Source organism: Streptococcus sp. 9903 (assembly GCF_013276625.1).
GTDB lineage: Bacteria > Bacillota > Bacilli > Lactobacillales > Streptococcaceae > Streptococcus.
The window spans coordinates 1-45,615 of the sequence record NZ_VMLI01000027.1 but is presented as its reverse complement, the minus strand read 5'-3'; the positions used below and the strand labels follow the sequence as shown (position 1 = coordinate 45,615).

40 protein-coding genes, 2 pseudogenes and 1 riboswitch are annotated in these 45,615 nt (G+C 39.7%); of the genes and pseudogenes, 30 read left to right on the top strand and 12 right to left on the bottom strand.

All coding sequences use genetic code 11. The annotated features are described in order from the left end of the window. Positions 1-97: 97 nt before the first annotated feature. From gatB to gatC, 3 genes are read right to left on the bottom strand one after another with little or no spacing between them, the layout of a single operon-like run. Positions 98-1,540 carry an Asp-tRNA(Asn)/Glu-tRNA(Gln) amidotransferase subunit GatB gene (gene gatB, locus HT696_RS09275; RefSeq protein ID WP_173282758.1) on the bottom strand — a complete coding sequence of 481 codons (1,443 nt, stop codon included), beginning with the start codon at positions 1,538-1,540 and terminating at the stop codon, positions 98-100. Further along, positions 1,540-3,006 (bottom strand): Asp-tRNA(Asn)/Glu-tRNA(Gln) amidotransferase subunit GatA, encoded by a 1,467-nt coding sequence (gene gatA, locus HT696_RS09270; RefSeq protein WP_054393237.1) that lies wholly within the window; start codon positions 3,004-3,006, stop codon positions 1,540-1,542. The genes gatB and gatA overlap by 1 nt, the downstream gene beginning before the upstream one ends. Next, on the bottom strand, positions 3,006-3,308 hold the full coding sequence (gene gatC, locus HT696_RS09265; RefSeq protein WP_000705419.1) for an Asp-tRNA(Asn)/Glu-tRNA(Gln) amidotransferase subunit GatC: 303 nt from the start codon (positions 3,306-3,308) through the stop codon (positions 3,006-3,008). The genes gatA and gatC overlap by 1 nt, the downstream gene beginning before the upstream one ends. A gap of 213 nt (positions 3,309-3,521) precedes the next feature. Here gatC and HT696_RS09260 point away from each other — a divergent pair, with 213 nt between their 5' ends. Continuing rightward, complete coding sequence (locus HT696_RS09260; RefSeq protein ID WP_173218060.1) at positions 3,522-5,066, top strand: peptide chain release factor 3; 1,545 nt, start codon at positions 3,522-3,524, stop codon at positions 5,064-5,066. A gap of 493 nt (positions 5,067-5,559) precedes the next feature. Next, on the top strand, positions 5,560-5,835 hold the full coding sequence (locus tag HT696_RS09255; RefSeq protein WP_345789497.1) for a glycosyltransferase: 276 nt from the start codon (positions 5,560-5,562) through the stop codon (positions 5,833-5,835). 130 nt (positions 5,836-5,965) lie between these two features. Here HT696_RS09255 and HT696_RS09250 read toward each other — a convergent pair. Beyond that, positions 5,966-6,127 (bottom strand): annotated as a pseudogene (locus HT696_RS09250) (helix-turn-helix domain-containing protein); the annotation flags it as partial. Positions 6,128-6,330: 203 nt separating this feature from the next. On the opposite strand from HT696_RS09250, the gene rpmB reads away from it, so the two are divergent. The 10 genes and pseudogenes from rpmB (at position 6,331) to HT696_RS09205 (ending at position 14,882) form a co-directional block, all read left to right on the top strand. Continuing rightward, entirely contained in the window at positions 6,331-6,519 is a 189-nt protein-coding gene (gene rpmB, locus HT696_RS09245) for a 50S ribosomal protein L28 (protein ID WP_001140948.1), read from the top strand. Between the two features lie 154 nt (positions 6,520-6,673). Further along, positions 6,674-7,039, top strand: a complete 366-nt coding sequence (locus HT696_RS09240; protein WP_050089938.1) for an Asp23/Gls24 family envelope stress response protein — start codon at positions 6,674-6,676, stop codon at positions 7,037-7,039. A gap of 2 nt (positions 7,040-7,041) precedes the next feature. Continuing rightward, positions 7,042-8,709, top strand: coding sequence for a DAK2 domain-containing protein (locus tag HT696_RS09235; RefSeq protein ID WP_173217927.1), 1,668 nt, complete (start codon positions 7,042-7,044; stop codon positions 8,707-8,709). 200 nt (positions 8,710-8,909) lie between these two features. Next, positions 8,910-10,610 (top strand): acetolactate synthase large subunit, encoded by a 1,701-nt coding sequence (locus tag HT696_RS09230; RefSeq protein WP_173283586.1) that lies wholly within the window; start codon positions 8,910-8,912, stop codon positions 10,608-10,610. After that, on the top strand, positions 10,603-11,079 hold the full coding sequence (gene ilvN / locus HT696_RS09225; protein ID WP_001253803.1) for an acetolactate synthase small subunit: 477 nt from the start codon (positions 10,603-10,605) through the stop codon (positions 11,077-11,079). Before HT696_RS09230 ends, ilvN begins: the two co-directional genes overlap by 8 nt. Positions 11,080-11,144: 65 nt before the next feature. Continuing rightward, a complete protein-coding gene (gene ilvC, locus HT696_RS09220; RefSeq protein ID WP_000290683.1) occupies positions 11,145-12,167 on the top strand; it encodes a ketol-acid reductoisomerase in 1,023 nt (340 codons plus the stop codon). A gap of 83 nt (positions 12,168-12,250) precedes the next feature. Beyond that, a complete protein-coding gene (locus tag HT696_RS09215) occupies positions 12,251-12,607 on the top strand; it encodes a ketol-acid reductoisomerase (protein WP_173217925.1) in 357 nt (118 codons plus the stop codon). Positions 12,608-12,657: 50 nt separating this feature from the next. Further along, positions 12,658-13,908, top strand: coding sequence for a threonine ammonia-lyase IlvA (gene ilvA, locus HT696_RS09210; RefSeq protein WP_000952975.1), 1,251 nt, complete (start codon positions 12,658-12,660; stop codon positions 13,906-13,908). A 538-nt stretch (positions 13,909-14,446) separates the two neighbouring features. Further along, a pseudogene (locus tag HT696_RS10800) lies at positions 14,447-14,560 on the top strand (SPFH domain-containing protein); the annotation flags it as partial. A 106-nt stretch (positions 14,561-14,666) separates the two neighbouring features. Next, positions 14,667-14,882 (top strand): hypothetical protein, encoded by a 216-nt coding sequence (locus HT696_RS09205; RefSeq protein ID WP_001130036.1) that lies wholly within the window; start codon positions 14,667-14,669, stop codon positions 14,880-14,882. A gap of 188 nt (positions 14,883-15,070) precedes the next feature. Here HT696_RS09205 and HT696_RS09200 read toward each other — a convergent pair whose 3' ends face one another. Both HT696_RS09200 and HT696_RS09195 read right to left on the bottom strand, forming a co-directional pair. Continuing rightward, positions 15,071-15,835 carry an amino acid ABC transporter ATP-binding protein gene (locus tag HT696_RS09200; protein WP_000189476.1) on the bottom strand — a complete coding sequence of 255 codons (765 nt, stop codon included), beginning with the start codon at positions 15,833-15,835 and terminating at the stop codon, positions 15,071-15,073. Continuing rightward, complete coding sequence (locus HT696_RS09195; protein WP_173282760.1) at positions 15,835-17,400, bottom strand: ABC transporter substrate-binding protein/permease; 1,566 nt, start codon at positions 17,398-17,400, stop codon at positions 15,835-15,837. The genes HT696_RS09200 and HT696_RS09195 overlap by 1 nt, the downstream gene beginning before the upstream one ends. 138 nt (positions 17,401-17,538) lie before the next feature. Here HT696_RS09195 and HT696_RS09190 point away from each other — a divergent pair, with 138 nt between their 5' ends. Both HT696_RS09190 and HT696_RS09185 read left to right on the top strand, forming a co-directional pair. Then, positions 17,539-19,428: a DUF2207 domain-containing protein gene (locus tag HT696_RS09190; RefSeq protein WP_173283585.1), complete on the top strand. Its 1,890-nt coding sequence runs from the start codon at positions 17,539-17,541 to the stop codon at positions 19,426-19,428. Positions 19,429-19,488: 60 nt separating this feature from the next. After that, positions 19,489-20,334 (top strand): undecaprenyl-diphosphate phosphatase, encoded by an 846-nt coding sequence (locus HT696_RS09185; RefSeq protein ID WP_173217919.1) that lies wholly within the window; start codon positions 19,489-19,491, stop codon positions 20,332-20,334. Positions 20,335-20,366: 32 nt separating this feature from the next. Here the strand turns inward: HT696_RS09185 and dinB are convergent, their stop codons facing one another. Beyond that, complete coding sequence (gene dinB, locus HT696_RS09180; protein WP_173253081.1) at positions 20,367-21,428, bottom strand: DNA polymerase IV; 1,062 nt, start codon at positions 21,426-21,428, stop codon at positions 20,367-20,369. 237 nt (positions 21,429-21,665) lie between these two features. Between dinB and pflB the strand changes: the two genes are divergently transcribed. Next, entirely contained in the window at positions 21,666-23,990 is a 2,325-nt protein-coding gene (gene pflB, locus HT696_RS09175) for a formate C-acetyltransferase (RefSeq protein ID WP_000260631.1), read from the top strand. A 368-nt stretch (positions 23,991-24,358) separates the two neighbouring features. On the opposite strand, the gene HT696_RS09170 is transcribed toward pflB, so the two are convergent. From HT696_RS09170 to HT696_RS09155, 3 genes are all read right to left on the bottom strand, one after another. Next, the gene (locus HT696_RS09170; protein ID WP_000359824.1) at positions 24,359-24,916 is read right to left on the bottom strand and encodes a DUF6036 family nucleotidyltransferase; all 558 of its coding nucleotides are present in this window, start codon (positions 24,914-24,916) and stop codon (positions 24,359-24,361) included. After that, positions 24,909-25,193: a hypothetical protein gene (locus HT696_RS09165; RefSeq protein ID WP_000384128.1), complete on the bottom strand. Its 285-nt coding sequence runs from the start codon at positions 25,191-25,193 to the stop codon at positions 24,909-24,911. Before HT696_RS09165 ends, HT696_RS09170 begins: the two co-directional genes overlap by 8 nt. Positions 25,194-26,205: 1,012 nt before the next feature. Next, the gene (locus HT696_RS09155) at positions 26,206-27,429 is read right to left on the bottom strand and encodes an ROK family transcriptional regulator (protein ID WP_173283584.1); all 1,224 of its coding nucleotides are present in this window, start codon (positions 27,427-27,429) and stop codon (positions 26,206-26,208) included. A gap of 167 nt (positions 27,430-27,596) precedes the next feature. On the opposite strand from HT696_RS09155, the gene HT696_RS09150 reads away from it, so the two are divergent. The 5 genes from HT696_RS09150 to HT696_RS09130 all read left to right on the top strand — a co-directional run bounded on the left by HT696_RS09150 (position 27,597) and on the right by HT696_RS09130 (position 34,489). After that, positions 27,597-28,919, top strand: coding sequence for a PTS sugar transporter subunit IIC (locus HT696_RS09150; RefSeq protein ID WP_173283583.1), 1,323 nt, complete (start codon positions 27,597-27,599; stop codon positions 28,917-28,919). A gap of 1 nt (position 28,920) precedes the next feature. Next, on the top strand, positions 28,921-30,807 hold the full coding sequence (locus HT696_RS09145; RefSeq protein ID WP_173283582.1) for a DUF4838 domain-containing protein: 1,887 nt from the start codon (positions 28,921-28,923) through the stop codon (positions 30,805-30,807). Positions 30,808-30,974: 167 nt separating this feature from the next. After that, positions 30,975-31,319: a PTS lactose/cellobiose transporter subunit IIA gene (locus HT696_RS09140; RefSeq protein ID WP_000836780.1), complete on the top strand. Its 345-nt coding sequence runs from the start codon at positions 30,975-30,977 to the stop codon at positions 31,317-31,319. A 9-nt stretch (positions 31,320-31,328) separates the two neighbouring features. Then, a complete protein-coding gene (gene lacG / locus HT696_RS09135; RefSeq protein WP_173282765.1) occupies positions 31,329-32,741 on the top strand; it encodes a 6-phospho-beta-galactosidase in 1,413 nt (470 codons plus the stop codon). A gap of 68 nt (positions 32,742-32,809) precedes the next feature. Next, the gene (locus tag HT696_RS09130) at positions 32,810-34,489 is read left to right on the top strand and encodes a PTS transporter subunit EIIC (RefSeq protein WP_173282766.1); all 1,680 of its coding nucleotides are present in this window, start codon (positions 32,810-32,812) and stop codon (positions 34,487-34,489) included. Positions 34,490-34,614: 125 nt separating this feature from the next. Here HT696_RS09130 and HT696_RS09125 read toward each other — a convergent pair whose 3' ends face one another. Then, complete coding sequence (locus HT696_RS09125) at positions 34,615-36,054, bottom strand: TrkH family potassium uptake protein (protein ID WP_173282767.1); 1,440 nt, start codon at positions 36,052-36,054, stop codon at positions 34,615-34,617. 3 nt (positions 36,055-36,057) lie between these two features. Further along, the gene (gene trkA / locus HT696_RS09120; RefSeq protein WP_173282768.1) at positions 36,058-37,407 is read right to left on the bottom strand and encodes a Trk system potassium transporter TrkA; all 1,350 of its coding nucleotides are present in this window, start codon (positions 37,405-37,407) and stop codon (positions 36,058-36,060) included. Positions 37,408-37,595: 188 nt separating this feature from the next. Here trkA and HT696_RS09115 point away from each other — a divergent pair, with 188 nt between their 5' ends. The 10 genes from HT696_RS09115 to rpoE form a co-directional block, all read left to right on the top strand. Beyond that, positions 37,596-38,444: an S-adenosyl-l-methionine hydroxide adenosyltransferase family protein gene (locus HT696_RS09115; protein WP_173282769.1), complete on the top strand. Its 849-nt coding sequence runs from the start codon at positions 37,596-37,598 to the stop codon at positions 38,442-38,444. 15 nt (positions 38,445-38,459) lie between these two features. Then, on the top strand, positions 38,460-39,005 hold the full coding sequence (locus tag HT696_RS09110; protein WP_050242217.1) for an ECF-type riboflavin transporter substrate-binding protein: 546 nt from the start codon (positions 38,460-38,462) through the stop codon (positions 39,003-39,005). Positions 39,006-39,172: 167 nt separating this feature from the next. Then, entirely contained in the window at positions 39,173-40,855 is a 1,683-nt protein-coding gene (locus HT696_RS09105; protein ID WP_173282770.1) for an ABC transporter ATP-binding protein, read from the top strand. Continuing rightward, on the top strand, positions 40,840-41,670 hold the full coding sequence (locus HT696_RS09100) for an energy-coupling factor transporter transmembrane component T (RefSeq protein WP_173282771.1): 831 nt from the start codon (positions 40,840-40,842) through the stop codon (positions 41,668-41,670). Before HT696_RS09105 ends, HT696_RS09100 begins: the two co-directional genes overlap by 16 nt. A 192-nt stretch (positions 41,671-41,862) precedes the next feature. Continuing rightward, positions 41,863-42,366: a tRNA (cytidine(34)-2'-O)-methyltransferase gene (locus HT696_RS09095; RefSeq protein ID WP_061464835.1), complete on the top strand. Its 504-nt coding sequence runs from the start codon at positions 41,863-41,865 to the stop codon at positions 42,364-42,366. A 53-nt stretch (positions 42,367-42,419) separates the two neighbouring features. Continuing rightward, positions 42,420-42,638, top strand: a riboswitch (FMN riboswitch). Between the two features lie 164 nt (positions 42,639-42,802). Continuing rightward, positions 42,803-43,366, top strand: coding sequence for an ECF transporter S component (locus tag HT696_RS09090; RefSeq protein WP_000185823.1), 564 nt, complete (start codon positions 42,803-42,805; stop codon positions 43,364-43,366). After that, positions 43,356-44,006, top strand: a complete 651-nt coding sequence (locus HT696_RS09085; protein WP_240150258.1) for a phosphatase PAP2 family protein — start codon at positions 43,356-43,358, stop codon at positions 44,004-44,006. The genes HT696_RS09090 and HT696_RS09085 overlap by 11 nt, the downstream gene beginning before the upstream one ends. A 27-nt stretch (positions 44,007-44,033) precedes the next feature. Next, the gene (locus HT696_RS09080) at positions 44,034-44,453 is read left to right on the top strand and encodes a chromosome partitioning protein ParB (RefSeq protein ID WP_138704045.1); all 420 of its coding nucleotides are present in this window, start codon (positions 44,034-44,036) and stop codon (positions 44,451-44,453) included. Between the two features lie 4 nt (positions 44,454-44,457). After that, the gene (locus HT696_RS09075; protein WP_173282775.1) at positions 44,458-44,907 is read left to right on the top strand and encodes a GNAT family N-acetyltransferase; all 450 of its coding nucleotides are present in this window, start codon (positions 44,458-44,460) and stop codon (positions 44,905-44,907) included. A 127-nt stretch (positions 44,908-45,034) separates the two neighbouring features. After that, positions 45,035-45,615 (top strand): DNA-directed RNA polymerase subunit delta (gene rpoE, locus HT696_RS09070; protein ID WP_173283581.1); only part of this gene is annotated, 581 nt, incomplete at its 3' end.

Here is a 45,615-nt window from a genome sequence, read left to right as displayed (position 1 = left end):
ATCAGACTAACTTCCACTTGGATTAGCGGTGGAAGTTAGTTTGGGAATTTACCGTAGGAGCGAAAAAACCAACCTCAGGGCTGGTTTCTTTTACATATTACCCTTCTTTCAACTTCGCCAATTCTTGTGCAAGAAGTTTAAGGGCGTCTTGTGGGTTGGCTTGGCCTTTGGTTGCTTTCATAAGGAAGCCTGTGAAGGCCTTGTCTGCGTTACGTTTACCTGACTTGAAGTCGGCAACCGCGGCTTCGTTATCCGCAAAGACTTGGTGGATGATTGGAATCAAGATTTCTGGATCTGAGATTTGAACCATACCTGCTTTTTCCACGTATTCACGCGCGCCACCGCCATTTTTAGCAAGGTGGACAAAGACTTTCTTAGCAATCTTAGAAGAGATAGTGCCGTCTTCGATGATGGCAATCATTTCAACCAAGTTTTCTGGTGTCAATTCGATTTGTTCCAGTGTCTTGCCTTCAGCGTTCAAGAACTGAGCGACTTCGCCTTGGAGCCAGTTAGAGACTTGTTTGGCATCTCCTCCGAGAGCCACAGCTTTCTCAAAGAAGTCAGAAGTGACTTTGTTTGCAGTCAACTGGCTAGCATCGTAGTCTGACAAACCAAGGTCAGCCACGTAGCGAGCACGGCGTTCTTTTGGAAACTCTGGCAATTCAGTGCGCATTTCCTCGATCCACTCGTCTGAGATTTCAAAGAGAGGTAGGTCTGGTTCTGGGAAGTAGCGGTAGTCTGCAGCTCCTTCTTTGACACGCATGAGGATGGTTGCCTTGTTAGCTTCATCGTAACGGCGTGTTTCTTGGCGGATTTGACCACCTGAGCGTAGGATTTCGGCTTGACGTTGGACTTCGTATTCAAGCCCCTTGCGGACGTTTGAGAAGGAATTGAGGTTCTTCAACTCTGTCTTGGTACCGAATTTTTCTTGACCATACGGACGAAGAGAGATATTGGCATCCACACGCATAGAACCTTCTTCCATCTTAACGTCAGAAATGCCAGCGTACTGGATGACTTCCTTGAGGGCAGTTAGGTAAGCGTAGGCTTCTTCTGGCGAGCGCATGTCGGCTTCAGATACAATCTCAATCAATGGTACCCCTTGACGGTTGAGGTCAACATAAGAGTAGCCATCTGTACCGTGGGTGTTCTTACCAGCATCTTCCTCTAGGTGGGCGCGTTCGATACCGATTTTCTTAGTTGTACCGTCTTCTAGCTCCACTTCAATCCAGCCGTTGTAACCGATTGGCTCATCAAACTGAGAAATTTGGTAGGCTTTGGGATTATCAGGGTAGAAGTAGTTCTTGCGGTCAAAGTGCATTTTTTTGTGGATGTCCATGTTGAGGGCAAGAGCCGCCTTGATACCAGCATCGACTACACCCTTATTGAGAACTGGCAGAACTCCTGGGAAAGACCAGTCAATCACGTTGGTGTTGGCATTTTGGTCATTTCCGAAGTGGGCAGAAGTAGGTGAGAAGATTTTTGAATTGGTGTTGAGCTCTACGTGGACTTCAAGTCCAATGACTGTTTCAAAGTTCATTAGTTGTCACCTCCAAAAATCACGGGTTGTTGTTTATGGTAGTCTGTTGTTGCTTCAAAGGCAGCAGCAACTTGGTAAATGGTTTCTTCAGAGTACTTAGGACCAATCAATTGCAGACCGACTGGTAGACCTTGAGAGAATCCAGCTGGAATCGAAATTCCAGGCAGTCCTGCCAAGTTTACAGGTATAGTCAAAAGGTCAGCCAAGTACATGGCAACTGGGTCATGGTTGAGTGAGTCCAAGTCATAAGCAACACTTGGAGCAGTTGGACCCAAAATCAAGTCATAATCCGCGAAGACGTTTTCGAAATCTTGAATGATGAGGGTACGGACTTGACCAGCTTTCTTGTAGTAAGCATCGTAGTAACCTGATGAAAGGCTGAAAGTACCTAGCATGATACGGCGTTTCACTTCTTCACCGAAACCTTGGCTACGGCTGTTTACATAGATTTCATTAAGGTTGCTTGCATCTTCTGCGCGGTAGCCGTAACGGATACCGTCAAAACGTTGCAAGTTTGATGAAGCTTCTGATGAAGCGATGATGTAGTAAACGGCAACACCGTATTTAGAGTGAGGAAGGCTGACTTCTTCGACGATAGCGCCCAATTTTTCAAAGTGCTTAGCAGCATTCAGAATGGTTTCCTTAACCTCTGGGTCAATTCCTTCGCCTAGGTATTCCTTAGGTAAAGCAATTTTCATGCCCTTGATGTCTTGACCGATTTTTGAAGTAAAGTCGGCGATGCGGACAGGAGCAGAAGTAGAGTCTTTGGCATCTTCGCTGGCAATAGCGTTGAGCAAGAGGGCGTTTTCCTTAACAGTTGGTGCGAAAGGTCCAATCTGGTCTAATGAGCTACCAAAGGCAATGAGACCGAAACGAGAAACCGTTCCGTAGGTTGGTTTGAGACCAACAATCCCGTTGAAGGCAGCAGGTTGGCGGATAGAACCACCGGTATCAGAACCAAGTGACAAGCGGACTTGTCCTGAGGCTACAGCTGCGGCTGAACCACTTGAAGAACCACCAGGAACCTTGGTCCGATCCCAAGCATTTTTAGTGGCACCGTAGTGAGAAGTTTCACCTGAACCACCCATGGCAAACTCGTCCATGTTAGTCTTTCCAACAACAATCATACCTTTAGCTTTGGCATTAGCAACGGCTGTCGCATCAAAGATAGGCTCGTAGTTGTAGAGCATTTTTGAGGCGGCAGTTGTGAGAATACCGTCTGTAGAGATGTTATCCTTTACTGCAAGCGGAATTCCTGAAAGGACATTATCAGCATCGATTCCAGCTTGGTCAATAGCCTTGGCTTGAGCAAGGGCTTGCTCCTCAGCGATGGTAACAAAAGCGTTGATAGCTGTCTCGCGAGACTTGATATCTTCAAGCGTAGCTTGGGTCAATTCCGTTGCTGAAATTTCCTTAGAAACAAGGAGATTGTGCAAGTCTTCAATGGTTTTATTGTTAAAAGTCATTAGGCATCTCCTCCATCGTCTAGGATAGCTGGTACCTTGATATAGTAGTTGTCTTTTTCAGGTACGTTTTTAAACAAGCGATCACGGTCTGTTCCTTCTTCGGCCACATCAGGGCGGAGTACAGTCTTGCGGTCAGCCATAGTCGTAGTAGGTGCGACACCAGTTGTGTCAACTTCGCCCAGCAATTCAACCATGTCAACAATCTTAGACAAGGTAGTCGCAAAGGCAGCAGTTTCTTCTTCAGAGAATCTTAATTTTGAAAGATTGGCAACGTGTGTTACCTCTTCTTGCGTAATTTTCATCTTGCATCCTTTCGTGAAATGATGATTTTTAGTCTGTTCTATTTTACCATATTTTCCTATAAATAAGGGAGGGATAAGTGAAAAGAAATAGAAATTGAAAAAAATGCTAAAATCCGATATAATGGAGTGTTGAAAGGAATGGTAAAATCCAATGTAAAAATCATTCTTAGCTATCGAAACAAGGAAAATAGAGAATCTAAAGAAAGAGAACTTATGAATATTCAAGAAGAAATTAAGAAACGTCGTACCTTTGCCATCATCTCCCACCCGGACGCGGGGAAAACAACCATAACGGAGCAGTTGCTCTACTTTGGGGGTGAGATTCGTGAGGCTGGTACCGTAAAAGGAAAGAAAACAGGGACTTTTGCCAAGTCTGACTGGATGGATATCGAGAAGCAACGTGGGATTTCGGTGACTTCATCTGTTATGCAGTTTGATTACGATGGCAAGCGCGTCAACATCCTAGACACCCCAGGGCACGAGGACTTTTCAGAAGATACCTATCGTACCTTGATGGCGGTGGATGCTGCGGTCATGGTTGTGGACTCTGCCAAGGGTATCGAGGCGCAAACCAAGAAATTGTTTGAGGTTGTGAAACACCGTGGCATTCCAGTCTTTACCTTTATGAACAAGCTGGACCGTGACGGTCGTGAGCCACTGGACCTCTTGCAAGAATTGGAAGAAGTATTGGGCATTGCGAGCTATCCGATGAACTGGCCAATCGGGATGGGGAAAGCTTTTGAAGGCTTGTATGACCTCTATAATCAACGCTTGGAGCTCTACAAGGGGGATGAGCGTTTTGCTAGTTTAGAAGATGGGGATAAGCTTTTTGGTAGCAATCCTTTCTACGAGCAAGTCAAAGATGATATTGAACTTTTAAATGAAGCTGGAAATGAGTTTTCAGAGGAAGCTATCCTTGCTGGAGAATTGACACCTGTCTTCTTTGGTTCAGCTTTGACAAACTTTGGTGTGCAGACCTTCCTTGAGACCTTCCTCAAGTTTGCTCCAGAACCACATGGACACAAGAAAACAGACGGTGAAGTTGTGGATCCGTACGACAAGGATTTCTCAGGATTTGTCTTTAAAATCCAAGCCAACATGGACCCTCGTCACCGTGACCGTATTGCCTTTGTCCGTATCGTATCAGGCGAATTTGAGCGTGGTATGAGTGTCAACCTGCCTCGTACTGGTAAGGGAGCTAAGCTGTCAAATGTTACTCAGTTTATGGCGGAAAGTCGTGAGAATGTAACCAATGCCGTGGCGGGTGATATTATCGGTGTATACGATACAGGTACTTATCAAGTTGGGGATACCTTGACAGTTGGGAAAAACAAATTTGAATTTGAACCACTGCCAACCTTTACACCTGAGATTTTCATGAAAGTTTCTGCCAAGAATGTCATGAAGCAAAAATCCTTCCACAAGGGGATTGAGCAACTGGTGCAAGAGGGGGCTATTCAGCTTTATAAGAATTACCAAACAGGCGAGTATATGCTGGGAGCTGTAGGTCAACTCCAGTTTGAAGTCTTTAAGCACCGTATGGAGGGCGAGTACAATGCGGAAGTCGTCATGAGCCCAATGGGGAAAAAGACCGTTCGTTGGATCAAGCCTGAGGACTTGGATGAACGCATGTCGTCAAGTCGCAATATCTTGGCTAAAGACCGCTTTGACCAACCAGTCTTCCTCTTTGAAAATGACTTTGCCCTCCGTTGGTTTGCGGACAAGTATCCAGATGTAGAGTTGGAAGAAAAAATGTAGATCGCCAAAGTTACTTGATTGTGTAACAATCTAAGTAACTAACGCCAAGTTTCTATGGAACTTGGCTAGGCGCTCCACTAGTAAAGTTTTACGAATAATATCGATTCGTAAAACTTTACGTCGTAACAGTTAGCAAGCGGTAACTGCCTCACTAACTACGTTTGGCAAATAGGATCGATTTGTAAAACTCCGTGTCGTAATGTAAAAAATAGCCTTACCTAAACGCTTCACTAGGCAAAGTCCACGAATGGTATAGATTCGTAAAACTTTCCGTCGTAACTGGTAGTGAGTGGTCTAGCTAACTGCTTTACTAACTACGTTTGGCAAATGGAATCGATTTGCCAAGCCCCGTGTCGTGGTGTAAAAAATAGCCTTATCTAAACGCTTTGCCGTCATAATGGAAAGTAAGCTCCCCAAACATATGATGGGAATAAAAAAGAAATGAGATAGAGAATGAGAGACGAGAAAAAAGCGATTGTCTTAGGCGCAGGTAATGCTCAGTATGAATAAAGTTGAAACAACAATAAAGTCCCTGTGTATTCGTTATGATAATCGGAAGTTTTATATTTTTAATGATGATTTTCCGATTGACAGTAGTATTCTGAAAGATTATCGTTTACCCTTTGAGGGACTTTCTTACGCTACCTTATTTAGGTATTTTATCCCTAAGTATGTAAGTGAGGTTCGTGTATTGTATTTAGACTTGGATATTATAGTGAGAAAACCGATAGATGAGCTGTGGTACTTAGACTTAACAGGCATCTCCTGAGTAGTAGTTAGAGATGATTTTTATACACCTATTTTCAATGTTGTTTTTTGTTAATCAACAATGACATGTGAAGAGCAGAAAATGTCACGTAAAATCTGATTTAAGACACAAATAAAAAATCTTCCAATTCTCTGTTTCCGTGTCTGAAGGCTTCTTTTCCTTTCTGTTGATAGACTAGTAGCAGACGATTGATTTGTCTTTCAGAAAGATTGAGTTCGACACAGGCTCGATTCTTTGTTTTCTTTCCTTGGTCTATAGCTTTTATCACAAGATATTTTTTCGTTTCATTCATATTCAGTTGGATCCTTTTCATATGACTATTCTACCAAATGGGACATTTTCACGTTCGATTTACTAAAGACATTATCGCATTCGAATCACAATAAATAAAAAAATCTTCCAATTCCCTTGCAAAAATGAAGAAAGTGTGATAACATAGTACGGTATGTGGTGCTAGCACATCCGCTATATTAGATCTAATAGGAGGAAAACACAATGGCTAAAGTATGTTACTTTACAGGTCGTAAGACTGTATCAGGAAACAACCGTTCACACGCGATGAACCAAACAAAACGTGCCGTAAAACCAAACCTTCAAAAAGTTACTGTTCTTATCGATGGTAAACCTAAAAAAGTTTGGGCTTCAGCTCGTGCTTTGAAATCAGGTAAAGTTGAACGCGTTTAATAATAAAAGCAAGGAGACCTCAGGGTCTTTTTCTTTTGTCATAGCGAAAAAATCATTTTAAAAGCAGAGTAAATATCCGCTGATACAGTATTCTGCTTTTACACTTGGGCTGAAATATGATAAAATAGAGTATCAACTAGTTGAGGTAAAAAGGATGACTGTAAAAATTAATACAAAAGATGGTCAAATCGAACTAACAGATGAAGTGATTGCAACTGTCGTAGGCGGTGCAACAACTGAGATTTTTGGTGTGGTCGGTATGGCTAGTAAAAATGCCCTCAAAGATAATTTCCAAGCCCTTCTAGGTAAGGAAAATTATTCCAAAGGTGTCGTCGTAAAGGCAGCCGAAGATGGAAGCATTGCAGTTGATGTGTATACCGTGTTGAGCTACGGAACAAAGATTAGTGAAGTGTCAAAAAACATTCAAGAGCGTGTTGCCTTTAGCTTGGAAAACCAGCTTGGAATTACTGCTCAGACTGTAAATGTCTACATTCAAAATATCAAAGTTGTAGGAGAATAACCGTGTCAAAAATTACTACTAGCTTATTTCAAGAAATGGTGCAGGCTGCATCAACTCGCTTGAATAAGCAAGCTGAATATGTCAATTCATTAAACGTCTTCCCTGTTCCAGATGGAGATACTGGGACAAATATGGGAATGACCATTGAAAATGGTGCTAAAGAAGTTGCAGACAAGCCAGCTTCTACAGTTGGCGAGGTAGCGAGCATTCTTGCCAAAGGTCTTTTGATGGGTGCGCGGGGGAACTCAGGAGTTATTACGTCTCAGCTTTTCCGTGGATTTTCACAAGCGATCAAGGATAAAGACGAGTTAACAGGTCAAGACTTGGCCCTTGCCTTCCAATCAGGTGTGGAAGTTGCCTATAAGGCAGTGATGAAGCCAGTTGAAGGAACGATTTTGACAGTTTCTCGTGGTGCTGCTATCGGTGCTAAGAAAAAAGCTGAGCAAACAGATGACGCTGTTGAAGTCATGCGCGCAGCTTTAGAAGGTGCTAAAACAGCTCTAGCTAAAACACCAGACATGCTTCCAGTCTTGAAGGAAGTTGGCGTTGTGGACTCGGGTGGTCAAGGATTGGTTTTCATCTACGAAGGTTTCCTTTCAGCCCTTACTGGCGAATATATTGCATCTGAGGACTTTGTAGCCACTCCTGCCAACATGAGTGAAATGATCAATGCAGAGCACCACAAGTCTGTGGCTGGTCATGTGGCGACTGAGGACATCAACTTTGGTTACTGTACTGAAATCATGGTAGCTCTTAAGCAAGGTCCAACCTATGCCAAAGATTTTGACTACGATGAATTCCGTAACTACTTGAATGAACTTGGAGATTCTCTCCTCGTTGTCAATGATGATGAAATCGTCAAAGTCCATGTCCATACAGAAGATCCAGGACTTGTCATGCAAGAAGGTCTCAAATATGGTAGCTTGGTCAAGGTAAAAGTTGACAATATGCGTAACCAACACGAAGCACAGGTTGAGAAAGAAGCTGCTCAAGTTAGCAAGCCAGCTGAAGAAAAAGAGTATGCTTTGATTGCCGTGGTGGCTGGTAAAGGTCTAGCAGATATCTTCCGTTCTCAAGGTGTGGATTATGTTATCGAAGGCGGTCAAACCATGAACCCTTCAACAGAAGACTTTATCAAGGCTGTTGAACAGGTCAACGCTCGTAACATTATCTTCCTGCCAAACAACAAAAACATCTTCATGGCAGCTCAATCTGCAGCAGAAGTTTTGGAGCAACCAGCAGTAGTGGTGGAAGCTCGCACTCTTCCTCAAGGTTTGACAAGTCTTCTTGCTTTTGATCCAAGTAAGTCCATCGAAGAAAACCAAGAGCGTATGACAGCTGCTCTTAGCGATGTCGTTAGCGGAAGCGTCACAACAGCTGTGCGTGATACAACCATTGATGGCTTAGAAATCCATGAAAATGATAATCTAGGTATGGTGGATGGGAAAATTCTCGTGTCAAACCCTGACATGCACCAAACCTTGACAGAAACTTTGAAACATATGTTGGATGAAGATAGTGAAATCGTAACCTTCTATGTCGGTGAAGACGGAAGCGAAGAACTTGCCAATGAAATTGCTCAAGAAATCGCAGAAGAATTCGAAGACGTTGAAGTCGAGATTCACCAAGGTCAACAACCTGTTTACCCATACCTATTTAGTGTAGAATAAGATTAATGAAGGACTGAGAAATCAGTTCTTTTTTTCTTTTTAAATAATGAAATCGGTATCTTTTAAATAAAAACCAAAATAACATTCATAAATAAACGTTAAAATAGAAAATTCAGAAAATTTCTTCTTTTGTCTTGAAAAATTTTGAAAAAGTGGTATGATAGTAACAAGTTATTTTTAAGAGGAAAGAAAGGGGAACAATGGAGAAAATCAGTTTAGAATCTCCTAAGACGGGGTCTGACCTAGTTTTGGAAACACTTCGTGATTTAGGAATTGATACCATCTTTGGCTATCCTGGTGGTGCAGTCTTGCCTTTTTATGATGCGATATATAATTTTAAAGGCATTCGCCACATTCTAGGACGCCATGAGCAAGGCTGTCTGCATGAAGCTGAAGGTTATGCTAAATCAACTGGAAAGTTGGGTGTTGCCGTCGTTACTAGCGGACCGGGAGCAACAAATGCCATTACAGGGATTGCGGATGCCATGAGCGATAGTGTTCCCCTTTTGGTCTTTACAGGTCAGGTGGCGCGAGCAGGGATTGGGAAGGATGCCTTTCAGGAGGCAGACATCGTGGGAATTACCATGCCAATCACTAAGTACAATTACCAAGTTCGTGAGACAGCTGATATTCCTCGTATCATTACGGAAGCTGTCCATATCGCAACTACAGGCCGTCCAGGGCCAGTTGTAATTGACCTACCTAAAGACGTATCTGCTTTAGAAACAGACTTCATCTATTCATCAGAAGTGAACCTACCAAGCTATCAGCCGACTCTTGAGCCAAATGATATGCAAATCAAGAAAATCTTGAAGCAATTATCCAAGGCTAAAAAGCCAGTCTTGCTAGCTGGTGGTGGAATTAGTTATGCTGAAGCTGCTGCAGAATTAAATGAATTTGCAGAACGCTATCAAATTCCGGTGGTAACCAGTCTTTTGGGACAAGGAACGATTGCAACGAGTCATCCACTCTTCCTTGGAATGGGAGGCATGCACGGGTCATTCGCAGCTAATATTGCCATGACGGAAGCGGACTTTATGATTAGTATTGGTTGCCGTTTCGATGACCGTTTGACGGGGAATCCAAAGACTTTTGCTAAGAATGCTAAGGTTGCTCACATTGATATTGACCCAGCTGAGATTGGTAAGATTATCAGTGCAGATATTCTTGTAGTTGGAGATGCTAAGAAAGCCTTGCAAATGTTGCTAGCAGAACCAACAGTTCATAACAATACTGAGAAATGGATTGAAAAAGTTACCAAAGACAAGAACCGCGTTCGTTCTTATGATAAGAAAGAGCGTGTAGTTCAACCGCAAGCTGTTATTGAACGAATTGGTGAATTAACTAACGGAGATGCCATTGTGGTCACAGACGTAGGTCAACACCAAATGTGGACAGCCCAGTATTATCCCTACCAAAATGAACGTCAGTTAGTGACTTCAGGTGGTTTAGGAACCATGGGATTTGGAATTCCAGCAGCAATCGGGGCTAAAATTGCTAACCCAGATAAGGAAGTAGTCTTGTTTGTTGGGGATGGCGGTTTCCAAATGACTAATCAGGAATTGGCGATTTTGAACATTTACAAGGTGCCAATCAAGGTGGTTATGCTGAACAACCACTCACTTGGAATGGTTCGTCAGTGGCAGGAATCCTTCTATGAAGGTAGAACATCTGAGTCAGTCTTTGATACCCTTCCTGATTTCCAATTGATGGCACAAGCTTACGGTATTAAAAACTATAAATTTGACAATCCTGAGACCTTGGCTCAAGACCTTGAAGTCATCACTGAGGATGTTCCTATGCTAATCGAGGTAGATATTTCTCGTAAGGAGCAGGTGTTACCAATGGTGCCAGCTGGTAAGAGCAATCATGAGATGTTGGGGGTGAAGTTCCATGCGTAGAATGTTAACAGCAAAACTACAAAATCGTTCGGGAGTCCTCAATCGCTTTACCGGTGTCCTGTCTCGCCGTCAGGTTAATATCGAAAGCATCTCTGTTGGAGCAACAGAAGATCCGAATGTATCGCGTATCACCATTATTATTGATGTAGCTTCACATGATGAAGTGGAGCAAATCATCAAGCAGCTCAATCGTCAGATTGATGTGATTCGCATTCGAGATATTACGGATAAACCACACTTGGAACGCGAGGTGATTTTGGTTAAGATGTCAGCGCCAGCTGAGAAGCGAGCTGAGATTCTAGCGATTATTCAACCTTTCCGTGCAACAGTGGTAGACGTAGCGCCAAGCTCGATTACCATTCAAATGACAGGAAATGCCGAAAAGAGTGAAGCTCTATTGCGAGTCATTCGACCATACGGTATTCGCAATATCGCTCGTACGGGTGCAACAGGATTTACCCGTGATTAAAAATCCAACTTAAATTTGTTAAACCAGCCTAAAAGGCAATAAATAATAGAAAAGAGAGAAAAACTATGGCAGTTCAAATGGAATACGAAAAAGATGTTAAAGTAGCAGCACTTGACGGTAAAAAAATTGCCGTTATCGGTTATGGTTCACAAGGACATGCGCATGCGCAAAATTTGCGTGATTCAGGTCGCGATGTCATCATCGGTGTACGTCCAGGTAAATCTTTTGACAAAGCAAAAGAAGACGGATTTGACACTTATACAGTAGCAGAAGCAACTAAATTGGCTGATGTTATCATGATTTTGGCACCAGACGAAATCCAACAAGAATTGTACGAAGCAGAAATCGCTCCAAACTTGGAAGCTGGAAATGCAGTTGGATTTGCCCATGGTTTCAACATTCACTTTGAGTTTATCAAAGTTCCTGCAGATGTAGATGTCTTCATGTGTGCTCCTAAAGGACCAGGACACTTGGTACGCCGTACTTATGAAGAAGGATTTGGTGTTCCAGCTCTTTACGCCGTATACCAAGATGCAACAGGAAATGCGAAAAACATTGCTATGGACTGGTGTAAAGGTGTTGGAGCAGCTCGTGTAGGTCTTCTTGAAACAACATACAAAGAAGAAACTGAAGAAGATTTGTTTGGTGAACAAGCTGTACTTTGTGGTGGTTTGACTGCCCTTATCGAAGCAGGTTTCGAAGTCTTGACAGAAGCAGGTTACGCTCCAGAATTGGCTTACTTTGAAGTTCTTCACGAAATGAAATTGATCGTTGATTTGATCTATGAAGGTGGATTCAAGAAAATGCGTCAATCAATTTCAAACACTGCTGAGTACGGTGACTATGTATCAGGTCCACGTGTAATCACTGAACAAGTTAAAGAAAACATGAAAGCTGTCTTGGCAGACATCCAAAATGGTAAATTTGCAAATGACTTTGTCAATGACTATAAAGCTGGACGTCCAAAATTGACTGCTTACCGTGAACAAGCAGCTAACCTTGAAATTGAAAAAGTTGGTGCAGAATTGCGTAAAGCAATGCCTTTCGTTGGTAAAAACGACGATGATGCATTCAAAATCTATAACTAATTAGAAAGCAAAGAATTTTGCTAAAATAGTAGCTTCAGCTATTCGTGGGATATTAGATGTACTTATTTAGGAGTTGAAATCATATGAACATTACCAATTTGTTTTCTATCAAGACAGGATGTGATGAGAATGATAGGCAACTGCAAAAATTATTTTTTCAGTTGGATTTACAATTGGGAGAATTGACAGATCAACTAAGAAAATTAGATTCTAATTTTGTTCCTCGTAGTCAATTTGTAGACACGCTGGATTTGAATGATGTAGAATATAAAGAAATTTTAAACTATTTTATCTTCCATCGTAATGATAGTGAAGAAAGTTTGGCAGAATGGTTATATGATTGGATTTCTACAAATCGTTATGAACTTCCTAAAGAGTTTTCAATTCGTATGGCTCATAAATATCATGAAAGTGTTGCTGAAGTTTTTGGAGATGAATAACTAAAAAAACAGTCATTAGTGACTGTTTTTTATAGAAAAAGAGGTTTTATATGTTAAGTTCAAAAGATATAATCAAGGCTCATAAAGTCTTGAACGGTGTGGTTGTGAATACACCGCTTGATTATGACCATTATTTATCGGAGAAGTATGGTGCTAAGATTTATTTGAAAAAGGAAAATGCCCAACGTGTTCGTTCCTTTAAAATTCGTGGTGCCTATTATGCTATTTCTCAGCTCAGCAAGGAAGAGCGTGAGCGTGGAGTAGTCTGCGCTTCTGCGGGAAATCATGCGCAGGGAGTTGCCTATACTTGTAATGAGATGAAAATTCCTGCTACTATTTTTATGCCCATTACTACTCCGCAACAAAAAATTGGGCAGGTTCGCTTTTTTGGTGGGGATTTCGTGACCATTAAACTAGTTGGAGATACCTTTGATGCCTCAGCTAAAGCAGCTCAAGAATTTACAGTCTCTGAAAATCGTACCTTTATTGATCCCTTTGATGATGCTCATGTCCAAGCAGGTCAAGGGACTGTTGCTTATGAGATTTTAGAAGAAGCTCGAAAAGAATCGATTGATTTTGATGCTGTCTTAGTTCCTGTTGGAGGTGGTGGTCTCATTGCTGGGGTTTCTACTTATATTAAGGAAACAAGTCCAGAGATTGAGGTTATCGGAGTAGAGGCGAATGGAGCGCGTTCTATGAAGGCTGCCTTTGAAGCTGGTGGACCTGTTAAGCTCAAGGAAATTGACAAATTTGCGGATGGGATTGCTGTGCAAAAGGTAGGACAGTTGACCTATGAAGCAACCCGTCAACATGTTCAAACCTTAGTAGGTGTTGATGAGGGATTGATTTCTGAAACCTTGATTGACCTCTACTCCAAGCAAGGGATTGTTGCAGAACCTGCTGGAGCGGCTAGTATCGCTTCTTTAGAAGTTTTAGCTGAATATATCAAGGGGAAAACCATTTGTTGTATCATTTCTGGAGGAAATAATGATATCAACCGTATGCCAGAAATGGAAGAACGTGCCTTGATTTATGATGGTATCAAGCATTACTTTGTGGTCAATTTTCCACAGCGTCCAGGTGCTCTGCGTGAGTTTGTAAATGATATCCTGGGACCAAATGATGATATCACACGTTTTGAGTATATCAAACGAGCTAGCAAGGGAACAGGGCCTGTATTGATTGGGATCGCTTTGGCAGATAAGCATGATTATGCAGGATTGATTCGTCGAATGGAAGGTTTTGATCCGGCTTATATTAACTTAAATGGGAATGAAACGCTTTATAATATGCTTGTCTGAGGGCTAATAAAAAAATATCATATTATTTGCACAACTGATGTATAGGTGCTATAATGAAGATGAAGAAAGGGGGCGATTCCTATGGTTTTAGGAAACTTATCGTGCAATTCTTACTTCTGTTCATTATAGCACTTATGATGTTTGGCTCAGATTTCCATCCTTCATTTTGATTTCCCGTCTATTTTGAAAAGTAAACTCACACGGTCTTTAAGATGTGATTTGCTTTCTTTTTGCTGACAAATATATCATATTAAAAGGATATATGAGCAACTGACTGAGCTTATCTGTCTTGTCATCTTTATTAAGGATGGTTTAGAGAATCGGGTGTTTGGTTTTAGGCTAGCACCTCAATATCCAAATGAGTGATGAATTTGAAGGATATAAGGAATAGCTATCTATCAGATGATTTTTTGAGGAAGAAAGATAGGAGTTTTTGAGCTAGTGAAGGCTTGGATTTCTAAAGGTTAGAACTGTCATCTTCAGTTCTTAAATCGAAGAAATAAGCTATCTTACGGAAATAGAGAAGCATTTTTTTAAAAGCTTGAATAATTTTGCACCTCAAGAGGGTAATAATACAATATTTTTATTAGCAAATATTTATGGTGTAGAGGCTAGCAAAACCTATATATTATCGGCTTTAAAAAGGAAGTAAGAAAATTATGAACTAATTATTTTCGTTGAATATATGTTTTTTTATTGACAAAAGTAGTAAAAACGTATACAATTAAATATTGTAAAGAAGAAAATAGGAGAAAAACATGGCTAAGTCAAACTTTGAAAAAGTAGAATCAGTTGTTGGCTGGGTTCGTGATAAGAAAATCACAGGCTACCGTATCTCTAAAGAAACGAATGCGCGTGAAATGTCTATCATTGCTCTGGCGCAGGGTCGTGCAAAAGTAAAAAATATTTCATTTGAAACAGCCCTAGGCCTAATTGATTTCTATGAAAAAAATCATGAAAAATTTGAAGATTAATCTTTGGATAACGGCGGATTCCTGACCCTCAAGTAGTAGAGATAGAGAATCTGCCTTTTCATTTTGGACAGCAAAAAGACTGCACGGTTGATGCAGCCTTTTCTTTTTATTTGATACTCTTCGAAAATCAAATTCAAACCACGTCAGCTTAACCTTGCCGTACTCAAGTACAGCCTGCGGCTAGCTTCCTAGTTTGCTCTTTGATTTTCATTGAGTATGAGATAGCGTTGAAGGAACTCTTTTGTACGGTCTTCTTTAGGATTGGTGAAGAGGTCTTCTGGTTTGCCTTCTTCAGCGATTACACCCTTATCCATGAAGATAACACGGTGAGAGACATCACGGGCGAATTCCATTTCGTGAGTTACAACAATCATGGTCAAGCCTTCTTGAGCCAGGTCCTGCATGATTTTGAGGACTTCTCCAACCATTTCTGGATCGAGAGCTGATGTTGGTTCATCAAAGAGAATAGCGTCAGGATTCATTGAAAGGGCGCGAGCGATGGCCACACGTTGTTTTTGACCACCTGAGAGTTGTTTTGGTTTGGCTTGCCAGTAGCGTTCTCCCATGCCGACTTTTTCTAGGTTTTCTTTGGCAATTTTTTCAGCTTCTGTGCGTTCGCGTTTAAGGACTGTTGTCTGAGCGACGATTGTGTTTTCGAGAACGTTAAGATTTTCAAAGAGGTTAAAGGATTGGAACACCATCCCTAGTTTTTCACGGTATTGCGTGAGGTCATAGCCTTTTTCGAGGACGTTTTGTCCATGATAAAGGATTTGTCCATCAGTTGGCGTTTCAAGTAGGTTAATGGAGCGTAGGAAGGTTGATTTTCCGCTTCCAGAGCTTCCGATGATAGAGATGACTTCTCCCTTGTGGACAGTCAGAGAAATGTCTTTTAGCACTTCGTTTTGTCCATAGGATTTTTTGAGGTGTTTAATTTCAAGGATTGCTTGTGTCATTATTTTAAATCCTCCGTTTGCATTTGGTTAGCACCTGTAGTATAGGTATCCATGTCCATTCGGCGCTCGATGAAGCGTAGGATACGTGTTACGGTGAAGGTGAGGACAAAGTAAATCACGGCGATGATTGTAAATGTCTGGAAGTATTGATAGGTTTGTGTTGCCACGGTATTTCCTGAGAAATAAAGTTCGACAACCGAGATAACGTTCAATACAGATGTATCTTTGATATTGATGACAAATTCATTACCAGTTGCTGGTAGGATGTTACGGACCACTTGAGGTAGGACAATCTTACGCATGGTTTGGTTATGAGTCATACCGAGTGCAGTTGCGGCTTCAAATTGTCCCTTGTCAACTGCCAGGATACCACCACGGACGATTTCAGTCATGTAGGCACCGGTATTGATTGAAACGATGAAGATAGCAGCTAGTGTACGGTCAAGGTTGATCCCGAAAGCTTGGGCAGTTCCATAGTAGATAACCATCGATTGAACGATCATTGGGGTACCACGGAAAATTTCAATGTAGACATTGAGGATCCAGCCGATTAGTTTTTGTAGGCCGTAAATGGCTTTATTTTCAGAGAGAGGAGCAGTACGGAAAACACCAATGGCAAGACCGATGATGAGACCGATGATGGTTCCGACGATAGAGATTAAAAGAGTGATACCAGCACCACGCAAGAGTTGTTGCCAGTTTTCAGAAAGAATTTTAGTGACTTGGCTAAAGAAACTACTGCTAGTCTCTTCAGTTGTTGTAGCTTCGGCAGGTTGTTCCTTGATCATACGATCCATCAAGGCAACTTGGTCGTCTTTTGAAATGGTTTCAATGCTGGCATTGATTTGGCTAATACGATTGTCATCTTTACGAAGTCCAATAGCGATAGCTGTATCTTCTTCCCCAGTTTTGAAACCAGGTTCTACTTGGACCATCTTAAACTTAGAGTTCGCAGCTTCAGCGGTCAGAGCTTCTGGGCGTTCAGAAACATAAGCATCGATAACACCAGCCTCAAGAGCTTGGCGCATTTGAGCGAAGTCTCCCATGGCTGTTTCTTTTTTAGCACCTGGGATTTGTGCAATCAAGTCATAAAGGTAGACACCTTGTTGAGAAGTGATTTTCGCACCATTAAAGTTATCTAAAGATTTAGCATTTGCGTAGGCAGAATCTTTTTTGACTAGTAGAACTGGTTCGCTAGTGTAGTAACTGCTTGAAAAGGCAATTTCTTGTTTACGCTCGGCAGTAGGACTCATACCTGCGATAATCATGTCAATCTTACCAGAAGTAAGGGCAGGAACTAGACCCTCCCACTTGGTTTTAACAACCAAAGGTTCTTTACCTAAGTCCTTAGCGATTTTCTTGGCGATTTGAACATCGTATCCGTTAGCATACTGGTTAGTCCCATCGATTTTGACAGCTCCACTGCTATCATCGTCCTGAGTCCAGTTAAAGGGAGCATATGCTGCTTCCATCCCGATGCGTAAATATTCATCGGCTTGGGCAACATTGACAAGTCCCAGCATCAGTAAGAGACTTGTGAAAATAGATAAGTATATTTTTCTCATGATTTCTCCTATTTCTAATCTATTAAAAAATAACTGTCTCCTATTTTATCGAAAAATGCGTAATTTTTCAACATAAGTAAGCCTTTACTTACGAAAAAATGCTATAATGATAAGAAAGATAAAAAGGGGGCTTAATTGATGAAAAAAACTTTTTTCTTATTTGTTTTAGGCTTGTTTTGCCTTCTGCCATTCTCTGTTTTTGCCATTGATTTCAAGATAAACTCTTATCAAGGTGATTTGTATATTCATGCAGATAATACGGCAGAATTTAGACAGAAGATAGTTTACCAGTTTGAGGAGGACTTTAAGGGCCAAATCGTGGGACTTGGACGTGCAGGCAAGATGCCTAGTGGATTTGACATTGATCCTCATCCAAAGGTTCAGGCTGCGAAAAATGGTGCTGAACTGACAGATGTTACGAGCGAAGTGATAGAAGGAGCAGATGGTTATACTGTTAAAGTTTATAATCCAGGTCAAGAAGGCGACACAGTTGAAGTTGACCTCGTTTGGAACTTGAAAAATTTGCTTTTTCTATATGATGACATTGCTGAATTAAATTGGCAACCTTTAACAGATAGTTCAGGGGCTATTGGCAAGTTTGAATTTCATGTAAGGGGAGAAAAGGGGGCTGAAAAACTCTTTTTCCATACAGGGAAACTTTTTAGAGAGGGAATGGTTGAAAAGAGTAGCCTTGATTATACTATTCGTTTAGACAATCTTCCGGCTAAGCGTGGAGTTGAATTGCATGCCTACTGGCCTCGAACGGATTTTGCTAGCGCTAGGGATCAGGGATTGAAAGGAAATCATTTAGAAGAATTTAATAAGGTAGAAGACTCGATTGTTAGAGAAAAAGATCAGAGTAAACAACTCCTTACTTGGATCTTCCCTTCCATACTTTCCATCTCTTTGTTATTGAGTGCCTGTTTCTATTTTATTTATAGAAGAAAGACCACTCCTTCAGTTAAATATGCCAAAAATCATCGTCTTTATGAACCACCAATGGAATTAGAGCCTATGGTTTTATCAGAGGCGGTTTACTCGACCTCCTTGGAGGAAGTGAGTCCTCTAATCAAAGGAGCAGGTAAATTCACCTTTGACCAACTTATTCAAGCTACTTTGTTAGATGTGATAGACCGTGGGAATGTTTCTATTATTTCAGAAGGAGATGCAGTTGGTTTGAGGCTAGTAAAAGAAGATGGTTTGTCAAGCTTTGAGAAAGACTGTCTAAATCTGGCCTTTTCAGGCAAAAAAGAAGAAACTCTTTCCAATTTGTTTGCGGATTACAAGGTATCTGATAGTCTTTATCGTAGAGCAAAAGTCTCTGATGAAAAACGGATTCAAGCAAAGGGGCGTCAGCTCAAATCTTCTTTTGAAGAAGTATTGAACCAGATGCAAGAAGGAGTGAGAAATCGGGTTATCTTCTGGGGACTTCCAGATTATTATCGTCCTTTAACTGGTGGGGAAAAGGCCTTGCAAGCGGGTATGGGACTCTCCACTATCTTGCCCCTATTTATTGGATTTGGTTTGTTCTTGTACAGTTTGGACGTTTATGGCTATCTTTACCTCCCCTTGCCAATACTTGGTTTTCTAGGTTTGGTTTTGGCTGTTTTCTATTATTGGAAGCTTCGATTAGATAATCGTGATGGTGTCCTAAATGAAGCAGGAGCAGAAGTCTACTATCTCTGGACCAGTTTTGAAAATATGTTACGTGAGATTGCACGATTGGATCAGGCTGAATTGGAAAGTATTGTGGTCTGGAATCGCCTCTTGGTCTATGCGACCCTATTTGGCTATGCGGACAAGGTCAGCCATTTGATGAAGGTTCATCACATCCAAGTAGAAAATCCAGATATCAATCTCTATGTAGCTTATGGCTGGCATAGTATGTTTTATCATTCAAGCGCGCAAATGGGCCATTATGCCAGCATCGCAAATACAGCAAGTACCTACTCCGTATCTTCTGGAAGTGGAAGTTCTGGCGGTGGCTTCTCTGAAGGCGGAGGTGGCGGCAGTATCGGCGCCTTTTAAAGAGAGCTATCACTGGCTGAAAAAATATGCTATAATGGAAGATAGAAAAAGGAGTAATCTATGTATCTTATTGAAATTTTAAAATCTATCTTCTTCGGGATTGTTGAAGGAATTACGGAATGGTTGCCCATTTCTAGTACAGGTCACTTGATTTTAGCAGAGGAGTTTATCCAATACCAAAATCAAAACGAAGCCTTTATGTCCATGTTTAATGTCGTGATTCAGCTTGGTGCTATTTTAGCAGTCATGGTGATTTACTTTAATAAACTAAATCCCTTTAAACAGACTAAGGACAAACAGGAAGTTCGTAAGACTTGGAGACTATGGTTGAAGGTCTTGATTGCGACCTTGCCTTTGCTTGGCGTCTTTAAATTTGATGATTGGTTTGACACCCACTTCCATAACATGGTTTCTGTTGCTCTCATGTTGATTATCTATGGGATTGCCTTTATCTATTTGGAAAAGCGCAATAAAGCGCGTGCTATCGAGCCAAGTGTAACAGAGTTGGACAAGCTTCCTTATACGACAGCCTTCTATATCGGCCTCTTCCAAGTTCTTGCCCTTTTACCAGGGACAAGCCGTTCTGGAGCAACGATTGTCGGTGGTTTGTTGAATGGAACTAGTCGTTCTGTTGTGACAGAATTTACCTTCTATCTTGGAATTCCAGTTATGTTTGGAGCTAGTGCCTTAAAGATTTTCAAATTTGTGAAAGCAGGACAGCTCTTGAGCTTTGGGCAATTGTTTTTGCTCTTGGTTGCGATGGGAGTAGCCTTTGCAGTCAGCATGGTAGCTATTCGTTTCTTGACAAGTTATGTGAAAAAACACGACTTTACCCTTTTCGGTAAATACCGTATCGTGCTTGGTAGTGTTTTGCTACTTTACAGTTTTGTCCGTTTATTTGTATAAGAAAAACCTTGAAGGGGCAGCTCTTCAAGGTTTTAAAATCCAGTCAGGGTAATCCCCAGCAGGCGGACACCTCTTTCTTTCTCGCTTAACTCTTCATAGAGTTGCAGGGCGATTTGGCTTATCTGACTAGCATCCTGTGTTTTTTGAGCCAGACTTTTTCGTTTAGTAAGAGTTGAAAAGTCCTCGTAGCGAATTTTCAGAATGACAATTTTTCCAGCTTTTTCTTGTTGACTGAGATTGAGAGCGACTCTTTCTGATAGAAGAGTCAGCTCTTTTTTAATGTCTTCCTCGGCACGGAGAATCTTCCCGTAGGTTTTCTCCTTGCCGATTGATTTACGGATGCGATTTGATTTAACTGGAGAGTTGTGAATGCCACGAGCCTTTCGATAAAGGTCATAGCCCAGTCTGCCAAATCGGTCTATTAGGGTCACTTCAGGAACTTCAAGTAGGTCAGCGCCAGTAAAAACACCCATGTGATGAAGACGTTCGACTGTCTTTTTTCCTACTCCATGAAATTTGGAAATATCCATTTGTTTGAGAAAATCCTCAGCTTGGTCAGGTAGAATCACTGTCAAACCATGAGGTTTTTGATAATCACTGGCCATTTTAGCCAAGAATTTGTTGTAAGAAACGCCAGCAGAAGCAGTTAGATGGAGTTCTTGCCAGATATCCTCTTGAATGAGGCGAGCAATTTTGACCGCTGACTTGATCCCGAGTTTATTTTCTGTCACATCCAAATAGGCTTCGTCAATGCTCATGGGTTCTATTAAATCTGTATAGCGCTTAAAGATAGCTCGAATCTGGAGTCCCACAGTCTTGTATTTTTCATAATTCCCTGAGATAAAGACTGCCTGGGGACAACGTTCATAGGCTTCCTTAGAGCTCATGGCTGAATGGACACCAAAAGCTCGCGCCTCATAGCTACAGGTAGAGACGACTCCCCGCCCACCTGTTTGCCGAGGGTCGCTTCCGATAATGACAGGTTTTCCTCTGAGTTTAGGATTATCCCTGATTTCTACCGCAGCAAAAAAGGCATCCATGTCAATATGGATGATTTTTCTTGACAAATCATTTAACAAAGGAAAAATCAACATGCCTAGCACCTTTTTACAGCTTATTTTCTTTTATTATACCCTTTTTTCTGAAAAAAGGAAAAAAGGGTATAATTTTTTCAAAAATATAATACAGTTTGGAGTAAAATATAGACTGTTTTAGAAAAGAAAGTGTAAAAATAGGGATTTTTCGCTTGTTGAAATCGGTTACTGTATGGTATACTTGACTCATGAATGTAACAGATGGTTGTTACTAGAAAGAAAAAAGAGGACATTAACATGGTTGTTAAAACAGTTGTTGAAGCACAAGATATTTTTGACAAAGCTTGGGAAGGCTTCAAAGGCGTAGATTGGAAAGAAAAAGCAAGTGTATCACGCTTCGTACAAGCTAACTACACACCTTACGATGGAGATGAAAGCTTCCTCGCAGGACCAACAGAACGTTCACTTCACATCAAAAAAATTGTAGAAGAAACGAAGGCTCACTACGAAGAAACTCGTTTCCCAATGGACACTCGTCCAACATCTATCGCTGATATCCCAGCAGGATTTATCGATAAAGAAAATGAAGTGATCTTCGGTATCCAAAACGACGAACTCTTCAAATTGAACTTCATGCCAAAAGGTGGTATTCGTATGGCTGAAACTACTTTGAAAGAAAATGGATACGAACCAGACCCAGCTGTTCACGAAATCTTCACTAAATACGTAACAACAGTTAACGACGGTATCTTCCGCGCTTATACTTCAAATATCCGTCGTGCTCGTCACGCTCACACTGTAACTGGTCTTCCAGATGCATACTCACGTGGACGTATCATCGGTGTTTACGCACGTCTTGCTCTTTACGGTGCAGACTACTTGATGCAAGAAAAAGTAAACGACTGGAACGCAATCGAAGAAATCGATGAAGAAACAATCCGTCTTCGTGAAGAAATCAACCTTCAATACCAAGCATTGCAACAAGTTGTTCGCTTGGGTGACCTTTATGGGGTTGATGTTCGCAAACCAGCGATGAACGTTAAAGAAGCAATCCAATGGGTTAACATCGCTTTCATGTCTGTCTGCCGTGTGATTAACGGTGCTGCTACATCTCTTGGACGTGTGCCAATCGTATTGGACATCTTTGCAGAACGTGACCTTGCTCGTGGTACATTTACTGAATCAGAAATCCAAGAATTCGTTGATGATTTTGTTATGAAACTTCGTACAGTTAAATTTGCTCGTACAAAAGCTTATGACCAATTGTACTCAGGTGACCCAACCTTCATCACAACTTCTATGGCTGGTATGGGTAACGACGGTCGTCACCGTGTTACTAAGATGGACTACCGTTTCTTGAACACTCTTGATAACATCGGTAACTCTCCAGAACCAAACTTGACAGTTCTTTGGACTGATAAATTGCCATACAACTTCCGTCGCTACTGTATGCACATGAGCCACAAACACTCTTCTATTCAATACGAAGGTGTAACAACAATGGCTAAAGACGGATATGGTGAAATGAGCTGTATCTCATGCTGTGTGTCTCCACTTGACCCAGAAAATGAAGAGCAACGCCACAACATCCAGTACTTCGGTGCGCGTGTAAACGTATTGAAAGCCCTTCTTACTGGTTTGAACGGTGGTTACGACGATGTTCACAAAGACTACAAAGTATTTGACATCGAACCAATCCGTGACGAAGTTCTTGAATTTGAATCAGTTAAAGCTAACTTTGAAAAATCTCTTGACTGGTTGACTGACACTTACGTAGATGCTTTGAACATCATCCACTACATGACTGATAAGTACAACTATGAAGCTGTTCAAATGGCATTCTTGCCAACTAAACAACGTGCTAACATGGGATTCGGTATCTGTGGATTTGCCAACACTGTTGATACATTGTCAGCTATCAAATACGCTACAGTTAAACCAATCCGTGATGAAAATGGCTACATCTACGATTACGAAACAATCGGTGAATACCCACGTTGGGGTGAAGATGACCCACGTTCAAATGAATTGGCAGAATGGTTGATCGAAGCTTACACAACTCGTCTACGTAGCCACAAACTTTACAAAGACGCAGAAGCTACAGTTTCACTTTTGACAATCACATCTAACGTTGCTTACTCTAAACAAACTGGTAACTCACCAGTCCACAAAGGTGTATACCTCAACGAAGATGGTTCTGTGAACTTGTCTAAACTTGAATTCTTCTCACCAGGTGCTAACCCATCTAACAAAGCTAAAGGTGGATGGTTGCAAAACTTGAACTCACTTTCTAGCCTTGACTTTAGTTATGCAGCTGATGGTATCTCATTGACTACTCAGGTTTCTCCACGTGCTCTTGGTAAGACTCGTGATGAACAAGTTGATAACTTGGTAACAATCCTTGATGGTTACTTTGAAAACGGTGGACAACACGTTAACTTGAACGTTATGGACTTGAACGATGTTTACGAAAAGATCATGTCAGGTGAAGACGTTATCGTACGTATTTCTGGATACTGTGTAAACACTAAATACCTCACTCCAGAACAAAAAACTGAATTGACACAACGTGTCTTCCACGAAGTTCTTTCAATGGATGATGCCTTGGATGCGTTGAGCTAATTAAGTTTTTAAGTAATGAAATAAGGAACCCTCGGTCAGTCGACTGAGGGTTTTGTGCTTGGGATAGTGTGAGCAATTCCTTCGGCGCAATATGCAATGTTTTTGGGAAGGAATAGTGGACTGAATCTGAAATATAATAGATTGAAACTAGAATAGTACACCTTTATTTCTAAAACATTGTTAGAAATCGATTTGACTGTCCTGATCGATTGGTCCTATTCTTATTTTATTTTACTATAGTCCACTGAAACGGCTCAAACAGTGTTAGAAATTGACTGGAATTCTCTAAGCGATTTGTTCCGATTTTATTTCATTTCATCATAAAAACAAGACGACTGGCTAATTGACAATCATCTTGTTTGATACTGTTAATAAAATTCGCGAAGTTTATCTTGATTTTCTTTAAAAAATTTTTCTAACCAATCCATACCATAAGCATAACTAAAACCTTCTAATAGAACAGAGAGGTCAATAGTATCAAATCCCATGTCTTTTAAATATTTAAAGGTATCGAATGGTGAATGAAAGTTTTTGTATTTAATAATTGCACCAATATCTTTCAAATCCTGCTCCCTGATACTCATCATCTTCATTCCTAACACATACTCAATAGGTACTACTAAAACGGTCAGATTCTCAAATGAGTACAAGGATTCACATAAACTTAAGGGAGGCTGTTTGTTCATATTTGCAACATGATTGTTGAGCCATAACTCTTCGTGGGTGTTAAGATTAAACTGTTTTCCTACACGAGCAATAATTTCATTTATTTTCTGATTTTGGTCATAAAAAGCATCAACATCTTGTGTGGCACGTAAACCATGATATTCTAAGACATAACCACCGACACAGATAATTGTTAAAGTCAGATTTTCCTGAATTAATTCCTTATTTAGGGCTTGGAAGACCGGTTTCATTTTATCCATGCTTGTATTTCTCCATCAATTTTTGAACATTGGTTAACTTAGCAGGTTTATTTAATGAAATCACATATTTATGAGTTGGAGTATGCTCTTGAAAGGCATACTTCAAGCTAATTTTTTGAAAATGGGTTAGTTCTTCGGAGTCTAGCAACTTTTCTACATCTTGGTTTGTTAAATAAGAATAGTCTTCAAAAATAACTTTTCGCAAATAGCGAAACCAATGGCTTGCGTTGAATTGTGATTGTTTGGATGCCTGTATCATATAATCGTACCAATCCATTGTCTTCCTCCTATGGAATTTAGTTTATCTTATTGTAGTTTATATTTAAAAATGTAGTTTTTTTAATTAGCTCGTATTAGAAAAGGGTGTTTAGAAATGTAAAATGAACCTTTTTTCTTATCCGAAAACCTTACTAAAGTATATAATTTAGGAAGTCAATTCTGTATGATAATGTTTGTACTATCGTCGAGTTTTTGCTTAATTGCCTAACGAGATAAATTTTAGAAGAATTTTCGGTGTGATTTGACAAGCTTCTGACTGGAAGGATAGTTACACTAGTATTGTTTATTAAAATGAGCAGATAGAGAAAATTTGGAATCTATTTGCTTATTATCAATCGTTTTTTTAGCTTATTTGTCTTAGATTGGTATAGAACTGATTTATGGATTGATCCTCTTGTATCTTATCTTGTTCCTAAATATGTTGGTAGAAAAATGAAGCAGTTGTTACGAGTGTCTGTATTGGGAAAAATTTTATCTATACAATTCTTTAAATGATATGAAGGCTAGGAATGCCAAAACACTGACATATTTCGTTTGAATCTCATCCAATCCCTTTACTTGTATTTGTAGAAATGCTATCAGTAATATATTCGCGAACACTATGATTTACAATAGTGTGGTCGTACATCTTTGTAACTTTATTATACAACAACCATTTACAGGTGTAAAGTTGAGCAGTGTCTTTAGTAAATTTAGGGACTTGTTTTGTCACAGTTTTGATACCTGTATTCGTTGTTTCATGAGCATTTAACGTTCCTTTTCATGTAGGCATTTCAACAATTAGAATGATATTTTTCCGAGGATGAACTTATATATTGTGACTTTTTAGAGTTACGATGTCTCTTGATCTGACTACCGCTATCAATTTCATCTATTTTTACAGTTTCATGCAGTATAGCGAGAAGGCGGTTTCCTATATGGAAGTCGTCTTGTTTTCATATTGTCTAAATACGAGATATTTACTATAGATTATGGTTGATTTAAACAGGTGTATAGATTTCTAATATATACTAAGGTGAAATAATATCTTGTAATATATTGCTATGCTCTATGAAAAAAGCAACGATAGCTAATGCACAAGCTCCTATACTTCCACGATGTTTGTTGTAAGGTAAAATTTCAATTTCTATATTACGAGTAAAGGGAACAAAGTGGAGCTGATCTTGGATTTTATCCCTGACTTCATGAGTGAAAGGTTGATAATTAAGCAATTGACTATTGATATAGATTTTATCAGCAGGATTGATGAGGAGAAGATTTGCAATAGAAGTGGCCAATAAATTGACTCCTTTATCAATTTGTTGACGTAAAGCGGAGTCGCCTAAGTTGTAAGCTGTTAAAAGGGTATCTAAATGAATGTCTTTTTCAGTTTTTACAAGACTTTTTAGTACAGTTAGTTGAGAATTTTTAAATAATAATTGGGCATGTTTGATTAACCAAGCATCAGAAATATATGTTTGTAAACAACCTTTTTTTCCACATTCACAATATTGTCCATTCAATTCGACAATGGTGTGTCCAATTTCTCCGATATAAGGATTTTTAGAGGCTCCTATTTTTTCTTTTGTGAAAAAGGACGTGTAAATACCTAATCCAGCGTGTAGGAAAATAAAGTTATCGGGGGTATTGTGTGGGTCAAAAAGGTATTGTCCTATAGCCATACAATCGATATTATTTTTTACAATAAAAGGGAAATCGAATTTTTTAATTACATTTAATAAATTAAATGATTCCCATATGGGATTGTTTGTAATGATGCTTCCGGAGTCTTTGTTATAATGTCCAGGTATTGATAAGCCAAATCCAAGTAATTTTGTCTCCAAAGGGACGTACTCTATAGCTGTTTTTATCATATTGGTAATGGTGGAATTGATTTCTGAAATAGGATAATCTTCATTCAAAATTTCTGTCTCGAAAAGAGTTTTCCCTTGTAAGTCACATAGACTGAGAAAGATACCTAAGACGTTTATTTCAATACCTCCAACAATATACGGAATATTATCTGTGATAGAAATAGTTTTTCTACGTCTTCCAGATCCGGAAAACTCGCTAAATTCATCACCAGTTTCGTATATGAGGGACTGTTCACTTAGCTCTTTGATGATGTTAGTCGTTGTTGCTGGAGTAAGTCCTGTTTCATTAACAATATCTGTACGGGATGTTTCTGGATTTCGATATAGAAACTCCAGTATAGTGGCTCTATTTTGTAAAAAGGCTGATTGTTTTGTAATCATTTGTTTCCTCCTTTGGTTTATTTTATATTAAACATAAGAAAAAATCAATTAAAATCATTATTCTATACAAAGAAAAAAATATTGTAAAAACAGCAAAAAATATATTGACAACGCTTTCTGTTAGTGGTATATTTAATTTATAAAAAATAAAAAAAGGAGTTCCGGTGATGAACAATATTTTAACGTTTTTAGAAACGAAAGTCGCTCCGTTTGGTGAAAAAGTTGGCAACCAACGGCATTTGAAAGCTATTCGTGAAGGATTTATGATGGCAATGCCTTTGATTTTAGTCGGCTCTTTATTTCTTATTCTAATCAGTTGGCCTCAAGAGGCTTTTACAAATTGGCTGAATAGTGTTGGATTGCTAAGTATCTTGACAACTATGAATCAGTCAACAGTAGCGATTATCTCCTTGGTCGCTTGTTTCGGTATTGCCTACAGGTTGTCGGAAGGATATGGTACAGATGGTCCGTCTGCAGGGATCATAGCCTTATCCAGTTTTGTATTGATGGCACCTCGTTTTTCGAGTATGGTTTATGATAAAAATGGGGAGCAGGTCAAGCAGTTATTTGGCAGCGCAATACCATTTTCTAGCCTGAATGCATCTTCTTTATTTATGGCGATTACCATTGGATTGGTTACAGCAGAGATTTATCGTATGTTTATCCAGCGCGGAATTACGATAAAAATGCCAAGTGGTGTCCCAGATGTAGTAAGTAAATCATTTTCAGCTCTTTTACCTGGTTTTACTACTTTTGTTTTGTGGGCTCTGGTCTTAAAAGGTCTTGAAGCGGCAGGAGTTGCAGGAGGTCTCAACGGACTTTTAGGTGCAATTGTTGGAACACCGCTTAAGTTAATTGCAGGAACGCTTCCAGGTATGATTCTATGTGTTATTGTAAACTCATTCTTTTGGTTCTGTGGAGTTAATGGGGGACAAGTTTTAAATGCTTTTGTAGACCCAGTTTGGTTACAATTTACTACAGAAAACCAAGAAGCTGTGGCTGCAGGACAAACCCTACAACACATTATTACATTACCGTTTAAAGATTTATTTGTATTTATTGGTGGCGGTGGAGCGACTATTGGTCTTGCGATTTGTCTCTTCCTATTTAGTAAGAGTCGTGCTAATAAAACATTAGGTAAGCTAGCTATTATACCGTCTATCTTTAATATCAATACAGCTATTCTATTTACGTTTCCAACGGTTTTAAATCCGATTATGCTGATTCCGTTTATTGCTACTCCTACAATCAATGCCTTAATTACCTATGTATCAATGGCTGTAGGATTAGTACCTTATACAACAGGTGTAATCCTTCCGTGGACAATGCCACCGATCATAGGAGGCTTCCTTGCGACAGGGGCTAGTTGGCGAGGAGCTCTATTACAAGTTGTTTTGATTTTGGTTTCTGTAGCAATTTATTATCCATTCTTCAAAATTGCAGATAAACGCAATCTTGAAAAAGAAAAAGCTACTGTTGGAGGGAAATAAGATGGTTATCAGAGTATTTGATCAACAGAAAAATACTTATTCTAGCTTTGCCTTAGAGGAATTAAGTTACTATATGAATCGGGTCTTTAAGACTGACATAGAACTTGTTGAGGAGAAGGAAGCGGATATTTTTGTAGGATTAGTCAATAAAGAGGATAGAAAAGACCATGTTCTTATCTCATTAGACAAGGGTAAGGGGAGAATTGAGTCTAATACAATTGTAGGTTTACTTATTGGAATTTACCGAATGTTTCATGAATTTGGGGTTGTGTATACTAGACCAGGGCGCGGACATGACTTTGTTCCAGAGCTACGATTTGAAGATTTTTTAGATAAAGAGCTATCTATAGATGAAACAGCCAGTTACTATCATAGGGGAGTATGTATAGAGGGAGCGGATTCATTTGAAAATATACTAGATTTCATTGATTGGCTACCTAAGATTGGGATGAACAGTTTTTTCATCCAGTTTGAAAATCCTTACTCTTTTTTGAAACGTTGGTATGAACATGAATTTAATCCATATCTAAATAAAGAAAAATTCTCAAATGAATTAGTACAAGAATTGAGTGATAGGTTGGATAAAGAATTGCAAAAAAGAGGTCTTATTCATCATCGTGTTGGTCATGGATGGACAGGAGAGGTTTTAGGTTATTCTTCAAAATTTGGCTGGGAATCAGGTCTTAGTATTTCAGAGGAGAAGAAACCCTATGTCGCTGAAATAAACGGGAAACGAGAATTGTTTAATACGGCTCCGATTTTAACCAGCCTGGATTTTTCAAATCCAGATGTGGCGGATAAGATGGTAGAAATTATTACGGATTATGCCAAGAAAAGACCTGATGTGAATTACTTACATGTATGGTTGTCGGATGCTCGTAATAATATTTGTGAATGCAAAAACTGTAGACAAGAATTGGTTTCGGATCAGTATATTCGTATTCTCAATCAATTGGATAGGGCTTTAATGAGTGAGGGATTAGATACAAAGATTTGTTTTCTGCTTTACCATGAGTTGTTATGGGCACCTCAGAAAGAAAAATTAGATAATCCTGAACGCTTTACCATGATGTTTGCACCGATTACAAGAACATTTGAAATGAGTTATGCAGATGTAGATTTTGACAATTCCATACCTACGCCTAAACCTTATCTGCGTAATAAAATTATACTTCCGAATTCTCTTGAGGAAAATTTATCTTATCTTTTTGAGTGGCAAAAAACATTTAAAGGAGATAGTTTCGTATATGACTATCCTTTAGGGCGTGCTCATTATGGCGATTTAGGCTATATGAAAATTAGTCAAACTATTTACAGAGATGTATCTTATCTTTCAAACCTACATTTGAACGGTTACATTTCTTGTCAAGAATTACGTGCAGGATTCCCTCATAATTTTCCTAATTATGTTATGGGGCAAATGCTCTGGAAGAAGACAAGAAGTTATGAAGAATTGATTGAAGAATACTTTTCTGCTTTGTATGGGGAAAATTGGCAGTCTGTTGTTGAATATTTAGAAAAATTATCCATTTATTCCTCTTGTGACTATTTTAATGCAATTGGCAGCCGTCAAAATGATGTTTTAGCGAATCATTATTATATAGCTTACAATCTAGCTGATAATTTTTTACCAATTATTGAGGAAAATATTTCTAAGTTATTAAATAGTCAAAAGGATGAATGGAAACAGCTCAGTTATCATCGTGAATATGTTGTTAAGATGGCGAAGGCTTTATATCTTCAAGCAACTGGAAAAACAAGGCAAGCTCAAGATGAGTGGAGAAATGTGTTGAATTATATCCGTGGTCACGAATTACTATTCCAATCTAATTTGGATGTTTATCGTGTAATTGAAGTAGCAAAAAATTACGCTGGTTTCCACTTATAAATCATAAGTATAGAAAATGAACTAAGGTATTCAGAGAAGATTGATCCTAAATATTATGAAATTTAAGGATTTTTAAGATATTTAGGGTCGACTTTCTATTTGTATCGTAGCGAAGTCATTTTAATAATGATGTGTAAAAGATGGATCAAGATTGAGGAGGAAGAAAGATGAAATCAAAAGAAGAAATAAATATGCTTGGTTTTACAATTGTCGCTTACGCAGGAGATGCAAGGTCAGATTTGATGGATGCTTTGGCGTTTGCGAGAGATGGATATTTTGAACAGGCAAGAGAATTGGTTGAGTCTGCAAACGACTCAATAGTGTCTGCCCATCGAGAACAGACTAATTTATTAGCGGAGGAGGCATCTGGAGATAATTTTGAAGTGAGTTTTATCATGATTCATGGTCAAGATACCTTGATGACAACGATGCTATTGTATGATCAGGTAAAGTTTTTTATTGATGAATATGAACGAATTCGAAAGATTGAAGAACATATTGGTTTGCAATGAGGATTAGTCATGGAAAATTTACAGGTTAAAGCCTTACCGAAGGAGTTTTTATTAGGAGCTGCTACCGCTGCTTATCAAGTAGAGGGTGCAACTAGGGTAGATGGCAAAGGAATAAATATGTGGGATGTTTATTTGCAAGAAAATAGTCCGTTCTTACCAGATCCAGCTAGTGATTTTTATTATCGTTACGAAGAAGATATAGCCTTGGCGGCAGAACATGGTTTGCAGGCTTTGCGTTTATCTATTTCCTGGGTTCGCATATTTCCTGATATAGATGGGGAGCCGAATATATTGGCTGTTCAGTATTACCATAGAGTCTTTCAGTCCTGCTTAAAACATAATGTGATTCCGTTTGTTTCTTTACATCATTTTGATTCGCCTCAGAAAATGTTAGAAACAGGGGATTGGTTGAATAGAGAGAATATTGATCGTTTCATACGATATGCTTACTTTTGTTTCCAAGAATTTACAGAAGTCAAGCATTGGTTTACAATCAATGAACTGATGTCTCTTGCTGCAGGTCAATATATAGGAGGTCAGTTTCCTCCAAATCACCATTTTCAATTATCTGAAGCAATTCAAGCGAATCATAATATGTTGTTGGCGCATGCTCTTGCAGTACTCGAATTTCATCAATTAGGAATTGAGGGAGAGATAGGTTGTATTCATGCTTTAAAACCAGGCTATCCTATTGATGGGCAAAAAGAAAATATTTTGGCAGCTAAACGGTATGATGTTTATAATAATAAGTTTCTATTAGATGGAACTTTTTTGGGCTACTACAGTGATGACACGCTTTTCCACTTAAATCAAATATTGGAAGCTAATAATTCTAGCTTTATTATTGAAGATGGTGATTTAGAAATTATGAAAAGAGCTGCACCTCTTAATACGATGTTTGGGATGAATTATTATCGTTCAGAATTTATTCGTGAATACAAAGGTGAAAATAGACAAGAATTTAATTCAACAGGAATAAAAGGACAGTCTTCTTTTAAATTAAATGCTCTAGGTGAATTTGTAAAAAAGCCTGGTATTCCGACAACAGATTGGGATTGGAATATTTATCCTCAAGGCTTATTTGATATGTTGCTTCGTATCAAAGAAGAATATCCTCAACATCCGGTCATTTATTTAACGGAAAATGGTACAGCCCTTAAAGAGGTTAAGCCAGAGGGCGAGAATGATATTATTGATGACAGTAAGAGAATCCGTTATATTGAGCAACATTTACACAAAGTTTTAGAGGCTCGAGATAGGGGAGTCAATATTCAAGGCTATTTTATATGGTCTTTGCAAGATCAATTTTCTTGGGCGAATGGCTACAATAAGCGATATGGTCTTTTCTTTGTTGATTATGAGACACAGAAGAGATATATTAAGAAAAGTGCTCTTTGGGTAAAAGGGCTAAAACGGAATTAAGGTTAGCGATTTGAATGATGTTTAATATGTTTTAAATATGAGGTTGAATTTTTTATAGGAGGAGTTTTATGGATAAGCTAGTCGCTGCCATTGAAAAGCAACAAGGGAAATTTGAAAAAATTTCTACTAATAATTATATGATGGCTATTAAAGATGGATTCATTGCTACTATGCCTTTAATTATGTTTTCAAGCTTTTTGATGATTATTATTATGATTCCTAAAAATTTCGGAGTAGAGTTACCGAGTCCAGCTATTGTCTGGATGAGGAAAGTGTATATGCTAACCATGGGAGTTTTGGGTGTTATTGTTTCAGGGACAGTTGCAAAGTCATTGGCTGGAAATGTTAATAGAAAAATGCCTCCTGGAAAGGTAATAAATGATACTTCTGTAATGTTGGCAGCCATATGTAGTTATCTGGTATTAACTGTAACGCTTGTAGTTGATGAGAAGACGGGATCTACAAGTTTGTCGACAAACTATTTAGGATCTCAAGGATTGATAACTTCGTTTGTCAGTGCCTTTATTACTGTAAATGTTTACCGATTCTGTATTAAGCGAGACATTACTATTCATTTACCTAAGGAAGTTCCTGGAGCTATATCACAAGCTTTTAGAGATATTTTTCCTTTTTCTTTTGTTTTACTTATTAGTGGTTTGTTAGATATTGTATCTCGGTTTAGTTTAGATGTTCCTTTTGCCCAAGTATTTCAACAACTATTGACCCCTATTTTTAAGGGTGCAGAATCATATCCTGTTATGATGTTGATTTGGTTTATGTGTGCTTTGCTTTGGTTTGTTGGAATTCATGGACCATCTATTGTCTTACCTGCTGTTACAGCTTTACAACTAAGCAATATGGAAGAGAATGCTCAACTCCTTGCAAATGGGCAGTTCCCTTATCATTCTTTAACACCTAATTTCGGGAATTATATCGCTGCTATCGGAGGAACGGGGGCTACCTTTGTTGTACCATTTATTTTGATTTTCTTTATGCGATCTAAACAATTAAAATCGGTAGGTAAAGCTACAATTACTCCTGTTTTATTTGCGGTAAATGAACCTCTTCTATTTGGTATGCCTGTTATTTTGAATCCCTATCTTTTTGTCCCTTTTTTGATGACTCCACCAGTGAATGTATTTCTAGGAAAGGTCTTTATTGATTTCTTTGGAATGAATGGATTTTATATCCAGTTACCTTGGGCCTTTCCTGGTCCCTTGGGATTGTTAATTGGAACGAATTTTCAACCTATCTCCTTTGTATTTTTATCTTTGATTTTAGTTGTCGACATATTGATTTATTTGCCATTCTGTAGAGCGTATGATAGACAGTTACTGATGAAAGAAGATGTTGCAAGCTCAAATGATATTATTTTAGAGGAGGATACAAGTGAAATAATGCCTGGTGAGTTAGATGAAATAAAAAGTAAGGAGTTGAAAGTACTGGTTCTTTGTGCAGGGTCTGGAACAAGCGCGCAATTAGCTAATGCAATTAACGAGGGGGCTCAAGCAGCAGAAGTTAGAGTGATTGCGAATTCAGGAGCGTACGGAGCTCATTATGATATTATGGGTGTTTATGATTTAATTATTCTGGCTCCACAAGTTCGGAGTTATTATAGAGAGATGAAGGTGGATGCAGAAAGATTAGGTATTCAGATAGTTGCTACGAGAGGAATGGAATATATTCATTTAACAAAGAATCCAAGTAAAGCCTTACAATTTGTATTGGAGCATTACCAAGTTATGTAGTCAGTTTTTCCATCTTTTCTTTAAGTAAGGACTATGCGTAAAGAAAAGATGGGATTTAAAATCGTTCCCCCTTTTTTAATATAAAAATCCCTCTTTCACAATTGTAAAAAGAGGGATTTTGTATTTTATCTCTTAGACCAAGTTCTCTTCATAAAGAGAAGGAGAATTGGGTAAATCTCCAAGCGCCCTGCAATCATTGCAAAGGAGAGGAGAATTTTTGAGATAGGACTAAAGATTGCGAAGCTAGAAGTGGTTCCTAGAATAGGTCCGATATTATTGAAACAGCTAAAGACAGCGCTGGTCACAACTAGAAAATCATTGCTATCTAGGCTGACAATAAAGATAAGCGCTAGTAAAATCATAGAATAGATGACAAAGTATTTGAGAATCTTATGCTGGGTATCTTTGTCAATCACCGTTTTATTCACATGGAGGGTCAAAACACGGTGGGGGGATAGAATTGACAAAATTTGGTTTTTGGCAATTTTTGAAAGGATGAGACCTCGAATAACTTTGAGTCCACCTGCAGTTGATCCAGCAGAACCACCGATTGTCATGAGGAAGAGGAGGATAAACTGGGAGAATAGGGGCCAGTTGGTAATATCTCCGTAACCAAAACCAGTCGTTGTAATGATATTGGAAACCTGGAAGAAGGCCATTTCAAAGCTCTTGGAAAATCCTGGGTAGAGATAGAGGGTATTAAGGCTAATCAAGCCTGTAGAAACTATCACGATGACCAAGTAAGCTCGAAGTTCTTCGTCACCAAAGAAGGCCTTGACGCGACGGAGCATAAGGTAGTAGTAGAGATTGAAATTTACCCCAAAAACCAGAACTCCTATACTAACCAGATAGGTAATCAGTGAGCTGCCATAGTGGGCAATCCCGTCGTTATAGACTGTAAAACCTCCTGTACCTGCTGTTCCCATGGCAATGACAAAACTATCAAATAGGGGCATGCCAGCTAGATAATAGATGATGACAAAGAGGGAGAAGAGAGCTAGATAAAGGAGATAGAGAATCTGGGCAGTGTTTTTTAGTTTGGATACAACCTTGCCAAAAACAGGGCCAGGAACCTCAGCCTTCATCACCTCTAGGTGGCTATTCTTGGCATTATCCATAATAGCAAGTGCAAAAACAAGCACTCCCATCCCTCCAATCAAGTGGGTAAAACTTCGCCAGAAGAGGAGGGAACGGCTGAGAACTGAAACGTCATTTAGAATAGTTGCTCCAGTAGTTGTAAAGCCAGAACTGATCTCAAAAAAGGCATCTATAACGCTGGGAATTTGTCTAGCAAAGACAAAGGGGAGACCACCAAAGAAGGACCAAAGGATCCAACAGAGGGCAACAATCAAGACTCCCTCCTTGGCATAAATCCGTTGATTTTTTGGCTTTTGTAAAATTCCTGAACCGCCTAGTAATACGAGAATCCCAATCGTTGTAAAGAGGGCTGTAAAGACTTGGCTAGATTCACGGTAATAGATAGCAACAGCCACAGGAACCAAAAGAAGAACGGCTTCAATCAAAAGTAATTTTGAAAGGAGGTAACGAATCATACTTTTATTCATTTCTTACCTCGCGATTAAGTCATAAATCTTGGTGATGTTTGGCAACAAGGTTGTTACTAGGAGCTTGTCTCCAACTTCCAACATATCCTCCCCAGTTGGGAAAATAGTCTTGCCCTTTCGAATGATGGCCGCAATAAGAACCCCTTTTTTCAGTTTTAGTTGAGAAAGAGGTTTGGCAGTCATTTTATTAGCTTCCTTGATATGGAATTGCAGGGTTTCGATTTGGCCATTGGCTAGATGGTGCATGGCCTGAAGGTCTGAATACTGGGCATTAACACGACCACGAATAAAGTGCATAATCGTATCTACAGCGATGCTTTTAGGTGTGATGATACTTGAAAAATCAGGCGCATTGATAATCTCGAGGAGACTGGTACGATTGACCTTAGTAATATTTTTCTGTACACCTACCCTGTCAAGGAACATCGAAGTAATCAGATTTTCCTCATCGACTCCTGTTAGAGTCGCAACGGCATCATAGTGTTGAGCACTTTCTTCTAGCAGGATATCTTTTGCGGTACCATCTCCTTGGACGATATGAAGATTTGGAAATTTCTCGCTAAAGAAGCTGGCGATTTCAGGATTGATTTCAATGACTTTTGTATCGATACGACTGTCTTTGAGGATACCTAGTAGATAATAGGCAATTCTACCAGCTCCAACAATAAGGAGACTCTTCACGGCACGAGACTTGAAATAATTATGGAAGAGCATCATGTCAACACGGTTACCAGTGACAAAGATTCTATCTTTATCCTGTACAGTCATGTCACCGCTTGGAATGATAATTTGATGATCCCTCTCTATCGCACATACAATGACATTGCCAAATTTTTTCCGAAAATCAGAAATGGGCATTTGGCAAAGACCACTGGAGGATTTAACAGTGAATTCCATCAAGCTGACCCGTCCCCCAAAGAAACGTTCGACAGAGAGGGCGTTGGGGAAGTCAATGATATTCGCGATAGCGCGGGCAGCCAAGAGCTCAGGGTTAACGATAAGAGAAAAACCGAGAATATTCTTTTCCTTGAAATAAGAGTTAGAATATTCAGGGTTCCGCACCCGAACGATGGTCTCTTTAGCTCCCATTTTCTTGGCTAGAACGGCTGCAATCATGTTGACTTCATCGTATTCAGTCAGGGTGATAAAGATATCACAATCTTGGACGCTGGCTTGCTCAAGAATGGCAAAATCGGCCCCGTTACCAAGGATACCAATGATATCAAAGCGACTGACAATATGATTGAGAACAGCTTCGTCTTGCTCAATCAGCAAAACATCATGCTTTTCTGCAACCAAGGAGCGACAGAGGGCAAAACCAACTTTTCCCCCTCCGACAAGGATAATTTTCATAATAAAACCTACTTCTTCATTATGTAACTATCATACCTTTTTTCAAGAAAAAATGCACCTACTAGCTAATAAGGGAGAACTTTTAGCGGAAATCTGCTATAAGGTAAAACTATACCCTAATCAATTGAAATAGCTATTAGCGACTTTCTCTGAAATATGGTATGATAAAGGATATACAAGGAGATAAAATGAATAATAATTTACTGGTATTACAATCAGACTTTGGTCTGGTTGATGGTGCGGTATCGGCTATGATTGGAGTGGCTTTAGAAGAATCTCCAACCTTAAAAATCCATAACTTGACGCACGATATCACGCCATATAATATTTTTGAGGGTAGTTACCGTCTCTTTCAGACGGTGGATTACTGGCCTGAGGGAACGACGTTTGTATCGGTTGTCGATCCGGGTGTCGGCTCAAAACGTAAGAGCGTGGTTGCCAAGACTGCAAAAAATCAATACATTGTCACGCCAGATAATGGGACTCTTTCCTTTATCAAGAAACACGTTGGTATTGTAGCCATTCGTGAAATTTCTGAGGTAGCTAATAGGCGTCAAAATACAGAGCATTCTTATACCTTCCACGGTCGTGATGTCTATGCCTATACTGGTGCTAAACTGGCCAGTGGTCACATTAGTTTTGAGGAAGTGGGGCCAGAGCTCAGTGTGGATCAGATTGTGGAACTTCCAGTCGTAGAGACCATCATAGAAGATCATCTGGTGAAGGGAGCTATTGATATTCTGGATGTGCGTTTTGGTTCGCTTTGGACCTCGATCACGCGAGAAGAATTTTACAAGCTGGAACCAGCATTCGGTGACCGTTTTGAAGTGACTATCTATCATGCAGATATGCTGGTCTATCAAAATCAGGTTGTCTATGGCAAATCTTTTGCAGATGTGAGAATTGGGCAACCAATCCTTTACATTAACTCTCTCTATCGTTTAGGTCTGGCTATCAATCAAGGTTCCTTTGCCAAGGCTTATAATGTGGGTGTCGGTTCATCTTGGACCATTGAAATAAAGAAAATAGAATCATAAAATAGGAGAACATAGATGAAAAATCAATCAATTAAACAAGTTGTTGCTATCGGTGTTGGAGCTGCGCTCTTTGTTGTCATCGGGATGATCAGCATTCCGACACCTGTTCCAAATACAAGTATCCAGCTTCAGTATGCGGTACAGAGTCTCTTGTCTATCATTTTTGGTCCTCTAGTGGGGCTACTTGTTGGTTTAATTGGGCATGCGGTGAAGGACGCTATTGCTGGCTACGGTCTTTGGTGGACATGGATTATCGCTAGTGGACTCTTTGGTCTAGTTGTGGGACTTTTTAGAAAGTACGTTCGTGTAATCAATGGTGTCTTTGACTGGAAAGATATTCTTATTTTTAACCTCATTCAACTACTTGCAAATGCCCTTGTTTGGGGTGTCTTGGCACCACTTGGAGATGTTGTGATTTATCAAGAAGCAGCAGAAAAAGTATTTGCCCAAGGGATTGTTGCGGGAATTGCTAATGGTGTATCTGTAGCTATTGCAGGAACTCTTCTCTTGCTTGCCTATGCGGGAACTCAAACTCGTGCAGGAAGTTTGAAAAAGGACTAAAATGATGGGGAAGGCTGGGCAACCAGTCTTTTTCGATGTTTATAGATTAGTTAGGCAAGTAAGCTAGGATAGGACTTTTTTGGAGCTAAGTTTTTAAGAGAAGAGACTGCAAGAAGGGTTCGATTTATGATAAAATAGAAGTCTAAGAAGCGAATGAAGAGAGTAAGATGAAAGAAGCTATAATTGAGTGGAAGGATTTCTCTTTCCAGTATGAAACGCAACAAGAACCAACCTTGCAAGGGGTGGACTTGACCATTTATAAGGGAGAGAAAGTCTTAATTGTTGGTCCATCTGGGTCAGGTAAATCGACCTTGGGTCAGTGTTTGAATGGGATTATTCCCAATATTTACAAGGGTCAGATGTCTGGAGAATTTTTGATCAAGGGTCAAGCTGCTTTTGATATGAGCATCTACGATAAATCTCATCCGGTCAGTACAGTTTTGCAGGATACAGATGGGCAGTTTATCGGGTTGTCCGTGGCAGAGGATTTGGCTTTTGCTCTGGAAAATGATGTGACAGCCCTAGATGAGATGAAAAGTCGTGTTCATAAATGGGCTGAAAAGCTGGATCTTCTTCCTTTACTGGATCAGCGTCCTCAGGATTTGTCAGGTGGACAAAAACAGCGAGTCAGTCTGGCTGGTGTCTTGATTGATGAAAGTCCGATTCTCTTGTTTGATGAGCCACTCGCCAATCTGGATCCCAAGTCAGGTCAGGATATTATCGAATTGATTGACCAGATTCATAAGGAAGAGGGGACGACGACACTTATTATCGAGCACCGTTTGGAGGATGTTCTGCATCGCCCTGTGGATCGGATTGTCCTGATAAACGATGGTCGTATCCTCTTTAATGGGAGTCCTGATCAGTTATTGGCGACTGATCTGTTGACCCAAAATGGAATTCGCGAACCCCTTTATCTAACCACTCTCCGTCAATTAGGTGTGGATTTAGCTAAGGAAGAACAGTTAGCAAATTTGGACAACTTGTCTATCTCAAAAGGCCAGGTTCAGTTGCAGACTGAATTGGCAAAAGAGATGTCAGATTTGCCGTCACTTTTTAGACTAGAGGACGTATCTTTTTCTTATGACGATAGACCGATTTTAAAATCCATTTATCTGGATATTAAAAAGGGTGAAAAGATTGCCATTGTCGGGAAAAATGGGGCTGGGAAATCAACCCTTGCCAAGGCCTTAAGTAGCTTTATTCAGACGGAAGGTCGCTATCTTTGGGTAGGACAGGATATTAAAGGAGATTCTGTTGCAGAGCGGGCGGAACGAGTAGGCTATGTGCTGCAAAATCCCAATCAAATGATTTCAACCAATATGATTTTTGATGAGGTGGCTCTAGGACTACGTTTGCGAGGTGTGGACGAGCAGGAAATTGAAACGAGAGTCTATGAAACCTTGAAAATCTGTGGTCTTTATGAATTCCGTAATTGGCCTATTTCTGCCCTGTCATTTGGTCAGAAAAAACGTGTTACTATTGCCTCGATTTTGGTCTTGGGGGCTGAAATTATCCTCTTAGATGAACCGACAGCAGGTCAAGACCAGAAGAACTATACTGAGATTATGGAATTTCTTGAAGAACTGCATCAAAAAGGGCATACCATTGTCATGATTACCCATGATATGCAATTGATGCTGGATTATTCAGACCGAGCTCTTGTCATGGTGGATGGGGAATTGATTGCCGATACTGATCCAGCTAGTCTGTTGAGCAATCCTGAGCTGTTAGTAAAAGCCAACCTAAAAGAAACTTCAATCTTCAACTTGGCTAAGAAGCTCGACGTGGATCCACTTGCTTTAACGGCATTTTACAAAGAAAGGAGAGAAGGATGCAAGCTAAATTAATCGGTTACCAGCATAGAGATACTGTGATTCATCGCTTGTCAGGCGCTGGTAAACTCCTCTTTTTCATTCTCGTATCATTGGCGGCCATGATTAGCTATGATACCAGACTGCTTGTTCTGATTGCCATCTTTTCGGTCTTTCTCCTCTATTTGTCAGAAATCCGCTTTAAAGATGTTTCTTTTGTGGCAGTTTTTGCGACGGTATTTGCCATTTTGAATGTCTTGATGGTCTATCTCTTTTCTCCTGAATATGGGGTTGGACTTTACGGAGAGAGAAGTGTGATTTGGCAGGGAATCGGTGCCTACACTCTGACCAGTCAAGAGCTCTTTTATCTGCTAAATTTGGCTATTAAGTACCTTTGCACCATTCCTCTAGCTATTATCTTTTTGATGACAACTCATCCTAGTCAGTTTGCTTCCAGTTTAAGTCAAATTGGTGTGCCTTACAAGATTGCCTATTCAGTCAGCCTGACCTTGCGCTATATTCCAGATTTGCAGGAAGAGTTCTTTACTATCAAGATGTCTCAGGAAGCGCGTGGGATGGAATTATCCAAGAAAGCTTCTCTTATGCAACGAATCAAAGGCAATCTGCGCATTATTACGCCCTTGATTTTCAGTTCCTTGGAACGGATTGATACCATCGCGACCGCCATGGAACTTCGCCGCTTTGGGAAAGAGAAAAAACGCACTTGGTATAGTTATCAGGCCTTGAAAAAAGGAGACTATCTTACCTTGCTCTTGGCAGCCTTGTTTTTAGTAACTAGTTTACTACTTATCTTGCAGAATCAGGGACGATTTTACAACCCTTGGAAATAGCTTGAAAAAATTGAAAAAATCAAGTCGTTTCTATTGACAATGATTCTGAAAGTGTTATACTAAGAAAGTAGTTTCGCTGATTTACTTCAAACCTGTTGTGAGGTAAGTTAACGATGCCTTAACCACGCTGTTTGCTGAGCTTGACTCCGGGCAGTGTGGCTATTTTTTTGCAATGGTGAAAGGAAGCAAGTCATGACAAATCACATTGTATTATTTGAACCACAAATTCCACAAAATACAGGCAATATTGCGCGTACTTGCGCTGCAACCAATTCTCCCCTCCACATCATCAAGCCTATGGGCTTTCCTATCGATGACCGCAAGATGAAGCGAGCTGGATTGGATTACTGGGATAAACTAGAGATTTATTTTTACGAGAGTTTGGAGGATTTCATGTCTCAGATGAAGGGCAAACTCTATCTGATCTCAAAATTCGCGGAAAAAGTCTATTCTGAGGTGGATTTATCGACTGACGAAGACCATTATTTTCTCTTTGGACGTGAAGACAAGGGTTTACCTGAGGACTTTATGCGAGAACATCCTGAGAAGGCTCTCCGTATTCCTATGAATGATGAACATGTCCGCAGTCTCAATGTGTCTAATACCGTCTGCATGATTGTCTATGAGGCTCTTCGCCAGCAGAACTTTGCAGGTCTTGAGCTCATTCATACCTATGAAGCAGATAAATTGAAATAAAAAATGAAAATGAACAAAATGCTTGCGCTTGCAAGCGTTTTTTGTTATGATAAAAGAGTCTTCAGGGCAGGGTGAAATTCCCGACCGGCGGTAAATTTGACTAGCTATTTTAGCTTTCTCGTCGTTGTCTTGTCTCGATATACTTTAAGTATTATCTTCGACTGCGACGCCTAGATAAATCTAAAATATCTTAGCTAAATAAGTCCGCGAGCGCAAGCTGATGTGGTGAGATTCCACAACCGACAGTATAGTCTGGATGGGAGAAGACGAAAGAATAGCTTTGTCTGTTCTGATAGATTTATAGCTAGATTGTAACCGATTGCTTTTGTTTTCTTTGATAGAGTGAGAGGGAACTTTTGGGATATAAAAAGTGAGAATAGATAGAGGAATCCTTTCTAACTTCTTCTGATTTTATAGAAAATTGGAGGAACCTGTTATGACAAACACACGTCGACTTTCGACCATTGCGATTTTATCAGCCATCTCATTTGTGCTGATGTACTTTGACTTTCCGCTTTTGCCAGCGGCGTCCTTCCTCAAGATCGAATTTAGTATCTTGCCAGTCCTTGTGGGCTTGGTGGTCATGGATTTGCCTGCTGCTCTAGGAATTCTCTTGCTTCGCTCACTCTTGAAGTTGCTTCTTAACAGCCAGGGAGTGAATACTTACATTGGTTTGCCAATGAATATCGTAGCTTTGGGAGTTTTTGTCATCGTATTTGCTTTGATTTGGAAAAAGGAACGGACAACCCTTCGTTTCCTACTAGGCTCTCTAGCTGGGACTATTGGTTTAACTGTGGCAATGTTGGTTCTCAACTATGTTTATGCTGTTCCTTTGTACGCTAAGTTTGCTAACTTTGATATTGGAAAAATTTTGGGACTTTCCAACTACCTAATGACTATGGTGTTGCCTTTTAACTTGATTGAGGGTGTAATCTTTTCCGTTTCATTCTGGTTGTTGTATGTCCTTTTGAAACCAACCTTAAAACATTATGAAAGATAAACAAACATTTTTAATGAAGGGCAGTTTTGCCCTTTTACTTTTCGTTATTCTTGGCTACATGGTCAAATTTTACCCTGAAACGCTGGTCGGTTTTGATCAATCGATTCAGACTGCCATTCGAGGAGACTTACCAGATTACTTGACTATTCTTTTCCGAGCCATCACACGCTTGATTGATATTCCAGTGATTATCACTTGGGTTGCCATCGTAGCCTTTATCTTTTATCGTAAGCGATGGAAGATAGAGAGTTTCTTCATGCTGGGAAATCTGGCTTTAGCAGGACTTTTAATCGTGACTTTTAAAAACATCTACCAGCGCCCACGACCAGCTATTTTACACTTGGTTGAGGAGAAGGGATTTTCCTTCCCAAGTGGTCATTCTCTGGCTGTAACCTTGATGGTCGGCTCTCTGATTGTCATTCTCAGTCAACGGATGAAAAATCTGGTCTGGAGAAAAATCATGCAAATTGTGCTAGGTCTCTACCTAGTCAGTGTGCTGGTATCAAGGGTCTATCTGGGAGTTCATTATCCATCAGATGTCCTTGCCAGTCTCTGTGTGGGCTTGGGAGTCTTGTTTATCGAATTTCCCTTCTATGACAAGCTACGCTTCCAATGGCGATTTAAAGGCAAGCAGAAGTGAGTATCAAATTCCCTTGAGGAGAAAGAAATGAAAGTCAATATAGCAGATCTTCATCCGACTCAACTATACTTATCAGAAAAGAAGTTGCAAAATATTCAGATGCTTTACCAGTCGGCAGAAACAATCCAAGTCGATCCAATCAGTATTCTTGCCTTTGGAGATTGCTTGTTGATTACAGATGGGCATCACAGGGCTTATCAGGCTTTATTGGCAGGTAGGAATACGATTTCTGCTGAGTGGGATAGAGATGGTGGTGATGAACTATATCATCTCTATGCGCAAGCCTGCGAAGAAAGAAAAATTTACTCTGTTCTGGATTTAAAAAATCATATCTTAGCTCAAGATGAGTATGAAGCAAAATGGTATAACTGGTGTGATGGTTTTAATCAAGCAGCAACTCTTTTGTTGAAAAGGAAAGCAGATGAAACGGATTTTACAAATAGATAATGCACTGCGTCTTGTTCCTTATTATAAGGTCAATCATTGTGAAGAAGCTTTTGCTTGGTATCAGGATGTGAACTTGGTTTACCTCGTAGATGGTGTGAAGAGACCTTATAGTCAAGAAAATTTGGAAGCTATGTATTCCCATTTGGATCAGCATGGTGAACTTTTTTGGATTGAAGTCAAGGAGAAGGGAGAATGGTTTCCAATTGGGGATGTTACACTATCTCAGGATAATTTCCCCATTGTGATTGGGAATCCCTCTTACCAACATCGAGGACTTGGAAAAAAGATTCTAAGTGCTTTGATTGAATTGGCTCGAGTAAAAGGATGGAAAGAATTGAGAGTCAAGGAAATCTACACCTACAATCATGCTTCTAGGAGGTGTTTCAAGTCGCTTGGATTTGTGGAAAATGGAGCAACAGAAAAAGGAATGAGTTTTGTACTGAAATTAGTCTAATCCTGCCACTTTCTCCCCCTTAACCTTTGACTATTCCGCAAAATTATCGTAAAATAAAGAGTAAATGATAAAATGAGGTCAGAGTCTGTTCGCTCTGGCGATAGTAGTATAAATGAGGAGAAACGCTTTGGAATTAGAAGTATTTGCTGGGCAAGAAAAAAGTGAACTATCTATGATTGAGGTAGCGCGTGCTATCTTGGAACTTCGTGGTCGCGATCATGAGATGCATTTTAGCGATCTTGTAAACGAAATTCAAAACTACCTTGGAACATCAAACAGCGATATCCGCGAAGCTTTGCCTTTGTTCTACACAGAGTTGAACTTTGACGGTAGCTTCATCTCACTTGGAGACAACAAATGGGGTCTTCGTTCATGGTATGGTGTGGACGAAATCGACGAAGAAATTATCGCTCTTGAAGAAAATGATGACGATGAAGTAGCACCAAAAGCTAAGAAAAAACGTGTCAATGCCTTCATGGACGGCGATTCAGATGCTATTGACTACAATACAGATGACCCAGAAGACGAAGATGCATACGAAGCAGATCCAGCTCTTTCATACGATGATGAAAATCCAGATGATGAGAAAAATGAAGTGGAAGCTTACGATGCAGAAATTAACGAAATCGCCCCTGATGACTTAGGTGAAGACGTGGATCTCAACGAAGAAGACGACGATTTTTCAGATGACGGTAAATTCCCAAACTA

Bases quoted from the DNA above. Each gene is read 5' to 3' on its own strand.
- gatB (WP_173282758.1), bottom strand. From the start codon at position 1,540: ATGAACTTTGAAACAGTCATTGGACTTGAAGTCCACGTAGAGCTCAAC.
- gatA (WP_054393237.1), bottom strand. From the start codon at position 3,006: ATGACTTTTAACAATAAAACCATTGAAGACTTGCACAATCTCCTTGTT.
- gatC (WP_000705419.1), bottom strand. From the start codon at position 3,308: ATGAAAATTACGCAAGAAGAGGTAACACACGTTGCCAATCTTTCAAAA.
- HT696_RS09260 (WP_173218060.1), top strand. From the start codon at position 3,522: ATGAATATTCAAGAAGAAATTAAGAAACGTCGTACCTTTGCCATCATC.
- HT696_RS09255 (WP_345789497.1), top strand. From the start codon at position 5,560: ATGCTCAGTATGAATAAAGTTGAAACAACAATAAAGTCCCTGTGTATT.
- rpmB (WP_001140948.1), top strand. From the start codon at position 6,331: ATGGCTAAAGTATGTTACTTTACAGGTCGTAAGACTGTATCAGGAAAC.
- HT696_RS09240 (WP_050089938.1), top strand. From the start codon at position 6,674: ATGACTGTAAAAATTAATACAAAAGATGGTCAAATCGAACTAACAGAT.
- HT696_RS09230 (WP_173283586.1), top strand. From the start codon at position 8,910: ATGGAGAAAATCAGTTTAGAATCTCCTAAGACGGGGTCTGACCTAGTT.
- ilvN (WP_001253803.1), top strand. From the start codon at position 10,603: ATGCGTAGAATGTTAACAGCAAAACTACAAAATCGTTCGGGAGTCCTC.
- ilvC (WP_000290683.1), top strand. From the start codon at position 11,145: ATGGCAGTTCAAATGGAATACGAAAAAGATGTTAAAGTAGCAGCACTT.
- HT696_RS09215 (WP_173217925.1), top strand. From the start codon at position 12,251: ATGAACATTACCAATTTGTTTTCTATCAAGACAGGATGTGATGAGAAT.
- ilvA (WP_000952975.1), top strand. From the start codon at position 12,658: ATGTTAAGTTCAAAAGATATAATCAAGGCTCATAAAGTCTTGAACGGT.
- HT696_RS09205 (WP_001130036.1), top strand. From the start codon at position 14,667: ATGGCTAAGTCAAACTTTGAAAAAGTAGAATCAGTTGTTGGCTGGGTT.
- HT696_RS09200 (WP_000189476.1), bottom strand. From the start codon at position 15,835: ATGACACAAGCAATCCTTGAAATTAAACACCTCAAAAAATCCTATGGA.
- HT696_RS09195 (WP_173282760.1), bottom strand. From the start codon at position 17,400: ATGAGAAAAATATACTTATCTATTTTCACAAGTCTCTTACTGATGCTG.
- HT696_RS09190 (WP_173283585.1), top strand. From the start codon at position 17,539: ATGAAAAAAACTTTTTTCTTATTTGTTTTAGGCTTGTTTTGCCTTCTG.
- HT696_RS09185 (WP_173217919.1), top strand. From the start codon at position 19,489: ATGTATCTTATTGAAATTTTAAAATCTATCTTCTTCGGGATTGTTGAA.
- dinB (WP_173253081.1), bottom strand. From the start codon at position 21,428: ATGTTGATTTTTCCTTTGTTAAATGATTTGTCAAGAAAAATCATCCAT.
- pflB (WP_000260631.1), top strand. From the start codon at position 21,666: ATGGTTGTTAAAACAGTTGTTGAAGCACAAGATATTTTTGACAAAGCT.
- HT696_RS09170 (WP_000359824.1), bottom strand. From the start codon at position 24,916: ATGGATAAAATGAAACCGGTCTTCCAAGCCCTAAATAAGGAATTAATT.
- HT696_RS09165 (WP_000384128.1), bottom strand. From the start codon at position 25,193: ATGGATTGGTACGATTATATGATACAGGCATCCAAACAATCACAATTC.
- HT696_RS09155 (WP_173283584.1), bottom strand. From the start codon at position 27,429: ATGATTACAAAACAATCAGCCTTTTTACAAAATAGAGCCACTATACTG.
- HT696_RS09150 (WP_173283583.1), top strand. From the start codon at position 27,597: ATGAACAATATTTTAACGTTTTTAGAAACGAAAGTCGCTCCGTTTGGT.
- HT696_RS09145 (WP_173283582.1), top strand. From the start codon at position 28,921: ATGGTTATCAGAGTATTTGATCAACAGAAAAATACTTATTCTAGCTTT.
- HT696_RS09140 (WP_000836780.1), top strand. From the start codon at position 30,975: ATGAAATCAAAAGAAGAAATAAATATGCTTGGTTTTACAATTGTCGCT.
- lacG (WP_173282765.1), top strand. From the start codon at position 31,329: ATGGAAAATTTACAGGTTAAAGCCTTACCGAAGGAGTTTTTATTAGGA.
- HT696_RS09130 (WP_173282766.1), top strand. From the start codon at position 32,810: ATGGATAAGCTAGTCGCTGCCATTGAAAAGCAACAAGGGAAATTTGAA.
- HT696_RS09125 (WP_173282767.1), bottom strand. From the start codon at position 36,054: ATGAATAAAAGTATGATTCGTTACCTCCTTTCAAAATTACTTTTGATT.
- trkA (WP_173282768.1), bottom strand. From the start codon at position 37,407: ATGAAAATTATCCTTGTCGGAGGGGGAAAAGTTGGTTTTGCCCTCTGT.
- HT696_RS09115 (WP_173282769.1), top strand. From the start codon at position 37,596: ATGAATAATAATTTACTGGTATTACAATCAGACTTTGGTCTGGTTGAT.
- HT696_RS09110 (WP_050242217.1), top strand. From the start codon at position 38,460: ATGAAAAATCAATCAATTAAACAAGTTGTTGCTATCGGTGTTGGAGCT.
- HT696_RS09105 (WP_173282770.1), top strand. From the start codon at position 39,173: ATGAAAGAAGCTATAATTGAGTGGAAGGATTTCTCTTTCCAGTATGAA.
- HT696_RS09100 (WP_173282771.1), top strand. From the start codon at position 40,840: ATGCAAGCTAAATTAATCGGTTACCAGCATAGAGATACTGTGATTCAT.
- HT696_RS09095 (WP_061464835.1), top strand. From the start codon at position 41,863: ATGACAAATCACATTGTATTATTTGAACCACAAATTCCACAAAATACA.
- HT696_RS09090 (WP_000185823.1), top strand. From the start codon at position 42,803: ATGACAAACACACGTCGACTTTCGACCATTGCGATTTTATCAGCCATC.
- HT696_RS09085 (WP_240150258.1), top strand. From the start codon at position 43,356: ATGAAAGATAAACAAACATTTTTAATGAAGGGCAGTTTTGCCCTTTTA.
- HT696_RS09080 (WP_138704045.1), top strand. From the start codon at position 44,034: ATGAAAGTCAATATAGCAGATCTTCATCCGACTCAACTATACTTATCA.